Raw genomic sequence first — 57,671 nt, 5'->3', positions numbered from 1 at the left:
GGAAGGCAGCCCGGCAGGTTTTGACACCGCGCAATACACCACCGCCACCGACAACGACGCGGCCGAGCCGCTGTACAACCGGCTGGTCGAGTTTGAAAAAGGTGCAACCAACGTACAGCCTGGGCTGGCGACCAAATGGGATATTTCCGAAGACGGTCTGACCTACACCTTCCATTTGCGTGAAGGGGTGAAATTCCACAGCAACAAGGAGTTCAAGCCGACGCGCGACTTCAATGCCGACGACGTGCTGTTCACCTTCAACCGCATGCTGGACCCCGACCACCCGTTCCGTAAGGCCTACCCCACAGAGTTTCCGTACTTCAACGGGATGAGCCTGAACAAGAACATTGCCAAGGTCGAAAAAACCGACGCTAACACCGTGGTGATGACCCTGAACACGGTGGACGCCGCGTTCATACAAAACATCGCCATGAGCTTCGCTTCGATCCTCTCAGCCGAATACGCCGAGCAGTTGCTCAAGAGCGGCAAGCCCAGCGACATCAACCAAAAACCGATCGGCACTGGCCCGTTCGTGTTCCAGCGCTATCAGAAAGACTCGCAGATCCGTTACACGGGCAACAAACAGTACTGGGACCCGAGTCGCGTTCAGCTCGATCAACTGATTTTCGCCATCAACACCGACGCCTCGGTGCGGGTGCAGAAGCTCAAGGCCGGGGAATGCCAGGTGACCCTGCATCCGCGTCCGGCTGACGTCGATGCGCTCAAGGCCGACCCGAAGCTTCAACTGCTGACCAAACCGGGCTTCAACCTCGGCTACATCGCCTACAACGTGCGCCACAAGCCATTCGACCAGCTCGAAGTGCGCCAGGCGCTGGACATGGCGGTGAATAAGCAGAGCATCCTGAATGCCGTGTACCAAGGCGCGGGGCAACTGGCGGTCAACGCCATGCCGCCGACGCAATGGTCTTACGACGACACCATCAAAGACGCCGCCTACAACCCGGAAAAAGCCAAGGAACTGCTCAAGGCTGCCGGTGTGAAGGAAGGTACCGAGATCACCCTGTGGGCGATGCCGGTGCAACGGCCGTACAACCCCAACGCCAAGCTGATGGCCGAAATGCTGCAAAGCGATTGGGCCAAGATCGGCCTGAAAGTGAAGATCGTCAGCTACGAATGGGGCGAGTACATCAAGCGCACCAAGAACGGTGAGCACGATATCAGCCTGATCGGCTGGACCGGCGACAACGGTGACCCGGACAACTGGCTGGGCACCCTCTACAGCTGCGACGCTATCGGCGGGAACAACTACTCCATGTGGTGTGACCCGGCGTACGACAAGCTGATCAAGCAAGCCAAGGTCGTCACCGACCGCGAACAAAGGACTGTTCTCTACAAGCAGGCTCAGCAATTGCTCAAGCAGCAAGTGCCGATCACGCCTGTCGCCCACTCGACGGTCAACCAGCCGTTAAGCACCAAAGTCGAAGGGTTCAAAGTGAGCCCCTTCGGCCGCAACGTGTTCTCGGGCGTCAGTATTACCCCATAAGAAAATAACCGGATTGCAGGAGAGCGAAGTCAGCTCTCCGGCAAACGTGCAGCCTTTTATTGGGATTTTTCCTACGGCAAACGTTTGCAAGTGCCTGAACGAGTTACACACCAATAGTCGGTTCACCTAAAAAGACCGGCATAAAAAAAGAGAACCAAAGGAGCTTCACCCATGAAACTGAGCAGCAAAGCGCTTCTGGCCCTGGCCATCAGCACCATCACGGCAACCGCCTACGCTGAAACCCAAAGCCAGGACTTCGTTCCTACCACGTTGGCCGGCACCAGCGCCCAAAGCGAGGCTAAAGGCTTTATTGACGGTCAAAGCCTGGGCGGCACCACGCGTAACTGGTACTCGAACGAAAAATTCAACCGCAACACCCGCATCACCTATTTCAAGGATAAAGGCGACCTGACCAAGACCAGCATTTCCCGTCGTTACAACTGGGACCAAGGCACCATCCTCAATTACACCTCGGGGTTTACCCAAGGCACCGTTGGGGTCAGCACCGAAGTTGCGGCCTACAACGTGATCGCTCTGATCCGTGATCAAAAAGACATCGGCGGCGGCTCCAACCGCACCCTGGCCCACGACCGCGGTGACGCGGTGGACCAGTGGAGCAAACTGGGCCTGGCCAACGTCAAGTTCCGCGTATCCAACACCACGCTGACCGCCGGTCGCCAGAACTTCAGCAGCGGCATCGTCGACACCATCGGCAACCGTGCCCTGCCGTCGAGCTTTGAAGGTGTGAGCTTCAACAGCGAAGAATTCAGCAACCTGTCGTTCCAGGGCGGCGTGTTCGATCGCGTTTCGCCACGTACCGAACAGAGCCTGTCGAAGTTCCGCAGTGAGTACAACAGCAAGGGCGCAGCGGGCGTCGAGACTGACAAGGTTTACACCCTGGGCGCTAACTACCAGCCGCTCAAGAGCCTGAAAACCAGCTTCTTCGCAGCCAACGTGAAGGACTTCTGGAACCAGTACTACTTCGGCGCTACCCACGAGCTGGGTGACAGCTCGGTACTGGGCCTGACCACCGGCTTCAACTACTACAAAACCGTCGATGAAGGCAAAAAGCTGATGGGGGATATCGACAACGATACCTACTCCCTGTCCCTGGGACTGACCCACCAGGCCCACAGCCTGACGTTCTCGTACCAGCAAGTGAACGGTAACGAGTACTTCGACTACCTGCACGAAACCAACGGTATCTACCTGGCCAACTCCCTGACGTCGGACTTCAACGGCCCGAACGAGAAGTCCTTCCAGGTTGCCTACGGTATCAACATGGCCGAATACGGCGTGCCTGGCCTGAAGTTCAACATCTACACCGCTCGCGGCTGGGGCATCGACGGTACGCACTACACCGGCAACCGCGGTGTAGAGAACAAAGGCTACGACGGTGTCCAGGCTCAGGATGGCGAACACCACTATGAATACGGTGTTGGCGCGTCTTACGCCCTGCAAAGTGGCCCGCTCAAAGCCACCACCATTCGCGCCACCTACGTAGCGCACCGTGCTAGTGAACAACAGTCTGACGGCAACCTGAACGAATTCCGTCTGGTTACCACCATCCCGTTCAACATTCTTTAATTAGCGCCAGGTAAACGGCGGGCTCAGGACGAGCCCGCCGTCTACGCTTGTCTGGTCCCATCGATTGCAGAGGGCTCTGAATGAAAATGCTACCGCTACAAGCCGCCATGGCTGCTGCGCTGTTGAGCGTGGCTGTCGGGATTTCAGCCAAACCGCTGGTGGTCTGCACCGAAGCCAGCCCGGAAGGTTTTGACCCGGTCCTGTACACCACCGCCGTCACCGCCGATGCCGCCGCTGAAACCATGTTCAACCGTCTGGTCGACTTCAAGCCAGGCACCACCGAAGTGGTGCCTGCACTGGCCAAAGACCTGCCAGAGATCAGCGCCGATGGCCTGACCTACACGTTCCACCTGCGTGACGACATCAAGTTCCACACTACCGACTACTTCAAACCCACGCGCAACCTGAATGCCGATGACGTGCTGTGGAGCTTCCAGCGCCAGCTGGACCCGAATCACCCTTGGCACAACAAGTCCGTCGTGGGCTATCCCTACTTTGAAAGCATGGGCTTCAAGGAACTGCTCAAGAGCGTAGAGAAGACTGACGATCACACCGTCGTCTTTACCCTGACTCGTCCTGAAGCACCGTTTTTGGCCGACCTGGGTATGGCGTTCTCTTCGATCCACTCCGCCGAATACGCCGACCAACTGCTCAAGTCCGGTAAGACCGACGACCTGAACGCCAAGCCGATCGGTACTGGTCCGTTCATCTTCACGCGCTACGCCAAGGACGCCCAGGTACGCTTCAAGGCCAACCCGGAGTATTTCCGTGGCAAGCCGGCAGCAGATCCGCTGATCCTCGCGGTCACTACCGACAACAACGTACGCCTGCAGAAGCTCAAAGCGAACGAATGTCAGATCGCGCTGTTCCCCAAGCCCGATGACATTCCAAGCATCAGGAAAGACCCGAACCTCAAGGTCGATGAACTGGCGGCGATGACCACCAGTTACACCGCAATGAACACCACTCACAAGTACATGAGCGATGCACGGGTTCGCCACGCGATCAATATCGCGTTCGACAAAGCAGGCTATACCGAAGCCCTCTTCGGCAAAGGCAATGCGGTCGTGGGCACCGGCCCGTATCCACCGACTTTGCTGGGTTTCAATACGAACCTGAAAAACCCGCCCCGCGACCTCGACAAAGCCCGCGCCCTGCTCAAGGAAGCCGGTGTACCGGAAGGCACCGAGTTCACCCTGTTTACCCGTAACGGCGGCGGCCCAACCAATCCCAACCCGATGCTCGGCGCCCAGCGCATGCAAGCGGATCTGGCGCAGGTTGGCTTGAAAGTGAATATCAAAGTCATGGAATGGGGCGAGATGCTCAAGCGCGCTAAAAACGGCGAGCACGACATGGTCTCGGCTGGCTGGGTAGGCGATAACGGCGACCCGGACAACTTCCTCACGCCCAACCTGAGTTGCGATGCCGCTAAAAACGGCGAAAACTACGCCCGCTGGTGTAACAAAGAGTTTCAAGCCCTGATCGACAAAGCCCGCGCAATTGATGAACCCGCGGCTCGGGCTGCGCTCTATGAACAAGCACAGGACGTTTTCGAAAAGGACCAACCATGGCTTCCCATGGCTTACCCGAAACTGTTCACCGCCATGCGTAAAAACGTAGAAGGCTTTACCCAAAGCCCTCTAGGTACAAATAACTTCGCCACCACCCAGGTGAAGTAAATAAGAGAAACGCTCGGCGCCGTCCACCAGGACGGTGCCGAACCTGCCTAACCGGCTGATTGAGGTACACACCAAGATGTTTAGTTTTATTGCCCGCCGACTGGGGTTATTGATCCCCACGTTTTTCGGCATCACGTTGCTGACGTTTGCGTTGATTCGCATGATCCCCGGCGACCCCGTCGAAGTCATGATGGGCGAACGACGAGTCGACCCCGAGATGCACGCACAGGCAATGGAGCGCCTTGGCCTTAACAAGCCGCTGTATGCGCAATATTTGGACTATGTCGGCAAACTCGCCCAAGGCGACCTTGGCGAATCGCTGCGTACCCGTACCAGCGTGTGGACCGAATTCACCGCCCTTTTCCCGGCGACCCTGGAACTGTCCATGGCCGCCCTGTTGTTCGCCGGTATCCTGGGCCTGTTGGCCGGGGTGATCGCGGCACTCAAGCGAGGATCCCTGTTCGACCACGGGGTGATGGGCATCTCCCTCGCGGGCTATTCGATGCCGATCTTCTGGTGGGGCCTGATCCTGATCATGTTCTTCTCGGTGAGCCTGGGCTGGACCCCGGTTTCCGGGCGTATCGACCTGCTCTACGACATCGAGCCGCGTACCGGCTTCATGCTGATCGACACCCTGCTGGCTGACGAGCCGGACGCGTTCTGGGACGCGCTGCACCACCTGATCCTGCCGGCCATCGTGCTCGGCACTATTCCATTGGCAGTGATCGCACGGATGACCCGTTCATCCATGCTCGAAGTGCTGCGTGAAGACTACATCCGTACCGCCAAGGCCAAAGGCCTGTCGCCGGCACGCGTGGTATTTGTCCACGGCCTTCGTAACGCGCTGATCCCGGTACTGACCGTGGTCGGCCTGCAAGTCGGCACCCTGCTGGCTGGTGCGGTACTGACCGAAACCATCTTCTCGTGGCCCGGTATCGGCAAATGGCTGATCGAAGCCATTGGCGCGCGGGACTACCCGGTGGTGCAAAACGGCATCCTGCTGATCGCCTGTCTGGTGATCCTGGTGAACTTCGTGGTGGATATCCTCTACGGCTTCGCCAACCCACGCATCCGTCACCAGCGCTGAGATCATGACCATGACCACACCTACTCCCGTGTCAGCAGTCGATCAAAGCCTGCTGTACCCGTCCCCGTACAAAGAATTCTGGCAAGCCTTTTCCAAGAACAAAGGCGCGGTTGCCGGCCTGTTCTTCATGTTGTTGATCGTGTTTTGCGCGATCTTCGCGCCGTGGGTTGCACCCCACAACCCGAGTGAGCAATACCGTGACTTCCTGCTCACCCCGCCGTCGTGGCTGGAAGGCGGGCAGATCCAGTTCCTGCTCGGCACCGACGAGCTGGGCCGTGACCTGCTCTCGCGCCTGATCCAGGGCTCGCGCCTGTCATTGCTGATCGGTTTGTCGTCGGTGGTGATGTCGCTGATTCCGGGCATCCTGCTGGGGCTGTTCGCCGGCTTTTTCCCACGCCTGCTAGGCCCGACCATCATGCGTTTGATGGACATCATGCTGGCCCTGCCGTCGCTGCTGCTGGCGGTTGCCATTGTCGCAATCCTCGGCCCTGGCCTGATCAACACCGTGATCGCCATCGCTATCGTCTCGCTGCCGTCCTATGTGCGTCTGACCCGCGCGGCGGTGATGGGCGAGTTGAACCGTGACTACGTGACCGCCGCGCGCCTCGCCGGTGCCGGCCTGCCACGCCTGATGTTCATCACCGTGCTGCCTAACTGCATGGCACCGCTGATCGTGCAGGCGACCCTGAGTTTCTCTTCGGCGATTCTCGATGCTGCCGCGTTGGGCTTCCTCGGTTTGGGCGTTCAACCGCCAACCCCTGAGTGGGGCACCATGCTGGCTTCGGCCCGTGACTACATCGAACGCGCCTGGTGGGTGGTGAGCTTGCCTGGTTTGACCATTTTGCTCAGCGTGCTGGCAATCAACTTGATGGGTGACGGACTGCGCGACGCGCTGGACCCGAAACTCAAGAACGCCGCCTGAGGAGATTCCCATGTCACTGTTAGAAATCAAGAATCTCAACGTACGATTCGGCGACAAGACCGCCGTGCCAGTGGTCGATGGCCTCGACATTTCGGTCGACAAAGGCGAAGTCCTGGCGATCGTTGGCGAATCGGGCTCGGGTAAATCCGTGACCATGATGGCGCTGATGGGACTGATCGAGCATCCCGGCATCGTTACCGCCGACGCCCTGAACTTTGACGGCAAGGACATGCTCAAACTGAGCAACCGCCAGCGCCGCCAGATCGTCGGCAAAGACCTGGCGATGGTGTTCCAGGACCCGATGACTGCGCTGAACCCGAGCTACACCGTGGGTTTCCAGATTGAGGAAGTGCTGCGCCTGCACCTGAAAATGTCCGGCAAGCAAGCGCGCAAGCGTGCCATCGAGCTGTTGGAAAAGGTCGAAATCCCAGGCGCCGCCAGCCGTATGGAAGCCTACCCGCACCAACTGTCCGGCGGCATGAGCCAACGTGTGGCAATCGCCATGGCCATTGCCGGCGAACCGAAACTGTTGATTGCGGATGAGCCGACCACCGCGTTGGACGTGACCATTCAAGCGCAGATCATGGACCTGCTGCTGGCCCTGCAGAAAGAGCAGAACATGGGCCTGGTGCTGATCACCCACGACCTCGCCGTCGTGGCGGAAACCGCCCAGCGCGTGTGCGTGATGTACGCCGGCCAAGCCGTGGAAGTCGGCCAAGTGCCGCAACTGTTCGACATTCCGGCACACCCGTACAGCGAAGCGCTGCTCAAGGCGATCCCTGAACACAGCCTCGGAGCTACGCGCCTGGCCACGCTGCCGGGTATCGTGCCCGGCCGCTATGACCGCCCGCAGGGTTGCCTGCTGTCGCCGCGTTGCCCGTATGTGCAGGACAGCTGCCGTCAGACACGCCCGGGCCTCGACCCTAAATCCAACAGCCTTGCACGCTGCTTCTACCCCTTGAACCAGGAGGTGGCGTAATGGCCGTCGTTCTTACCGCCCGCGACCTGACCCGTCACTACGAAGTGTCCCGTGGCCTGTTCAAGGGCCACGCCACCGTGCGCGCCCTCAATGGTGTGTCGTTCGAACTGGAAGCCGGCAAGACCCTCGCGGTTGTAGGCGAGTCGGGTTGCGGCAAATCTACCCTGGCCCGTGCACTGACGTTGATTGAAGAACCGTCGTCCGGCTCCTTGAAAATCGCCGGTCAGGAAGTGGCCGGCGCCGACAAGGCCCAGCGCAAGCAATTGCGCAAAGACGTGCAGATGGTGTTCCAGAGCCCGTACGCCTCGTTGAACCCGCGCCAGAAGGTCGGCGATCAACTCGGCGAGCCGCTGTTGATCAACACCAACCTGTCCGCCGCCGAACGCCGCGAAAAAGTGCAGGCGATGATGAAGCAAGTGGGCCTGCGCCCTGAGCATTATCAGCGCTACCCGCACATGTTCTCCGGTGGTCAGCGCCAGCGCATCGCCCTGGCCCGCGCCATGATGCTGCAACCGAAAGTGCTGGTGGCGGATGAACCGACCTCGGCACTGGACGTGTCGATCCAGGCGCAGGTACTCAACCTGTTCATGGATTTGCAGCAGGAATTCAACACGGCCTACGTGTTCATTTCCCACAACCTGGCGGTGGTGCAGCACGTCGCGGATGACGTGATGGTGATGTACCTCGGCCGTCCAGTGGAGGTGGGCCCTAAAGAGGACATCTACGCGCGCCCTTTGCACCCGTACACCCAGGCGCTGTTGTCGGCCACCCCTACCATTCATCCGGATCCGAACAAACCGAAGATCAAAATCGTCGGCGAGTTGCCCAATCCACTGAACCCGCCGTCAGGATGCGCTTTCCACAAGCGCTGCCCGTACGCGACGGCGCGGTGCAGCAGCGAGGAGCCGCAATTGCGCTCCTTGGATAACCGGCAGGTGGCTTGCCACTATGCCGAGCAGTTCGTGGCCTGATCCCCACAAAAAAGGCCCTGGGGTTTCACTCCAGAGCCTTGCTTGAGTTCTACAGCCCTTCCCGCCAGGTTGCGCATCAGCCTGGCAGGAGGGGTTTTTTATGTCTGGCTGTCGCCTTCATCGTCCGGGTCATCGCTGTCCGGATCATCGGTGGTGGAGTCTTCATCATCCTTGCTGCCGCCTTGGTCTTGATCACCCGGTTCAGCCTCGGACTTGGCCAGTTGCAGATCCTGCGCACTGTGCACCGCCGACAGCGCCACACCGCCCTGCGCCGAGTTATGCGCCCAGGCCGTCGACATCCCCAACGACAACAGCACCAGCACCTTTATCAACAACACTACGCGTTGAAAAATACTCATGGTTGATTCCGTCCAGTCAGTAGGTGAATCCCGCGCGGCAGCTGTTCAGCCCCGCCAGCGTTGACGCTAGCCCCGATGCGGTGTTTGCGCCAGGGCTCAGGTATCGCCGTCGTCGTAGGTTTCGCTGTCTTCGCCTTCGTTGTAAGGGTTTTCCGCATCCTCCTTGGGCGCAGGCTGGGCTTGCGGCTGCCAACTGCCGGAGTTGACCTCATTTTGCTTCTTCTTGGTGACAGGGCCGGTGTCCTTCCACTGCGGCGCTCCTGCGCCCGCCAGTGCCGGAAGGGCCGTCAGCCCCAGAGCGGCCAGCAACACCAGGGGGATGGCGCGTTGAACATTTCGCACGGTGGTCTCCTTTAAAGTCGGTGGGTAAACGCTAGACCCGATGCAGGCTTCTCGCCAATCCCATGCCTGTTGAAAGCAAAAATGTGGGAGGGGGCTTGCCCCCGATAGCGTAGTGTCAGCCCCGAATGTACTGGCTGACACACTGCTATCGGGGGCAAGCCCCCTCCCACATTTGTTTTGCAACGCCCAAGAAAAAGGGCGAAGCCATCACAGCTTCGCCCTTCTTCTTACCGCTCAGACCTTAATGGTGCTCGCGAGTAGCCCGGAATTTCACATCCGGCCAACGCGCCTCCATAAATGCCAGGAATCTATAAGGGTTCGGGTTCGAAACGAGTAGCTTGATAGATAAAGGGCATCGAACACATTGCCAATGTAGCTGTTACCACCCAAATGCTATGCCCACCGAACAAACCGTAAATTTGTCCGCCCAATGCCGGACCAAAAACGGCACTGGCACTCCAGCAAACAGAAAAAAGCCCGAAGTAATGCCCGCTTTTACCAGATTGCGCAAACTGCATAACAAGTACGCTGAGGGTCGGCAAAAATAGAATTTCGCCAAGCGTCCAAAGTGCAGTCGATATAAAAACATAAAATGGGTCAGAGCCAAAAGGCAACATACTTAGCCCAACAGCAAGCAGCAGACTGCCGGTTAAAATCTGGCGACGAGCCCCCCAGCGCTCAGTCCAGTGAGAAATTGGAATTTGCAGTACCACAATCAACCCAGCATTCAATGCAAATTGCCATCCTATAAAGTCCGCATCGAGGTGATAGTAGTCGATCAAGTAATTCCCAAGCATGCTGTAGATCGGTTCAAAGGCAAGTCCAAGTAAAACGCTGGCCGCCAATAGCCAGAGAAAAGATCGGTCTCTGTAGGGCTTTTGGGAAGTCTTATTGAAGTCGTCTGGAACACACGACACTTCTACAGTTCTATGTAAAATCGAATAGGCAAACCACAGAAGCCCAGAAAACATCACCGCAGCACTGACAAAAAACAACCATCGAAAGTCGATTTGTGCCAATGCACCGCCCATCACCCCTGCAACCGCCATTCCTAAATTCGCTGCGACGCGATTCAATGCCTGGGCCCGAGGCCTTTCCATCACATCACAATATTCCATGATTAAACGTTGGTGCAGTGTTCGAACGGCCCCATCAAATACACCGCCTAATACCAGAAGCCCAGCAAGCACATACATATTCGTACTAAGCCCCAAGAGAACCAGTACGATGCCACATCCGAATAAAAGTATTAGAGTAAGTTTTGCGCAAGGGACATGATCACTTAATAAGCCCCCACCCAACGAACCTACTAAAAGGCCGACACCATAACCCGACAACAACCAGCCGACCCATTCAATAGGCAAACCCAGAATTTGACGGAGATACAGCGCCATAAACAGCTTGACCATGGCGCTCACTCGATTAATAAAAATCAGTGATGCAAGCACCCAAGCCACTTGACTGAAATAATGATTAAGTCGAGAGGCAAAGAAATTAAACCTAACCATATAGCGAATCCAAATCCCGAAACACCGCCCCATCTATTCCGCTTGACTCGAACGGAACATCTAAGCGCGCAACATTATTTGCATCGTAAAAATATAGCGCCTTTAACGACTTACACCCAGCCTCTATTAACAGAGGGTTATTTATTAAAAAATACCTGACTGAGGGGCTAAGTGCTGCCATCCGAATAAGCAAACGCCAATCACCGAAATTATTTTCCGGAATAACAGCTCTCGTACCAAACCGTTTTTTATATTGAAACGTCCCCTTAGTCAGAAATGGCTCGCACCCCTGAAAATCAACATAGTCAATAGCTGAACTATTCGCCGCCCACTCTATAATTGAGTGATAAACAAAGTTTTGAGAGCCGTTAACCCGATAAGTACCGCTCCCATTTTTAACTCCGATTAGCCGAGCATTTAGTATCCGACCAGACTTATCAATTTGCGAAACGCTTCCCGCGACCCACTCCTTGGCATCGTATATCCGAAACAACACGCCTTGTTTGAACAAGCGAGCGTATGCTTCTTTTTCCTCGACGCTACGCGCCAGATCTCCATAGCGACTCTTCATCGTTGGCAAATGCATCGAGTGATAAAACTCAAAAAAATCATGATCTTCAAACGAAACATTGTAATGAAATCCCTGAGCGACACATTGCTCTCGCCGCTTACCCTCTCTCTTAGACAGCTGGCTCTTTATGTCATCCCAGGGTCCAGACACATCAACCGCCTGATGGATACGACTTACCCCCACAACATCACTGTCCAGCGCAAAGTGGCTAATGATCGTCTTAGGGGCCATTAGACATAACATCTCGCTTTTGACTATTTGCAGAAAGCATTCAAGCTCCCTCCATTCAAAAGCGCCTTGACGGACTACAGATGAACGTTCGAAAAAACGCTCTTCTATAAACGGCGCAATATAGACCAACCCCTCTCTGACACCCACATATGTAATTTCAGCCTCTTCACCTAATACAGAGTACCCCTTGACAACGCGAAAATGGCATAACTTATCTACCGACATACTCACAACCCAACTTTATGCTTAACGCTAGCGAAAAAAAGCCAGCATTTCTTCAGCAGTGTTTATATAAGTCAAACCATTTGCAGGGATGCGTTTATAATCCTGACATGAGTAGGAGCCAGAAGCATGTATGGTACATCCGTTACTCGACGTTAATAATCCACGATCAATTGCATTCAAACACCCGCAGAGCGCCATGACTAATGACCACTCCTTGAGATCCCGAGGGTCTGAGGGTAGCTTCACCGGCGTATTCACTAATAATTGCACGCACTCGCTATAACGCTGCAAGCATTCATGAAGAGATACAACAATACCTGAACCGCCGCCTTCTCTTATTGCTGCAGTCATCTCATCAGCAGTAGTAGGCTGATGTGTATAAAAAGTTGGTTCAAGGACCTCACTTGGACTCCAAGTCGTAGCAGGGAAATGTGGGGATGCTGATTGCCCCCATAGTCCGCCGACCAAACGTGAATAGCGAGGCGTAGACGTTCCGGAAAAATCACCATCCAGCATGTGGAGTACCATGTCACTTGTAGCCAAATGCTGGACCAATAGAAATGATGGCGATGCTACAGCGTGTTTGTTCTCCCTTAAAAATTTTACCCCTGACAAATAGCCTAAGAGTCCATATGCGCTTGAGACTGCATGCACATGTACTGTTTTTCTGCCCACATCCCAGGCGTCTCCGTATTCGAAGTCAAAAAAAGCTCGGGTTTGGTCAGAAAAGCGGTAGTTTTCAAGGCGTAGCGAATGCCATAACTTTAGGTCGCTGATCCCTGCCTTAGAAAACACCTCCTTAAAATCCTGACCGATCACCTTCACTCGTTCTGGCGAGTCCGTATCTAGCACGAAAATTGGATTTAGAGCACGAAGCCTCGGGTTGTCATATAGTTCTGTAGATCTAAGTTTTTCGACAGTTTGGGTTGGGGTCAGTGTAATAATCCTCAGTTGTGTTTCATCAACCAATTTTGCTTGCAGGGCACGCAGTACAGCGTCGCGCAATGCTATTGCCTTATTTCCCGAGGAAGGTGAAAACAGTAAAATCCTCTCCCCTGTTTTCTGGATATGACAGATAGCGCGAGCCACTATCAGGGTCGATGCAAGTGTTTTCGTTGTTTGTGTATTTGGATTTCCTCTCAGATCAAGTAAGCGTAGTGGTACGTCCCTATACGCTCCAAGCTCAAAAAACTGCGCTGTCGCTACTGAAAGAAATTGGCGCATAGGCTCATTTAATAACGGCAGTTCCATTGAAGGTTCGAACCCGCCATTAGAGCTAGGCGATTCAAAACCGGCAGAACTTTGTGAAAGTAAATCATAGTAGCGTTCTAGAATAGCGACCCTTTCATTGACTCTTCCTTCCACGCTTCTTAACGCCGCTGCCGGGTTAGCATTATCCATCTGTAGTTACTCCATAAAATAGGGTAGCGCGACATGGAAGCTAGACGTAGGAAAAACCCTTGTCATCATGAAAATCAAGACGAACAAAGAAATAGAATAGAGCTACTTATATGAAGGATTTGGACTACTGCTTTATAAGAAAAAAACCACAGATAAATATTTAGAAAACCACTATGGCACTCATCGGGAGGTCCCACAAAAAAGGGCGAAGCCATCACAGCTTCGCCCTTCTTCTTACCGCACAGACCTTAATGGTGCTCGCGAGTAGCCCGGAATTTCACATCCGGCCAACGCTCTTCCATCAGCGCCAGGTTGACCCGTGTCGGCGCCAGGTAGGTCAGGTGACCACCGCCGTCGACCGCCAGGTTTTCCACAGCCTTGTTGGAGAACTCTTCCAACTTCTTCTTATCGCTGCAATCGATCCAGCGCGCGGAGTACACGGTGATTGGCTCGTAGGAGCATTCGACCTTGTATTCCTCTTTCAAGCGGCTGGCGACCACATCGAACTGCAGCACACCGACGGCCCCGAGGATGATGTCGTTGCTGCGCTCGGGGAAGAACACCTGGGTGGCGCCCTCTTCCGCCAGTTGCTGCAGGCCTTGGCGCAGTTGCTTGGATTTCAGCGGGTCACGCAGGCGTACGCGGCGGAACAGTTCCGGGGCGAAGTGCGGGATACCGGTGAAGCCCAGCGCTTCGCCTTCGGTGAAGGTGTCGCCAATCTGGATGGTGCCGTGGTTGTGCAGGCCGATGATGTCGCCGGCGTAAGCCTCTTCGAGTTGTTCACGCTCGGAGGAGAAGAACGTCAGGGCGTCGCCGATGCGTACGTCCTTGCCGGTGCGCACGTGGCGCATCTTCATGCCTTTTTCGTATTTGCCGGAGCAGATGCGCATGAAGGCGATACGGTCGCGGTGTTTCGGGTCCATGTTCGCCTGGATCTTGAACACGAAACCGGTGAATTTTTCTTCGACCGGCTCAACCGTGCGCTCGTTGGCGACACGGGCCAAAGGCTTCGGCGCCCAGTCCACGACGGCGTCGAGTACATGGTCGACACCGAAGTTGCCCAACGCGGTACCGAAGAACACCGGAGTCAGTTGGCCGTCGAGGAATTCCTGCTGATTGAACTCATGGCAGGCGCCCTGCACCAGTTCCAACTGGTCGACAAAACGGTCGTACTCGTCACCCAGATGGGCGCGGGCTTCGTCCGAGTCGAGTTTCTCGATGATCTTGGTTTCGGTGCGTTCGTGACCGTGGCCGGCGGTGTAGACAATGATGTAGTCATCCGCCAGGTGGTACACGCCCTTGAAGTCGCGGTAGCAACCAATCGGCCAGGTGATCGGCGCGGCCTTGATCTTCAGGACTGCTTCGATTTCATCCAACAGCTCGATCGGGTCGCGGATATCGCGGTCGAGTTTGTTGATGAAGCTGACGATAGGCGTGTCGCGCAGGCGGCATACGTCCATCAACGCGATGGTCCGTGGCTCAACGCCCTTACCGCCGTCGAGGACCATCAAGGCCGAGTCCACCGCAGTCAGAGTGCGGTAAGTGTCTTCGGAGAAGTCTTCGTGGCCCGGGGTGTCGAGCAGGTTGACCATGTGGTCGCGATACGGGAATTGCATGACCGACGTGGTAATGGAAATACCCCGTTGTTTCTCCATCTCCATCCAGTCGGATGTCGCATGGCGGTCGGATTTGCGGGATTTCACCGTGCCGGCCACAGCGATCGCCTTGCCCATCAGCAGGAGCTTCTCGGTGATGGTGGTTTTACCGGCATCGGGGTGGGAAATAATAGCGAAAGTGCGGCGTTTCGCGACTTCGGCGGCCTGGTGGGTCATGGGAAATCGCCTGGCAGGTGAGTCAAAAAAGGGCGGCGAGTATAGCGCAAACCCCGGGGGCCGGACCACCGTTCACCCGATTAGGGGTGGCTAAATGCTGCCAAGTATGGAACCTTTTAAAAGGTAGAGACGTCCACTCCCCTGCTACCGCACTCGGAACAGGGGCTGATAAATCAGCAAGTTAGCCTGACGAGGCTGCGCTCATGGCTCGGATTGATACCGCGTTGCCGGTATGGACGAGCTGCTTTTCGCGACCACATTCGCCGACAGCCAGGAATGGCATTGCCGCTCGGAAATGTGTTCGCCGACAAAAGAAAAAAGGAGTCCGCCTGTGGCTATTCGCTATGGCAAAGGGCTGATAGGAGGAGTGGTTGTCGTCGCTCTCCTGGCCCTGCTGGTCCACTGGATCGGCATCAACACGATCGAACTGTACCGCGACGATTTGTTGTTTTACCTGCAAGCTCATTTGATCCTTGTTCTAGTGTCCATGCTGGCGGCCCTGATTGTGGGCATCCCCGCCGGTATCCTGCTCAGCCGACCGAACATGGTCGGGCGCGCAGAACGCTTCATGCAGATCTTCAACATCGGTAACACCGTCCCTCCCCTGGCCGTACTGGCCATCGCCCTCGGCGTCCTCGGCATCGGCAGTGGTCCGGCCATCTTCGCGTTGTTTCTCGCGTCCCTCCTGCCCATCGTGCGCAACACCTACGAAGGCCTGAAAAACGTTCAAGGCTCACTGAAAGAAGCGGCCACCGGCATCGGCATGACGCCTCGCCAGGTGCTGTTTCGTGTGGAATTGCCCAACGCCGTGCCGATCATCATCGGCGGCGTGCGCGTGGCGCTGGCGATCAATGTGGGTACTGCGCCGCTCGCGTTCCTGATTGGTGCAAACAGCCTCGGCAGTCTGATCTTCCCCGGCATCGCCCTGAACAATCAGCCGCAATTGCTGCTCGGCGCCGCGTGCACCGCGTTGCTGGCCTTGCTGCTTGACGGTCTGGTGACCATGGCCAGCCGCCTCTGGCTGGAACGCGGGTTGCGTCCGTCTTAAGGCTTTGCAAAGGAATTCACATGAAAAAACTGACCTTGATATTGAGCTGCGCCCTGCTGTTGGCAGGTATTGCGCAAGCCGCTGAAAAACCGGTGATCCGCATCGGCGCACGGGTGTTCACCGAACAGACCCTGCTGGCCGAAATCACTTCCCAGTACCTGCGCACCAAGGGTTACGACACCCGCGTGACCGGCGGCCTGGGCAGCAACCTGGCGCGCAGTGCCCAGGAAAGCGGGCAACTGGACCTGATCTGGGAATACACCGGCGTGTCGCTAGTGGCCTACAACCACATCGACGAGAAGCTCAACAGCGAACAGTCCTACGCTCGGGTCAAAGAACTCGATGCGAAAAAAGGCCTGGTCTGGCTCTCGCCATCGCGCTTCAGCAACACCTACGCCCTGGCACTGCCAGAGAAAGTGGCTGAAGAGCATCCTGAGATCAACAGCATCAGCGACCTCACCAAAGCCATGGCGCAAGACACCAAGGAACACCGCCTGGTGGCCCTGGACACTGAGTTCGCCAACCGCTCCGACGGCTTGGCCGGCATGGTCAAGCTGTATGACATGAACCTGACCCGCAAGAACACGCGGCAGATGGACGCCGGCCTGGTCTACACAGCCCTGCGTAATGGCCAGGTGTTTGCCGGTTTGGTCTACACCACCGACGGTCGCCTGAACGCCTTCAAGCTCAAGCTGCTGGCGGATGACATGCACTACTTCCCGGACTACACCGCAGCGCCAGTGGTGCGTCAGGAATACCTCGACAAGCACCCGCAACTGGCTGCCGAGCTCAAGCCGCTGGCCACTCTGTTCGACGACGAAACCATGCGCCAGCTGAATGCGCGGGTCGACGTCGACCATGAAAGCCCATCCGCTGTTGCCGCCGATTTCCTGCGCCAACATCCCATCAACTAAGAAGGAGAAGACATGGAATTCCTGAACGCCTTTTCCCATCTTGATTGGGCCCAAGTCCTGCACCTGACCTGGCAGCACATCACCCTGGTCGGCATCGCGGTAATTCTGGCAATTGTCGTGGGTGTGCCCCTGGGCGTGCTGATGACGCGCTTCCCGACCTTGGCTGGCCCGCTGCAAGCCAGCGCCACGGTGCTGCTGACCGTACCGTCCATCGCGCTGTTCGGCCTGCTGCTGCCGTTCTACTCCAAGTTTGGCCAGGGCCTGGGGCCGATGCCGGCGATCACCGCCGTGTTCCTCTACTCCCTGTTGCCGATCATGCGTAACACCTACTTGGCGCTGACCGGCGTCGAACCGGGCATTCGCGAGGCCGCCAAAGGCATCGGCATGACCTTCGGCCAGCGCCTGCGCATGGTCGAACTGCCCATCGCCGTGCCGGTGATCCTCGCCGGTGTGCGCACCGCCGTGGTGATGAACATTGGCGTCATGACCATCGCCGCCACCATCGGCGCCGGTGGCCTGGGTGTACTTATTCTGGCTTCCATCAGCCGCAGCGACATGTCGATGCTGATCGTTGGCGCCGTGCTGGTCAGTCTCCTGGCCATCTTCGCCGACCTGCTTCTGCAATGGCTGCAACGCTCGCTGACTCCAAAAGGACTGCTCAAATGATCGAACTTCAAAACCTGACCAAGACTTTTCAAAGCAACGGCAAAACTGTTTCGGCCGTGAACGACGTAAGCCTGACCGTCAACGAAGGCGAGATTTGCGTATTCCTCGGCCCTTCGGGCTGCGGCAAGAGCACCACGCTGAAAATGATCAACCGCCTGATCAAGCCGACCTCGGGCAAGATCCTGATTAACGGTGAAGACACCACCGACCTCGACGAAGTGACACTGCGTCGCAACATCGGCTATGTGATCCAGCAGATCGGCCTGTTCCCGAACATGACCATCGAGGAAAACATCGTGGTCGTGCCCAAGCTGCTCGGCTGGGACAAGCAAAAATGCCACGACCGCGCCCGCGAGTTGATGAGCATGATCAAGCTGGAGCCTAAGCAGTATCTGCACCGCTACCCGCGTGAACTGTCGGGCGGCCAGCAACAGCGGATCGGCGTGATTCGCGCACTGGCGGCCGATGCGCCGTTGTTGCTGATGGATGAGCCGTTCGGCGCGGTCGACCCGATCAACCGCGAGATGATCCAGAACGAGTTCTTTGAGATGCAACGCGCGCTGAACAAGACCGTAATCATGGTCAGCCACGACATCGACGAAGCCATCAAACTGGGTGACAAGATCGCGATCTTCCGCGCCGGCAAGCTGCTGCAGATCGACCATCCGGATACGCTGCTGGCGCACCCGGCCGATGAGTTCGTCAGCAACTTCGTGGGCCAGGACAGCACCCTCAAGCGCCTGCTGCTGGTGAAGGCCGAAGACGCGGCGGACAACGCCCCGTCGGTGAGCCCTGAAACCCCGGTGGCCGATGCCCTGGAGCTGATGGACGAAACGGACCGCCGCTATGTGGTCGTCACCTGCGCCGAGAACAAAGCGCTGGGTTATGTACGACGTCGCGACCTGCACCGTCAGACCGGCACTTGTGGCCAGTACTTGCGCGAATTCAACGCCACGGCGGCGTATGACGAGCACTTGCGCATCCTGTTGTCGCGTATGTACGAGTTCAACCGTTCGTGGCTGCCGGTGATGGATGCCGAGCGGGTGTTCCTGGGTGAAGTGACCCAGGAGTCGATTGCCGAGTACCTGAGCTCCGGTAAGTCCCGTGGGGGCAAGACCAGTATCGTTTCGCCGGCTGAGACAGCCTTGAGCTGATGCACAGTTAGACCCATTCACGCTGAAACGGCCCATCACTGTTCGAGTTTTCCACAAACCCGGCAGTGCATGAGCCGAGTCAGGACGCGATAAGCCGCGCAAATCTCATTCTAACTAAGCCTTAAAGACTGTCAGAACTCACAGGTTCCAAGGATTCAGGAATAGGTTCCAATGCGCCTCGACACATCGAAACGCTCTTGCACCTAACGTCTTGAACCTACGAGGCTCCCTATGAGTACGAAAGAATCGGCCACTCCAATCTCCGGGGAAAAAACCCGGGCCCCAGCGGAAATGATCATCGGTGGAATCGCTGAACCACAGCGTGTCAAACGAGGCGAAGACTTCAAATTGACGATCGCTGCCCAGCTCGTGGACGAACGCGGCACCGCGATTCCAAACGTCACCACAACCTGGAGTACAAGCACATCAGGGGCCAGCTTCGCATCAGGCCCGGGGCCACTGAACGGTACGCTGACGGTAAGGAATGTACAGAGCACTACAAACGTTTCATTTATCGTTTCCACGGCTCAATACCCGGACATTAAGAAGACCCATAGCTTCACCCTGATTCCGTTCTGACGTTTTGTCGGCTGATTGCCCCACGCTGATAGCCTTCGTGGCGAAGGCACTTACTCCTTCGCCACGAAAGCGCTGAATCCCCTTCAATTGTCCCCTTTTGGGGAACATCAATCCGTCACACCTGTCGGTTACATAAGTAGCTGCACGCCATCGCGCGACGAACGCGTGCAAAAACGCGACATTTTTAGTTGATCTCAAGCCCCTCACGCCCTAAAGTTCGCGCCGAACGTCCATGCTGGAAACGATCCATCCGGCTCAAGTACTGACGACGAGACAGCAAGGCCAAGGGACGCATTTGATCCCATGGCCTTTTTGCTTTCGGCGACATGCCTTGGGAAGTAGGCGAACCAAAGTGGGGATACGGAGGACGTTCATTTGCACCCATTGCTAATTTTAGTTTGCCCTTAGGAGTTCCCAGCATGTCGATCAACGTCGAAGATTATTTCGCGCGCGCCACTTTTGACAAAATGAAGGCGTTCGCCGACAAGCAAGAAACCCCGTTCGTGGTAATCGACACCGCCATGATCAGCCAGGCCTACGATGACCTGCGCGCCGGTTTCGAATTCGCCAAGGTGTATTACGCGGTCAAGGCCAACCCAGCCGTCGAGATCATCGACCTGTTGAAAGACAAGGGTTCGAGCTTCGACATCGCCTCGATCTATGAGCTGGACAAGGTCATGGACCGTGGCGTCAGCGCCGACCGTATCAGCTACGGCAACACCATCAAGAAATCCAAGGACATTCGCTACTTCTACGAGAAGGGCGTGCGCCTGTTCTCCACCGACTCCGAAGCCGACCTGCGCAATATCGCCAAGGCCGCGCCGGGTTCGAAAGTGTATGTGCGCATCCTCACCGAAGGCTCGACCACCGCTGACTGGCCTCTGTCGCGCAAGTTCGGCTGCCAGACCGACATGGCCATGGACCTGCTGATCCTCGCCCGTGACCTGGGCCTGGTGCCGTACGGTATCTCGTTCCACGTAGGCTCCCAGCAGCGCGACATCAGCGTGTGGGACGCGGCAATCGCCAAGGTCAAAGTGATCTTCGAGCGCCTGAAGGAAGAAGACAACATCCACCTCAAGCTGATCAACATGGGCGGCGGCTTCCCGGCCAACTACATCACCCGCACCAACAGCCTGGAAACCTACGCTGAAGAAATCATCCGCTTCCTCAAGGAAGACTTCGGCGACGACCTGCCGGAAATCATCCTGGAGCCAGGCCGTTCGTTGATCGCCAACGCCGGTATCCTGGTCAGCGAAGTGGTGTTGGTTGCACGTAAGTCCCGTACCGCCGTCGAGCGTTGGGTGTACACGGATGTGGGCAAGTTCTCCGGCCTGATCGAAACCATGGACGAAGCCATCAAGTTCCCGATCTGGACCGAGAAGAAAGGCGAGATGGAAGAAGTGGTCATCGCCGGCCCAACCTGTGACAGCGCCGACATCATGTACGAAAACTACAAGTACGGCCTGCCGCTGAACCTGGCCATCGGTGATCGTTTGTACTGGTTGTCGACCGGTGCCTACACCACCAGCTACAGCGCAGTTGAGTTCAATGGCTTTCCGCCGCTGAAGTCGTTCTACGTGTAAGTAGCCGGCCAATAAAAAACCCATGACGTGTCATGGGTTTTTTTATGCCTCAGCAAAGGCTCGTAGCTCGCTCTTGATAGGCCTGCGCCATGGCACGAATCCGCGGATCGCTGGCCGCAGCCAGCGCCTCGTGCGCTACCCGCAAAAACTTCAGGTTCCCGCCGGCCAGTGCTTTCTGCAACCACTCCAAGGCGAGCTCGATCTGGCCTCTGTCGGCCAACACCGCCGCATAACTGAACTGCCCGCGAAAATCCCCGCCTTCGGCTGAGCGGCGGTACCACTCAACGGCTGCATCCAGGTCCTTCGGGCAAAACTGGCCTTCTTCCAGGTAGCGCCCCAGCAGGTTCATCGACTTGGCGTGCCCCTGCTCCGCCGCCTGGCGATAACGCATCAGTGCTTGCTGCTGATCTTCAGCAACACCACGGCCGGTCGCCAGTAAGTTGGCGTAGTTGTACTGCCCCCAATCCAATCCGGCCTGCGCCGCCAAGCGGTACTCCCGCACCGCCGCCGCTTCATCGACGGCACAGCCCCAGCCATGCTCAAGGCAACGCCCGGCCATATTACGGGCCATCAAATGCCCTCTCTGAGCCGCGATGCGGAACCAGCGCAATGCCAGCGCTTCATCGCGTGCAATGCCGCGTCCCTCCAGCAGGATTTGCCCGAGCAAGGCCTGGGCATCCACCACACCTTCCTTCGCTGCGATCAGAATCGCCTGGGCGGCGCGTACCGGTGAGTCGTCGAGCATGCCTTGCAGTTGTTCGACGTTGAGCACCTCTTCGCGGCGCAATAGGAAGCCCATGCTCAGACCTCTACCCAGCGACGCAGCAGGTTGTGATAGGTGCCGGTGAGCTGAATCAGCGCGGGATGATCGGGCACGTCGCGGGTCAGTTGCTGGATCGCGCCGTCCATCTCGAACAGCAACGTGCGCTGGCTGTCTTCGCGCACCAGGCTTTGGGTCCAGAAGAACGAGGCATAGCGCGCGCCACGGGTTACGGCGTTGACTTTGTGAAGGCTGGAGCCGGGGTACAGCACCATGTCGCCGGCGGGCAACTTGACCCGTTGCAGACCGAAAGTGTCCTGGATCTCCAGTTCGCCGCCGTCGTATTCATCCGGGTCGCTGAAAAACAGCGTGGATGAAAGGTCGGTGCGCACCCGCTCGTGACTGCCTTTAGGCTGACGCACGGCGTTGTCGATATGGAAGTCGAAACTGCCACCGGCGGTGTAGCAGTTCAGCAACGGAGGGAACACCTTGTGTGGTAACGCCGCTGACATGAACAGAGGGTTTTGCCACAAACGTTCGAGCATCGCCGCGCCGATTTCCTTGGCCAGCGGGTGGCCTTCGGGCAATTGCAGATTGTGTTTGGCTTTGGCGGACTGATGCCCAGCGGTAATTTTTCCGTCGGCCCAATCGGCACTTTCCAGGGCTTGGCGGATGCGCTGCACTTCCTCGCGAGAGAACAGGCCGGGAATGTGCAGCAGCATGGGGCAATACCTGTAGGCAGAGAGGCGCCAATGGTATTGATTCTTATCCGCTCTGTAAAACGCCATGACGGACGAGTCCGTAAAAACCGTAAGCAAAAAGTGTAAAGAATGTAAATTCAGCGCAATTAGCAATGTATCGCAATTGATATGAATACTTGTTCACCCTATATTCCGCGGCCTCACATCCTTGGGGAAAGGACACGTCATGTCGCGCACTACGCTAAAAACAACTGCCAGTTCACCGCGTTTGCTGGCCTCGGCCATCGGCGTCGCCCTCGGTGCCAGTTCTGTCGCCCATATGGCGCAAGCGGCCGAAGACACAGAACAAAAAGGCCAGCGCAACAGCATCTCCCTGGGCGCCACCAGCATTACCGGGGAAGAACAGGACGCCACCTCCTACCAGGTCGAGAAAGCCTCTTCGCAGAAATACACTGCGCCTCTGGTGGACACGCCACGTTCCGTCACCGTCGTGCCGCAACAAATACTCAAGGACACCGCCGCTACCTCGTTGCAGGATGCCTTGCGCACCGTACCGGGCATTACCTTCGGCGCCGGCGAAGGCGGCAACCCTCAAGGTGACCGTCCATTCATCCGCGGCTTCGATGCCCAGGGTGACACCTACCTGGACGGTGTTCGCGACACCGGCGGCCAGAGCCGTGAGATTTTCGACATCGAGTCCATTGAAGTCAGCAAAGGCCCGAACTCCTCTTTCGGCGGTCGTGGCTCGGCCGGTGGCAGCCTCAATCTGGTGAGCAAAACCCCGCAAGCCCGGGACTTCACCAACGGCGGTTTCACCTACGGTTCCGACCAGACCCGTCGCTACGTGCTCGATGTAAACCGCCAGTTCCTCGACGACAGCGCCGCGTTCCGCCTGAACCTGATGACCCATGAGCAGAACGTGGCCGGCCGTGACGCCGTGAATTACGACCGTTGGGGCGTGGCCCCGTCGCTGACCTTTGGCCTGGGCACCCCGACCCGCGTCAACCTCAGCTACTACCACATGGAAAGCAACGACCTGCCGGATTCGGGCATTCCCTACGGCTATAGCTCGTCGACCGCCACTACCCACGGCCATGACAAGCCCACCGACGGCGGCGACAGCAATAACTTCTACGGTCTCAAGGATCGTGACTTCCGAAAGACCCGCGCCGACATCAGCACAATCTCCATTGAGCACGACCTGAACGACGACATGACGCTGAAAAACACCCTGCGCCATGGCAGCACCGACCAGGACTACGTCCTTACCCAGCCCGACGACAGCCAGCGCAACGTCAACCGTTTCGGTACCGTTTGGCGCCGCGCCAACACCCGCGTGTCGACCACCACGACCACCACCAACCAGACCGACCTGTTCGGCAACTTCCAGGCCCTGGGCTTCAAGCACAGTTACTCCACCGGTCTGGAATTCACTGGCGAAGAAACCCGCGTCAGCGGTTACACCGTCAGCCCGAACACCAACCCGACCTGTACCGTGGCCGCCGGCAGCCTGGGCGGTCAGTGCACCTCGCTGAGCAACCCGAACCCGGATGACGCCTGGACCGGCAGCATCGCGCGCAACTACAACGGCACCAACACCAAGGCCACCAGCCGCGCCGCCTACGTGTTCGACACCATTGAGCTGGACCCGAAATGGTTGCTGAACGTCGGCCTGCGCTACGACACCTTCGACACTGAAGCCAACACCAATGCCGTCCCCTCCTCGACGGTCAAAGCACGCAGCAAGGTCAAGGACGACAGCCAGTTCTTCAACTGGCAGGCCGGCCTGGTCTGGAAGCCGTTGGACAACGGCAGCATCTACACCTCCTACGCCACTTCGGCATCGCCGGCCGGCGGCCTGGTGGGTGAAGGCGTCGACAACAACGCGATCCCGACCGGTATCAACACCAGCGACCTGAAACCCGAAGAAACCGTCAACTACGAGCTGGGCACCAAGTGGGACCTGTTCCACAACCGTCTGTCCCTGGCTGCAGCGGTGTTCCGCACCGAGAAGAAAAACACCCGCATCCTGGTGGATTCCAACACATACGAAACCGCGGGCGAGTCGCGAGTCGATGGCCTGGAACTGTCGGCCAGCGGCAAGATCACCGATCAATGGCAAGTGTTCGCCGGCTACAGCTACCTGAAAGCCGAACTGGTTGACCCAGGCAAAAACGGTAACCGCCAGGGCGTGGTCCAGGCCGGTTCCAACAAAGGCAACCAAATGCCCAACACCCCGAAGAACGCCTTCAGCCTGTGGACCACGTACGACGTAACGCCGAAGCTGACCGTCGGCGGTGGCGCGTTCTACGTCGACCAGGTTTATGGCGATGCGGCCAACACCGTGTACGTGCCGTCCTACACTCGCTACGACGCCATGGCCAGCTACAAGCTGACCAAAAACGTCGACCTGCAGTTGAATGTGCAAAACCTCACGGACAAGACTTATTACGACAAGGCCTACGCCTCGCACTTCGCCAACCAGGCGGCTGGGCGCACGGCGCTGGTGTCCACCAGCTTCCACTTCTAAACACCGCTCCACATAGCAAAAAGCCCCACGCACCGGATGCGTGGGGCTTTTGCGTGTTAAACAGAATGTTTCTCGACAAGCCACGGCATAATGCGCGCCGTGCCCTACATACCCAGACAGACGAGGCGGTCAGACGTGTTGAAGAAAACCCTGTTCCAGTTGCACTGGTTCTTCGGCATTACTGCCGGACTGGTGCTGGCCTTGATGGGGATCACCGGGGCTGCGGTCTCGTTCCAGGATGAACTACTGCGGGCTCTCAACCCCCACGTACTGAGCGTAGAAAAACGCGAAGCCGGCGTGCTTCCGCCTGCCGAACTGGTGCGCAAACTGGAAGCCACCGAAGGCAAGACCGTGTCCATGCTGTTCGTGGAAAGCGAAAGTGGCAACGCCGCGCGCGTGTTCTTTACCCCACCGCCGGGTGAGCGACGTGGCCAACTGCGCTACTTCGATCCCTACACCGGCGACTACATGGGCGATGCGGTCGGCCAGGACTTCTTCGGTTTTATCCTGCAACTGCACCGCTTTCTCGCCATGGGTGAAACCGGGCGAAATATCACGGGCGCCTGCACGCTGATCCTGGTGTTTTTCTGCCTGTCCGGCCTGTACCTGCGCTGGCCGCGCCAGGTGGCAAACTGGCGCGTGTGGCTGACCTTGGACTGGCGAAAAAAAGGCCGCAGTTTCAACTGGGACCTGCACTCGGTATTCGGCACCTGGTGTCTGCTGGCTTACTTGCTCGCGGCGCTCACCGGGTTGTCCTGGTCCTACGACTGGTACAGCCAAGGCCTGAACAAACTGCTGTCCGATGCGCCGCAAACCGAGCGGATGCGCAAGCGCGGCCCGCCGCCGGAAGGCCCGGCACCGGTCGCCAACTATGACGCGATGTGGAGCAGCATCTACAGCCAGGCCGGCCCGGGTTTGAATGCCTATAACATCCGCATGCCCGCCGTTGCAGGGCAACCGGCGACCGTCTACTACCTGTTGAAAGACTCGCCCCATGACCGCGCCCTCAACCAGATCAACCTGGACCCGGCCACCGGCGAGGTCAAATCCCATGACCAGTACGCCAGCAAAAGCTTCAAGGCGCAGTTGCTGACCAGCATCTATGCGCTGCACACCGGCAGTTACTTCGGCCTGGCCGGGCGAATCATCCTTACCGTCAGCTCATTGCTGATGCCGCTGTTCTTCATCACTGGCTGGTTGCTGTACCTGGACCGTCGCCGCAAAAAACGCCAGGTGCGCGACGCCCGCAACGGCCTCAGCGCCAACCACAGCGACGCTCCGGCCTGGCTGATCGGCTTTGCCAGCCAGAGCGGGTTTGCCGAGCAACTGGCCTGGCAGACCGCCGGACAATTGCAGGCAGCTGGCCTGCCAGTGAAAGTGCAGTCCTTGGGCAGTGTGAGCCAGGACGATCTGCGCCAATCAGAAAATGCGCTGTTCGTGGTCAGCACCTTCGGCGACGGCGAAGCCCCGGACAACGCCCGTGGTTTTGAACGCTCAGTGCTCGGCCAGGACCTGTCCCTCAAGGGCCTGAATTACTCGGTGCTGGCCCTGGGTGATCGTCAGTACGAACACTTCTGCGGCTTTGCCCGGCGCCTGCATTTCTGGCTGACCAACCAGGGCGGCAACCCGCTGTTCGCCCCGGTGGAAGTGGACAGCGGCGACACGGCCGCGCTGCTGCATTGGCAACAAGAGCTCGGACAGTTAACCGGTCATGCACCGGCCGCTGCATGGCCGACGGCCCAGTACGAACACTGGACACTCACCCAACGCAGCCTGCTCAACCGCAACAGCACGGGCTCGGACGTTTACCTGCTCGGCCTCACCCCGCCTTCGCCACAAAGCTGGCAAGCCGGCGATTTGGTAGAAGTGCTGCCCCGCAACTGCCCATGGGCCATTGAGCACTTCCTGAGTGGGCTTGGCCTGACCGGCACCGATGGCGTGTTGATCGACGGTTTGGCCACTCCACTCGCTCAAGCCCTGGCCACGCGCCAACTGCCGGGAAACCGTGCGCATCTGGTGGGCATGCATGCCCAGGCGCTGGTGAACGCATTGGCGCCCTTGGGCATGCGCGAATACTCCATCGCCTCGATTGCCAGCGACGGCGTGCTGGAGTTGATCGTGCGCCAGGAACGCCACCCCGACGGCAGCCTGGGCCTGGGTTCCGGCTGGCTCACCGAACACGCAGCCCTCGGCACGGGCATCAGCCTGCGCCTGCGGCGTAACAGTGGCTTCCACCTGCCGGACGTCCCAGTGCCGCTGATCCTGCTGGGCAATGGCACCGGTCTGGCGGGCTTGCGCAGCTTGCTCAAGGCGCGGATTGCCGATGGCCAGCAGCGCAACTGGCTGCTGTTCGGCGAACGCAATATCGCCCACGACTACCTGTGCCAGGACGAACTGCAAGGCTGGCTGGCCAGCGGTGATTTGGCGTTGCTGGACCTGGCATTCTCCCGCGATCAGGAAGAGAAGATTTACGTGCAGGACCGCCTGCGCGAATCGGCCGATGTGCTGCGCAAATGGCTGGCCGATGGCGCAGCGATTTATGTGTGCGGAAGTTTGCAGGGGATGGCGGCCGGGGTGGATCAGGCGCTGGTCGACATACTGGGAAGTGAAGCGGTGGAGCGCTTGATCGAACAAGGTCGCTACCGCCGCGACGTCTATTGATGTGATCCAATGTGGGAGGGGGCAAGCCTCCTCCCTCATTTAGAGTGCATTTCAAGTCAGACCGGTTGCAGTTTTTGCTGGAATACCGAGACCCCATCCAGGTCGCGCAAAGTCACAGTCAACTCCGCTGTCTGCCCATCAATCTGCACTTCGCCAAAAAACTGAAACCCGGCAAACGGCGAGGTGTTCTGCGCGGGTGGGGCCTTCTCGAACACCACCTCAGGGCCAAAGGTTTTATCCAAGGGGTTCGGGCCGAAGCTGCCCGCATTCAAAGGCCCGGCAACAAACTCCCAGAACGGCTCAAAATCCTGAAACGCCGCCCGATCCGGGTGATAGTGATGCGCCGCGCAGTAGTGCACATCCGCCGTCAGCCACACATGATTACGTACCTTCTGCGCGCGCAGAAATGCCAACAGTTCGGCGATTTCCAGCTCGCGCCCTTGCGCCGGGCCGGGGTCACCATTGGCAATCGCCTCCCAGCGCGGCACGCCGGGGCTCACTTCACCGTCGGGCACACCCAGGCCAATGGGCATGTCGGCGGCGATCACTTTCCATTGCGCCGTCGAAGCCTTGAGTTCGCGCTTGAGCCAGTCCAGCTGTTCGCGGCCAAGGAAGGGTTTTTCACCGCCCAGATTGTCATCGTTGCCGCCGCGATAGCTGCGCATATCCAGCACAAACACATCCAGCAGCGGCCCGTAGCTTAGCTTGCGATAAATCCGCCCGCCGCCATCGGCGCCCTGCAAACGCATTGGCGCATATTCCAACCAGGCCTGGCGCGCACGGCCGACCAGGGTGTTGATGTCCTTGGTCTGGTAACGCTCATCGAGTTGCTTGCTGGGCGACCAGTTGTTCACAACCTCGTGGTCGTCCCACTGCCAGATCTGCGGCACTTCAGCATTGAAGCGGCGTACGTTTTCATCCAGCAGGTTATAGCGGTAGTTGCCGCGGTATTCGTCGAGGGTTTCAGCAACTTTGCTCTTGGCCTCGGTGGTGATATTGCGCCAGATGCGTCCGCCTTCGGTGGGCAGTTGCGCCGGCACCGGGCCGTCGGCGTAGATGGTGTCGCCGCTGTGGATAAAGAAGTCCGGCAGGCGCAGGCGCATGGCTTCGTAGATGCGCATGCCGCCGATGTCCGGGTTGATGCCGAAGCCTTGGCCGACGGTGTCGCCACTCCACACAAACCGGATGTCGCGACGCTGTTGCGGCACGCTGCGCAGGTGGCCGAACCACGGCTCGCTGGCGACACCGGTTTGGGCATCTTCGAAGTGCACACGGTAGAAAATCGCCTGGTCGGCGGGCAGCCCGGTGAGTTCGACGCGAGCGGTGAAGTCGCTGCGGTTGTCGGCCAAAGGCGAGATGAATCGGCGTGGGTTGCTGAACACGCTACGGGTGTCCCACTCCACCACCATCCTCGCCGGGCGGTCGCTGCGGCTCCAGATCAGGGCGCGGTCGCCCAGTAGGTCGCCGGACTGTACGCCGTCGGTGAGTTGCGGCCGGTCCTTCACCGAAGCAATCACCGCCGGCGCCAGACCCGGCAGCAAAAGGCCGGCGCCGACGACTTGCATCACACGGCGCCGGCCCAGATCGAAATGGCTCATGCAGGTGCCCTCTTGAGTATCAAAAGGGCCACTTAAGCACGCGCTTATGACACCGGTGCGACAGCCAGTTCCACCGTTTCAGGACGTTTGATCACGGCATAGACCAAACCGGTCAACAGGCTACCCGCGACAATCGCCAACAGGTAAAAGAGCGCGTGGTTGATTGCACCCGGGATCACCAGCACAAACAGCCCACCATGGGGCGCGGCGAGTTTGCAGCCGAAATACATCGACAAAGCGCCAGTCAACGCGCCACCGGCGATGCTGGCCGGGATCACCCGCAGCGGGTCTTTAGCCGCAAACGGGATCGCGCCTTCAGAGATAAAGCACAGGCCAAGGATCATCGCGGCCTTGCCGGCTTCGCGCTCGGTCTGGGCAAATTTACGACGCGCCAGGAACGTTGCGATGCCCATGCCAATCGGCGGCACCATGCCCGCGGCCATGGTCGCGGCCATCGGCGCACCACTGGACGCTGCCAGCAAACCCACCGAAAACGCATAGGCTGCCTTGTTGATCGGCCCGCCCAGATCCACGCACATCATGCCGCCCAGCAGGATGCCCAACAGCACCGCATTGGTGGTGCCCATGGTGCTGAGGAAATCCGTGAGACTGGTCAGCATGCGCGCCACAGGCGGGCCCACCAGATAGATCATCGCCAGGCCGGTAATCAGGCTCGCCAGCAACGGGATGATCAGGATCGGCTTGAGCGCCTCCATGCTTTGCGGTAATTGCACAGCACGGGTGATCAACTTGACGCAGTAACCCGCCAGGAAACCGGCAAGGATGCCGCCGATAAACCCCGCCCCCAACGTGCCGGCCAACAGGCCGCCGATCATACCCGGTGCGATACCCGGACGGTCGGCAATCGAGTACGCGATATAACCCGCCAACAGCGGCACCATCAGCGTAAAGGCGCTGTTGCCGACGGTTTTCAACGCGGCCGCCAAAGTACCTTCCTGCTCGAACGCGTGAATGCCAAAGGCAAACGACAAAGCGATCAACAAGCCGCCCGCCACCACCATCGGCAACATGAACGACACCCCGGTGAGCAGGTGTTTGTACACGCCGGTTTTTTCTTTCTTGGCCACGGCAGCGTTGCCCGCGTTTTCCACCGCGCCTTCGGCCAAGGCCTTGTTGAGGGTCGCTTCGGATTGCTTGAGCGCAATACCGGTGCCGCAGCGGTAGATCTTCTTGCCGGCGAAGCGCTCGGTGGCGACTTCAATATCCGCCGCGAGCAACACCACGTCCGCGTTGGCGATAGCCTCCGGGCTCAGCGGCGTGCGTGCGCCGACCGAGCCTTGGGTCTCGACCTGCAAGTCATAGCCCAGGCGCTTGGCCGTCTGCTGCAAGGCTTCGGCGGCCATGAAGGTATGGGCCACGCCAGTGGGGCAAGCGGTAACCGCGACGATACGCGGTACCTGCTTCGACGCCGCTGGCGCTTGGCTGGCGACATGCACCAGTGCTTCTTCAGCGCCCCGGCGCAATACCGCTTCAACATCCGCCAGCGCTTGGGCCGGCGTGCTCTGAAACACGCGCTTGCCAACAAAGCGCTGCATATCCACCGGGGTGCTGCTGACCAGCAACACCCACTCGGCAGCGTCGATGGTCGCCTGGGACAGCGCGCGTTCCGGGTGCTGCACATCCACCACTTCAACGCTGGTGCTCCAACCCTGGCGTTGCGCGGCAGCGTCCAACAAGCGGGCACACAGCACACTGGTGACCATGCCGTTCGGGCAGGCAGTAACAATGGCTAACTTCATCACAAACCCTCTTATTGTTCTGTCAGCGGGCGTACGAGGACGCCGCTTTCGAGGTGCGCCAACTGCGCGTCATCGCTGATGCCAAAACCGATCTGCGTCACCGCCATCGCAGCAATCGCAGTGGCGCGGCGCAGGGTGTGCTCGGGGGCTTCGCCGCTGAGCAGACCGTGGAGCATGCCGGCCAGCAGCGAGTCGCCGGCGCCTACGGTGCTGGCCACCGCGACCTTGGGCGGCGTCGCATGCAGTGTGGCGCCCGAGCTGTACCAGCTCACGCCTGCGGCACCGTCGGAGACCACCACATGCTCCACACCTTGTTGATGCAGTTGGCTGATGGCATCCGCAGCGTTATCCAGAGCGTCGGCGAGTTCCTCAGTATTGGGTTTGACCAACCACGGGCCCGCCTGCAAACCGGCGCGCAACGCTTCGCCGCTGGTGTCCAGCGCGACTTTCAAACCGAGGTGTTTCAACTGCACCAACACCCCATGCAACCACTGCGGGGTGACGCCGCGAGGCAAGCTGCCGGCGACCACCACCGCGTCATGCCCGGGGGCAATTCGCGTGAGTTGATCGAGCAACGCCTGTTGCGCCTGCTCACTGACCAGCGGACCTGGCGCGTTGATGTCGGTGACCCGGCCGTCCTGCTCGGCAATCTTGATATTGCTGCGGGTTTCGCCGGGGACGCGGATAAACGCGTCGGCAAAACCACGGCGTGCGATCAGGGCCTCAAAAGCTTGAGGATTGTCCTCCCCCAGAAAGCCGCCCACGGTCACCTGATGCCCAAGATCTGCCAACACTTGCGCCACATTCACACCCTTGCCGGCGGCATGGGTGAGCACGGTGTCGCTGCGGTTGACTTCACCGGGTTCCAGGCGCGGCAGGCGCACCGTAAGGTCCAACGCCGGGTTCAGCGTCAGGCTTAGAATCCTTGCCATTTACACGGCCTCCACAAGGGCACGCACTTCAGCAGGAGAACCCACCGCCAGTGCTTTTTGCGCCAGGCCCTGGGCCTCGCTCAGACTGAATTCACGCACCCGCGCCTTGACTTCAGGAATGCTGCGGGCGGACACACTCAACTCATCCACACCCAAGCCGACCAGCACCGGCACCGCCAGCGGGTCTGCCGCCAGCTCGCCGCATACGCCGACCCATTTGCCATGGGCATGGGCCGCACGCACGGTGATATCGATCAGTTGCAGTACCGCGGGGTGCAGGCCATCGGCCTGGGCCGACAAGGTCGGGTGGCCACGGTCGATGGCCAGGGTGTACTGGGTCAAGTCGTTGGTGCCAACGCTGAAGAAGTCGACCTCTTTGGCCAGCACCGGCGCCAACAACGCAGCGGATGGCACTTCGATCATGATGCCCAGTTGCAGGTCGGCCACCGGGATTTCCAGACGCAGGCGCTCGGTCATGTCCCGGGCTGCGCGCCATTCATCCACGCTGCCGACCATGGGAAACATGATGCGAAGGGGACGGTTATCCGCCGAGCGCAACAGCGCGCGCAATTGCGCCTCCATGATCTGCGGGCGTTGCAGCGTTAGGCGAATGCCACGCACACCGAGGAAGGGGTTTTCTTCCTCGGCAATCGGCCAGTAAGGCAACGGTTTATCGCCGCCCACATCAAGGGTGCGCACCACCAGCGGGCGCCCGTCGAGGCCGTCGAGAACGCGGCGGTATTCGGCTTCCTGGGTGGCTTCGTCCGGGGCTTGCGGGTGGGCCATGAAGATCAGTTCGGTGCGCAACAGGCCAATGCCTTCGGCGCCCTGCTCGACCGCTTTGGCAACACCTGCGCTCTCGCCAATATTGGCAAACACTTCCACGGCGTGGCCGTCACGGGTGACAGCTGGCTCGTGACGCTGGGCCGAGGCGGCTTGCAAGCGTTGTTCGCGGGTGTCGCGCTCGACGGTAGCGCGTTGCAGGGTGGCGGCGTCGGCGTCCACGTGCAGGCGACCGCGCTGGCCATCCAGCAACAGCGGCGTGCCGGAGGCCAGCAGCAACACGGCCGGACCGGCGCCGACCAGCGCGGGGATACCAAGGGCACGGGCGACGATAGCGCTGTGGGCCGTAGCGCCACCACGGGCAGTGAGGATGCCGGCAACGCGAGCCGGGTCCAGACGGGCAACGTCTGAAGGGCCGACTTCGTCCATCACCAGGATGTAGGGCTCGGTAGGCTCTTGGGCGGTTTCGACACCGCACAGTTGGGCCAGCACCCGCCGACCAATGTCACGCAGATCGGCGGCGCGTTCAGCGAGAAGAGCATCCTGCAACGACTCCTGCTGCTTGGCGGCGGCTTCGATCACGCTCATCCAGGCGGCTTCGGCGCTTTCGCCTTGCTTGAGACGGGTGTCGACTTCATCGGTGAGTTCCGGGTCGTCGAGCATTTCCTGGTGGGTGATAAAAATCTCGCGAATCGCCTTGGATTGGCTGCGCTCGATCAGGCCATGGATATCGCGGCGTACCTCAGCGAGTGCATCTTGCAGGCGCTGGCGCTCAATGGCCGAGGACTCACCGCGCAGCGGGTAATCGAACACTTGCTGGATCTGCACATGCGCAGGGCCGATGGCAATGCCGGGCGCAGCGGCGATGGCCTGGACCTGGCTGCCGGCCAGCGGTGCGCTGAGCGTGGGTTCGGCCTCAACGATGGCAGGCTGGGCGCTCGCGGTCGGCAATGGCTCGACCTCTTCACCCAGGCCCTCTTCTACTGCCGCCAATAGCGCGGGCAGCGCATCACCAGCAATGGTCGGCTCGGCGACAAACTCCAGCACCTGGCCGCGACGGGCGCCCAGGCTGAGCAACTTGCTCAGGCTCTTCACCGACACGGCGCCCACGGGGCCATCGACGATGCGCACACGGATGTCGCCTTCAAAACTTTTTGCCAATTGCGCGAGGATCTTCGCCGGCCGCGCGTGCAGGCCATGGGCGTTGGCCAGGGTGATGCGGGCACTCGGCCAGTCCGGCGGCAGTTCACCGCCCAGCACTTCGAGTACCGCACGGCTGCTGGTGGCGCGACCCAATTCCTGGCCTCGGCCTTCGATCAACAGCGCGCACAGGCGTTCAAGCAACGCCTGATGGGCTTCGCCCAGGCTGGCCAGGCAGAACAGGCCATTGAGCGGCTGACCGAGATAGCGCATGGGTTTGTCGGGCGTGACGAACGCCAGACCAGGGCGCTTGACCGTCTGCTCGCTGTGCAACCACCACAAGCCATCGCCCAGGGGCAACGCATCGACCTGCTGCAACACAGCGGCGAAACCATTGCTCACACAATCGGCCTGGCGCAACAGGCGTGCGCCTCTCCAGACAAGCTCTTCGAAGTCATCGGCGGACACGCCCAGGCTGATCATCTGCGCGTCCAGCGCCAGCTCCTGCGGGGCGCCTTGCAGCAGTTTCAGCAACGCTTCAGCGCTGCCAGCACGGCGCAAGGCCTGGCCCAGATCGGTTTCACCGAGGGCGCGGGTGAGCAGTTGCAGCAGGCGCAGGTGTTCATCGGACTTGGCGGCAATGCCGATGGCCAGGTAGACAATCTGACCGTCGCCCCAGTCCACCCCTTCGGGGAACTGCAACAGGCGCACGCCGGTGGAAAACACTTGGTCGCGGGTTTCGGGAGTGCCGTGGGGGATGGCAATACCCTGGCCGAGAAAGGTCGAGCCTTGGGCTTCACGGGCTTGCAAGCCGCTGAGGTATCCCTCGGCGACCAGGCCATCAGCCACCAGTTTGTCAGCGAGCAGGTGCAAGGCAGCAGATTTATCCGTAGCCACTTGGCCCATGGATATCTGCTCTACAGTGAGCTCAAGCATGCCGTTCTCCTAGTTAGTGCAATGGGTGCACTAGGTATTGTTTTGAATAAAACAGTGTAGAGGCGTTCGGTAATAACTGACTGAGTAGTCAATTGGCAGTAGGCACTCAGTAGCGAACGTCGTAAAAATACGCTGGCTGAAACGTTTAATCTAGAATTTAAGGCAGATTACGCGTTAATTGTGCATCCTTGAAGGACCACTCGGCACTTGAGCTGGAACATGGGTCGTAGGCTGGAATCGGTTACGATTGGAAAAAATGTCGGGGCAAGCTCCAAAAAACAAGGAAATCCCGGTTTGAAACTCAGTGATATCGCGCGTCTAGCCGGTGTGTCCGTGACCACCGCCAGCTACGTCATCAATGGCAAGGCCGAACAGCAACGCATCAGCAACGCCACCGTTGAGCGAGTGCGTGCCGTGGTCGAAGCCCATGGTTTTACGCCCAACCCCCAAGCCGCCGGGCTGCGAAGTCGGCACACGCGCACCTTGGGCTTTATTCTGCCCGACTTGGAAAACCCCAGTTACGCACGAATCGCCAAGCTATTGGAACAAGGCGCCCGCGCGCGCGGCTATCAGTTGCTGATCGCCAGTTCCGACGATGAGGCGGACAGCGAGCGCCAACTGCTGCAACTGTTCCGCGCGCGGCGTTGTGATGCGTTGTTCGTGGCCAGTTGCCTGCCCGCCAGCGATAACAGCTACCGCGAGCTACAAGCCAAAGGCTTACCGGTGATCGCTATCGACCGGGTGATGGAACCAGACCAGTTCTGCTCAGTCGTCAGCGACGACCGCCAGGCGTGCCTGCAACTGACCAGCAGCCTGCTGCAACCACTGCCCAAACAGATCGTGCTGATCGGCGCACGACCTGAGCTGAACATCAGCCAGGAGCGCGCCGATGGTTTTCGTGAAGCGCTGCAAGGCTTCACAGGCGAGGTGATCGTCGAACACGGCGAATCCTTCAGCCGTGATTGCGGCAGACAGTTGATGGAGCAACTTCTGCAACGACTGGGGCATTTGCCTGACGCACTGGTGACCACGTCCTACGTGCTCTTGCAGGGTGTGTTTGACGCGCTGCATGACTTCCCACTCAAGTCGCGCCCGCTGCGCTTGGGCACCTTTGGTGACACCCAGCTGCTGGATTTTCTGCCGCTGCCGGTCAACGCCATGGCCCAGCAACATCAACTGATTGCCGACGCTGCCTTGCGCCTGGCCTTGGCCGCGATTGAAGAAGAACAGTACCAACCGGGCGTGCATGCGATCGGCCGGACCTTCAAACAGCGGATCCACGAGGCCTGAGCGTGGAGCTGATCGACACCCATACCCACTTGGACTTCCCGGACTTCGACAACGATCGCCCGCAAGTCCTCGCCCGCAGCCGTACACTCGGTGTGCAACGCATGGTGGTGTTGGGGGTGTATCAGCAAAATTGGCAGCGACTGTGGGATCTGGTGCAGGCGGATGAAGGATTGTTCGCGGCTTTCGGCTTGCACCCGGTGTACCTGGACAACCACCGTCCCGCCGACCTCACGGCATTGGGCGAATGGCTGAGCCGCCTGCACGGCCACCGGCAACTGTGTGCGGTGGGCGAAATTGGCCTGGATTACTTCCTTGAACACCTGGACCGCGAGCGCCAGCAAAGGCTGTTCGAAGCCCAGCTCAAACTGGCCGTGGACTTCCAACTGCCGGCGCTGCTGCACGTACGCCGCAGCCACGCAGCCGTGATCGCCACCCTCAAGCGCATCCGCCTGCCACGAGGTGGCATCATCCACGCGTTCGCCGGAAGCCGGGAGGAAGCCCACGAGTACATCAAGCTGGGCTTCAAGCTCGGCCTCGGCGGTGCCGCCACGTGGCCCCAGGCTTTGCGCATGCACAAGGTGCTGGCGCAATTGCCGCTGGACGCGGTGGTACTGGAAACCGACGCCCCCGACATGGCACCGGCCATGTACGCTGGCCAGCGCAATAGCCCTGAGCACCTGCCCGAGATCTGCACCGCCCTGGCCGAACGCATGGGCACCAGCCCGCTATTGCTGGCCGAGGCGAGCACACGCAATGCGTGGGAGCTGTTCAAGTGGTAAGGCCGGGATCACCGCTTGCAGGTTAAGGGTCATTCGCTGCCGATGACGGGCGTAGCGCAGCACCAGGAAATGCACCAACAGCACCAACAGTGACACGTTGAGCTGGCCGATCACGCTGATCAGCCCCACCCATTCAGTCACCAGTGCCACGATCAGCACCACGCTGGTCAATATCGCCATGCTCGGGCGTACCAGCGCCCAGTGGTCCAGCGCTTTGAAGTGGCGCAATTGCCGTGGGCAGTTCAGTTCCAACACATGCTGACAGTAGGGGCAGTCGAAGGGTTCTTCGATGGCGATGGCATTCAGTTGCCAGGGCTTGAGTTCAAAAGTGATGTCGCAATGGGCGCAGTGCCCCTTGATGCCAGCGGCGGTGGTCATCGTCGTGCCTCCCCTTGAGCGGGATTGAGTGAAATAAATTCTCACTCATTCCCGCGAACAAAAAAGGCACCCAGGGAAATCCAGACGAGAACTACATCACCAGAAGACCAATCCTACTCCGCCCCCTTACACGCGAAAGGCCCCGATCAATTGCTTCAACTCGATCACCTGCAATGAGAGCTGCCGGCTTGCCGCCTCGGTCTGATGTGCGCCTTGGGCCGCATGTTCGCCGGCCCGATTGATTTCGACGATGTTCTGGTCGATATCGTGGGCGACGGCAGTCTGTTGTTCCACGGCGGCAGCGATTTGCTGGTTCTGGTCGACGATCATGCCGACGGCGCCGAGGATGTTTTCCAGCGCCTGCTGGACTTTTTCCGATTGGCCGACGGTACCGCTGGCCATTTCATGGCTGGTGCCCATGGCCTTCACTGCCGCGCCGACACCGCTGTGCAGGCGGCTGATCATCTGTTCGATTTCTTCGGTGGAATGCTGAGTGCGCCGAGCCAGCGTGCGCACTTCATCGGCCACCACCGCAAAACCGCGTCCCTGCTCACCAGCCCGCGCGGCCTCAATCGCCGCGTTGAGCGCCAGCAGGTTAGTTTGCTCGGCGATGCTTTTAATGACTTCCAACACGCTGCTGATCGACTGGCTGTCAGTGGCCAGTTGGTTGATCACCCCCACTGACAAATCTATCTCCGAGGCCAGCCGCGCAATGCTGCTCTGCTGGGATTGCACCAGGCCACGGCCACTTACGGTTTCATCGTTGACGCTGTGAGCACTGCTGACCGCCGCGGCCGCACTGCGCGCCACTTCCTGGGCGGTGGCCGACATCTGGTTCATGGCCGTCGCCACTTGTTCGATTTGCGTGCGCTGGCCAGAGACCGCTTGATTGCTGCGGGCCGAAACCGTTTCCACTTGTCCGGCCTGCAGTTCGACCTGGCTGACGGTGTGACCGACGCGTTCGATCAAGTCATGGATTTTCGCCACGGTGCCGTTGAACACCTGGCCGAGATCGCCCAACTCGTCGCGGCTTTGGGCGACAAACGTGACGGTCATGTCGCCGGCCGCCACCTTGTCCATCATCGCCCCCAGGCGTCGCAGGGTGGTGCGCGTCGAGGCGTAGAAGCCTGCGTACAGATAGAAGATCAGCAGAAATACCGCTGTCAGTGCCGTGACCAGTACCACCATGTGTGTACGGTTTTGCGCCAGGCGCTGATCCAGTTGCTGCCCGAGAAAACTCAGGGTGGCGTCATCGAGCTGATAGGTCTTGGCCATCAATTGGCTGACGCTGTCGTAGAAAGCCTGCCAAGGAGCTTCGAGGGTTTCAGCCATGACCACCTGCTCTTCAAACAACTCGCTGCCTTGCTTGAGGCTGGCGTTGCTGGCCTTCGCCAAGCCATCAAGCGCAGCGTGAGCGGCTTTGCTGGAGCCCAGGGCGTCCTGCAATTTTAAGCCGTATTCGGCCTGGAGTTTTTCCAGCTGTTGCAGCAGTTCGTCAAAACGGGTGCTTGAGGAGGAATTGAGGAAGCCCTGTCCCAGGGAGTAAGCGCCCATCGCCCGCCCTTCTCCCAGGGTTTGAGTGACTTGGGGGGTGACACTGGTGATCAGTTCGCTGAGTTGGCGTAAATCGCTCTGCGGGTCACGGCTCAAGCCGGATTGGCTGGCAATGATCTGGCTGAGCATCTGCGCTTTATTCAGCAACTTGCCGATCAGCGCACTTTTGCTCAGCAACGAAGTTTCCTGTTGCTGGGCCTTGAAGGCGGCGATCAGTTCGTCGCGCTTGCCTTCAAACACGGTGATTTGCTCGGGCTCGGTGGCCATCGGGTTGAGGCCTTGCAAACGGGTGAGCACGCTCTGCTCCAAGGCGCCGATCTTGGCCTCAAGGTCACCGGCTTTGCCGGACTGGCCGAGGGTTGCGTTGATCTGCACCTGGTTATTCAGGGTCTCCAGATCTCGGCGCAGGGCCAGGCTGCTGCCGAGCAGATCAAGGCTTTGCAGTTCGACACGGGTGCCCTGGAATTCGCGCCAGGAATCACGCACCAGGTAATAGTTGGTCGCGAGCATCGGCAGCAGGAACAGCACGCTGATCAGGCTGAACTTCATGCCGAAGCTCAGGCGATTCATCAGCGCGATGGCGGGATAGAGCAAGCTCTTCACAGGTGAACTCCCTTTTCTTTTATTTTTATTGAGGCGCAGGGCGGCGGCAGAAAGCCACTATTTGGCGCTCTGTCTATATAGCTCAATTTGAAAGGGAGTTTTGTAACTTAAGGTTAACGACAGGAGCGAAGGACTCGCTCCTGTCGGAGGGTCAAGGCAGCACAGTCCAAATGGCGAAACCGGCATACCACAGCACTGCCGCGCGCAGCAGCAGCTCCCAAAGCCGATCCAGGCTATTGATGCCGTCTGCACCTACCACCGGCGGCGGGATTTCAGCAGCGACCAGGCCGACTTTTCCCACCAGTTGCGCGGCGCTGATGTCCCAGTTCAGCAGCTCGTGAAGCATGACACGACTGACTGCGACGAAATTGCCCACCAAGGCAAAGCTGGCCGCCAGCAGGCGCACCGGCAACCAGTCAAACGCATGACGCAATTGCCCGGCGCGTTCGGCCACCAGTGGGTTCTGGCTGTGCTCACTGGCCAGGGCCAAAAGCCGATAGGCCAGCGCGGCGACCGGCCCCAACAGGAAGTACCAGAAAATCACTGCGAAAAAGCTCTGGTAAGCCTGCCACAACAAATGGCCCTGAACGCGTTCCAGCAGTTGCTCACCGCTGTCGGCACCCAGCTTCAGGTCGCGCTCGGCCACGTGCTCGGAAGCTTGCAGATCACCCCGGCGCCAGGCGTCGCGAAACGGCCCAAGCCCGGCCAACAGATCACCACGGCCCAAGCTGTAGATCACCACCAGCAGGTGCACCGGCAGCGCCAACAAGCCATAGGCCACTGGTTCCAGCACCAGCAGCAACAACGCCATCAACGCCACCGGCAGCAACACCAACAGGACCAGAATCAGCCAAGGTTGCTTGCCCAGGCGCGGGCTCGACTCCAACTTGGCCAATTCACGCAACCAGCCGCCGTCACGCTGCAATCGCTGGCGCATGGCCGAGAACTTCTCGATCCACACCGCCAGCACCAATACCAGAAAACTCATCGTGCGTGTCCTCCATCCTGCAGAGCGCTGCGAAAGCGCGTCCAATCAAAAGCGGGGCCGGGATCGGTCTTGCGCCCCGGGGCGATATCGCTGTGACCGCATATGCGCTGCGGCGTAATACCGGAATAGGCCGCCAGCAACTGAAGGGTAAGGTCGATCAGCGACCTATATTGGGCGTCGGTGAAGGGCAAGTCATCCGTGCCCTCCAGCTCTATACCCAAGGAAAAGTCATTACAGGTTTCACGCCCTTCGTAGCATGAAACCCCGGCATGCCAGGCGCGGTCGATGCAGGACACAAACTGCGTCACCGCGCCGTCGCGCTCAATCAGAAAATGCGCAGACACCCGTAGCTCTGCAATCCCTTCAAAGTAGGGATGTTCCGTGACATCCAGGCGATTCTGGAAAAACTCCTGCACCTTGCCAGTGGCGAACTGCGCCGGTGGCAGGCTGATGTTATGCACCACCAACAGTGAGATTTCGCCTGTGGGGCGCTCGTTGAAGTTGGGCGAAGGGCAATGGCGAATGCCCTGGCACCAACCGCTGGCGGGGTCCAACTGCATACAGGATCCTTGAACGTGACTAAGTGTGACCAGTATGCCGCGTTCGACCCCGTGGTTGCGATCACTTGCCGCGATTGAGTTGACGCAGTTGTCCCACCACTGCCGCCAGTGCTCGCTCGAACAGCGGCCCATCATCCAGGATGTACAGCGCCCCACGCTTGAACGCCAGCGCCAGTTGGCCTGCACTTTTATCCAGGACTTTGAGCCCGGTGCGGCCAACAAAAACGTAGGTATTGGCCGGTGCCATGATCGCCATCAGCTTGCACCGCAGAGCGCTGGGCTGCCCTGGCTGGAACACGACCCAATCACCGATCCGCAATTTGTAAACCTTGAGCAGGTCCGGATCATCCGCCGGGAGATCTTCAACTGAACCAGGCGGCGTTGTGCTGAGCACTAAAGGTTCGCGCACTTCGATCAACCCATCGACACCCTCGGTCGGCTGGACATGCAGGGCCTGCAAACGAACAAAAAAATCACGGGTGCTGAAGGGGTCGAAGGCTGCGCTGGTCAACCCGTCGCGCAGGGCCTTGAGCAAGCCCGGCAACTGCTCTACTAAATGGCCCCCGGCTTCGGTGTCTTGCGGCAGGCTCACACTCCAGATCAGCTCATCCATGGTGCGCAGCGCTGCTTGCCATTGCACCGACTGCTCGCCGTACTTAAGGCTGGCCAGCAACAGCACCTGACTCCAGGCCTGTTGCAGAAACAGCACCACAGCTCGCGGTAAAACCTTGCCCAATAGCCGTCGATTGAGCACCTCGGCCACCCGTGCTCGCGCCGCGTCAGTGCGCACGCGCCCTTCTTCGGCGTCGCGAGTGTGCTGCTCAAGCAACTCGCAGCGCCGACGCTCATCAGCGGTAAACGCATTGAACTCAGTCAGTAACAGGGAAAAAATCGCCGGGTCTTCGACAAACTCATTGAGCAAACGCTGAACCACCTGCTCGATGCGCAGATACAGGCTGTCGCGCTGGTAGTCAGCGACCGGGCTCCAGCCCATGGCGGTCGTGGCAATTTCATTCAACAGGCGCCGCGCTGGGTGGCTGGCACGGCTGAAAAAACTCTTGTCCAGCACTGCCACTTTCAGCAGTGGGATCTGCAGTCGGCCGATCAAAGCCTTGAAGGCGTCCGGCACGGCGCGGTCGTTGAGGATAAATTCGAACAGCAAGGCGATCAGATTGATTACATCTTCGTCCGCATCCTCCACGACCCGCGACTTGCCACTTTTGACGCTGACACGGGTGAGCAATTGCTCAAGCTGGTTACGCAGGTCGAAATCATCTTCGACTTCCGGTTCCGGCACGTACTGCTGCAAATGGGACAACAGCCGCAACAGGTCGCGGGTGGCGATGGGCTGGGGTTCTGCGCTGGCCTCAAGCGTAGGCGACACGCTACCGCGCACGGGGGCCAACAGCGCCTGCAAAGCGGCGAAGGCTTGCTGGCCATTCTCGTCGACGGGTTGCTCCGCGCTGGGTAATGCTGCTTCACGCTGGTAATCACGAGCGGCGCGCTCGCCGGGACGACGGGAGGGTACAGCCTTGAGTTCCGGCAATACGCCGGTGGCGCCCAGCAACTGGTTGGCTTCCCCGTAGAGTTGGTCGGCGTCACTGAGCACGTATTTTTCAAACAGTTTGAGCATGATCAGTTTGACGCGGATCTCCACACCCAAACTGCGCCCCGCACGCAGGAAAAACTCGCACAGTAGCGCCGGGCCCAAAGGGTTTTCACGATCATCCAGGTTATTGCCCAGCAAGGCACTCAAGCGCGCGGTCAACTGCCCAAGCGCCAGGCCGTCTCGGTTGCGCACCCGGCCGACCATGGCCTCAAGTGCCACGGCTTTTTCCAATTCATCCTTGGATGAACTTGGCGCCGTGTCATAGGACATCACCGGCACCATCTGAAGCTCGCCCCTCCCCGCCTGACCCAGGCCGCCAAAGGCTTGGAATAACCGCTCCATGAACACGCGCTCGAAATTCTTGCGCTTGAGGCGCAGGTCGCGCATGGCTTCAAAGAAAATATGGTGATCCACGTTGCTGCGGGCCTTGTCGGCCATCTCGAACAACGTGTCGTCGGCGTTATCGAACAATTCCTGCAGCCCCTGCTGCAACTGTTGCGCAGCTCTGTCGCGAACCTGCAGCAGTACCACCGGCAGGCGCGCGAGCGGCGATGGCGTGGCGTGTGCCCTGTTGATTGGCACCACCTTTCCGTCATTGTGCATCCTGGCCTCCTGAAACGGCGGTATTGAGTTGGGGAAAGATCGGGTACAGGCCCGTTGGGCGCTGTGGAAACCGCTCATCACCAGGACGTCAAAGCTATGACGCCAATTGCAAGGCGCAGGATTATCTTGCAAATGAGGGCCGTTGCGCCAGCACCCTCTGACATTGCGTGGTAAATCAGCGGTGACTCTGGGTTCGAATGCACGCTACCCCTATAATCGGGACACTTTGTTTGTGGAGCCTGTTATGCCGAACCTCCGTCTTGCCGACCTCACCGCCGAAATCGAAGCCAACGTGCGCCGTGCACTGCTGGAAGACATCGGCAGCGGCGACATCACCGCGCAGTTGATCCCGACCGAACGGCTGGCCACCGCCACCATCATTACCCGCGATATCGCTGTGATTGCCGGTACGGCCTGGGTAGACGCAGTCTTCCGCCAACTGGACCCAAGGGTCGCCGTGCACTGGCAAGTGGCCGACGGCGAGCGCGTCAGCCCCAACCAAGCCCTGTTCCACCTCGAAGGCCCGGCGCGCTCGTTGCTCACCGGCGAACGCTCTGCCCTGAACTTCCTGCAGTTGCTGTCCGGGGTCGCCACACGCGCCCGGTTCCTCGCAGATTTTGTCGCCAGCACCCAGGTCAAGCTGCTGGATACCCGAAAAACCCTGCCCGGCCTGCGCCTGGCGCAGAAATACGCCGTGACCTGTGGTGGCTGCCACAACCACCGGATTGGCTTGTATGACGCGTTCCTGATCAAGGAAAACCACATCGCGGCCTGCGGTGGTATCGCCCAAGCCATTACCGCCGCCCACAAAATCGCGCCCGGCAAGCCGGTGGAAATCGAAGTGGAAAGCCTGGACGAACTACGCGAAGCACTGGCAGCGGGCGCCGACATCATCATGCTGGATGAATTGAGCCTGGAAGATATGCGTGAAGCCGTGCGCCTGAACGGCGGCAAGGCGAAGCTGGAAGCCAGTGGCGGGATCAATGAAAGCACCCTGCTGCCCATCGCTGAAACCGGAGTGGACTACATCTCCATCGGCGCGATGACCAAGGATGTTAAGGCGGTGGACTTGTCTATGCGACTGAGCATCTGAGGTCAATATTTGATGCTTGATTGTGGTGAGCGGGCTGCCCCGCACACCACACAAGTACGTCGGCGTCAGACGACCAGGTTATTCATCTCGCAATACTCTTCCCAATCCACACCCAGCACCTCGGCCGCCTCTTTGTGCAAGGCCAGCCGTGCGGCTTCGAACTCTTCCGGTGTCGAGGTGTACTTGAGGGTCAACTCCCAAGGCTGGAGGCCCTGGCTCTCGGCCTCGTCCTCGAATGCCCACTGGATCTGGTCGCGCTGATCATCGGCGCTCAGGTCCTTGATCTCTTCTTTGAGCTGCGGCGATTCCCCGATGTATTTTTCGAGGGCTGCTTGATGTCGAACTTCCTGGGTCATTTCAGTCGTGGTCATGTTGTTCTCTTAGATCGAGGAATGGGGATGCATCTGGGTCATCAAGGTTGCGCAGATACAAAAGAGCGGGCATGAATGCCGACTCGTCTGGCCTTCAGAACCATTCTGGGATCATCTGAAAACGTTGCCGTTTAAACACGGCATCTAAAACAGTAGCGCCTTTATGCCCGAGACAGGAATCGAACCTGCGACCTTCGCGTTACGAGTGCGCTGCTCTACCAACTGAGCTACACGGGCGGTGGGCTAAAGCTAGCACCGCATCGGGCGTCCGGCAACTTACACCCCTCAGCGAGCAATGACCCCCTGGGCCCAGAAACGTGGTTGCAGGTGATTTCCATGGTCACTCAGGTATTGCTGCTGGGCTTGCGCGATGTGAGGGACATCGCGCAGTGCAATCGCAATCAACAGACCAACGGCCAGCACACTCAGTACTTTCCAAGCCCACCCAACCAGCGGTAGCGCAACCGTTGCCGAGGCACCCCACACATGCAGCGCCATTAGCCAGCCGATTGTCAGTGCCAGCCAGACTTGGGAAATGGGCATCACGATCACGCCGTCGACCATGGACTGCACCAACGCGCCGACCAACGCTGCAAACAGACATAAGCGCAGCAGATCAACGCGCTCGGCAGACAGCGCCCTCTCACGCAGCACACCAAGCGTGGCCCATCCGGAACGCCACGCCAACACCGCCACGCAGAGTGCCGACGGCACACCCCATTCGCTGGCCCATTGCAAAACGGACTGATGCGGATGGGCGGCGATCTCGTTGGCAATATCAGCAAAATGCATCGGCCCGAACCCGAGCCATGGCCGCTCGACAAGCATATGCCATGCCTGCCACCAGATTGGACCACGCCCAGACAGCGAGGTGGTGAGGCGATCACCGGCGCCACTGGAAAGCACAATCCCCAAGTGGTCGGCCAGCGCCGTAAATACCAGCCAGTACAACAACAGGCCGCCTGCGACAGCGGCCAACTGCCACCCCATCCAGCGTCGCCCCCAGGGCCCCAGCAGCGCCAGCAGTAAACCCGCCGCGCCCATCCCTAGCCATGTACCGCGAGTACCACCGCTTATCGCAATCAGCCACCAGACGCACAACAGAGCAAACGCCGCACCTCGCAGGGCGCGGGAGATATTGGGTATCAGCAGGGGAAGCGCCAGTAACGGCAGGGTGAATGTCTGGAACTGACCGTAGAAGCGCTTGTTGGAAAAGCCGGACAGCAACAGGTCAGGATCCAGCGTAAGTGCACCACTGGTGAATGCGAGCGCACCGGCATACAGATATTGGATGGTTTTGATCAGGCACAGCAGCACCACAACCAGTATCAGCGCACGATCCATCGGCTCACCGCCGTGGCGCCGGAGTAAGGCAAACGCTACCGCAATCGCAGCGCAACTGAAAAACAATGCCACTTCGGTGAAGGCCCAGAGCGGCTGATGGGCCAGTACCGAAGACACCATGCCCATCACCAGAACCAGCGCCAGGCCCCAGCCCGTAAACCTATCCACCAAGGGTTCAAGCCTGGTAACCGACAGCCCATACAGCACCGCACAGACCCCGATGGCAATCTGCACTACGCGCTGCAGATCGTGCCCACTGAACGGTGCGCAGATCCCAATCGTCAGCAAGCACACCACTGCTACCAGGAACACACCGCCTCGCTGCTGTACGGATAACGCCATCGGCCACCTCTACTTCCCTGTGGATGGTTTAGCAGTTATGCGCCGCAACCCTTGCCGGCATATTTCTCTTCAGCAGTTGTAGTGCATTTCCAGCCGGTGGCGCTGCGCGTCAGGCTGATGGTCTTGCCCAGCACAGGCGCTGGCGCATCAAGTATTTCGCAACTGATGGAGCCCACGCCCGTCGTGACGTCGCCTGCTACATCGATCTTGCAGTTGGCGGTCGGGGTCGTGCCGCCAATCAAGGCCAAGGTGGGTACGGTGCCCTGATTGAAGGTGTCTTCGTAGCCGGCCTTCAAGGCGGTAATTTCAGCCAGGCCGGCAGTGAACTTGGCCTTGGCCTGGTGTGTGGTGTACATCGGGAGGCCGATGGTGGCCAAAATGCCGATGATTGCCACGACGATCAACAACTCGATCAAGGTAAAGCCTTTTTGACTCATCACATTCACTCTCCAGAATAGAACTCATGACAAGGCGCGTCCTGCACCCCGTTTTTTTCAGCGGCGCCAGTGTACTCACCCGTAAGCGGTCAATCGCGCACAAGACGCACATTCTGACATTTTATCCTGCGCCCTCGACACGCCCGAATCCGTCACCTGACTACGCTATAAATCTTCGAAGGTTTATATGCGGAACCGCGACATGAACAACGCTTCAACGATTTATGCTTGGGAAGGCATCAACCGAAAAGGGCGCAGGGTGTCCGGGCAAACCAAGGCTCACAACCCTGCCCTGGTCAAGGCGCAACTACGCCAGCAAGGCATCAGCCCTGGCCGTGTGCGCAAGCACTCCCCGATGCTGCCAAGCCTTACTCATTCGGTTAAAGCCACTGACATCACGCTGTTCACTCGCCAACTGGCAACGCTGCTCAGAGCCGGAATCCCCCTTTTGCAAGCCTTCGATATCATCAACGAAGGCTTCGACAACCGCGCGGTGCGTGAGCTGGTACAAGACCTGAAACAGCACATCGCAGCCGGCACCAGTCTGGCCGAGGCGTTGCGTAAACAACCGCGCTACTTCGATGAGCTGTACTGCAACCTTGTGGCCGCGGGCGAACAAGCGGGTGCGCTGGAGACCCTGCTGGACCGGGTAGCGATCCACCGCGAAAAGAGCGAGCAACTCAATGCCAGGATTAAAAAGGCCATGACCTACCCCGTTGCGGTCCTGGTGGTTGCCAGCCTGGTCACCGGCATACTGCTGGTTCACGTAGTCCCGCAGTTCCAGACCCTGTTCGCCGGGGTTGACGGTAAGCTGCCAACGCTTACCTTGCAGGTGATCGCCTTGTCGGCATTCGTGCAGCAAGCCTGGTGGATGCTGGTGTTGGGCATTGCCGCCGGAATCATGGGATTGCGTAAGGCTTATCGGAGCTCGCCGCGTTTTCGCTACTGGCTCGACGCCGGTTTGTTGAATGCGCCCTTGGCAGGCAAACTGCTGACAAAATCCGCAGTGGCCCGCTACGCCCGTACGTTGTCCACCACCTTTGCAGCGGGTGTTCCACTGGTACAGGCTTTGGACTCAGTCGCCGGCGCCGTGGGCAATGCTCCGTTCAAACAGGCAATCGAACATATGCGTCACGATGTATCCACTGGCATGCAGTTGAATCACTCCATGACCAACAGCGGCCTGTTTCCCAGTATGGCGATTCAGATGACAGCAATCGGCGAAGAATCGGGCATGCTGGAACAGATGCTGGAAAAAGTCGCCAACCACTATGAGAACGACGTGGACAACCAAGTCGACAGCCTCACCAGCCTGATGGAACCGCTGATCATGGTGGTTCTGGGGGGGATTGTCGCGACGCTGGTCATCGCCATGTACCTGCCGGTCTTCCAACTGGGGAGCGCATTTTGAATTTGCTGTTGAGTGAGCACCCATGGGCCTTTGTGGCGATAGCGTCGGTACTGGGGCTGATCGTCGGCAGTTTTCTCAATGTGCTCGTGTGGCGCCTGCCAAAAATGCTCGAACGGGAATGGCGTGCTCAGGCCCACGAAGTGCTCGGTTTACCTGCTGAGCCTGCCGGGCCGACCTACAACCTGATGCACCCCAACTCGTGCTGCCCGCACTGTGATCATCCGATCCGGCCGTGGGAAAACATCCCGGTGCTCAGTTACCTGATACTCCGAGGCCGCTGCGCCCACTGCCAGGCAACCATCAGCACACGCTACCCCTTCACCGAGCTTGCGTGCGGGCTGATCTCGGCCTGGGTCGCCCTACATTTCGGCTTTGGCTGGCAAGCCGCAGCAGTGCTGATATTGAGTTGGGGGTTGCTGGCAATGAGCCTGATCGACGCGGACCACCAATTACTGCCAGATGTGCTGGTGCTGCCATTGCTGTGGCTGGGGTTGATCGTCAACAGCTTTGAATTACTGACAACTTTACCCGACGCCCTTTGGGGCACAGTGATCGGCTACATGAGCTTATGGAGCGTGTTCTGGCTGTTCAAATTGGTCACCGGTAAGGACGGCATGGGCCACGGCGACTTCAAGTTACTGGCTCTGCTCGGCGCCTGGGGTGGTTGGCAGATTTTGCCGATGACACTGTTGATGTCGTCGCTGGTGGGAGTGGTTATCGGGCTGATCCTGATGCGCGTGCGCAAGACTCAGGCTTCGGCCCCGATGCCGTTTGGTCCGTATCTGGCAATTGCCGGCTGGATTGCATTGCTCTGGGGTGGTCAAATAACCGACTTCTATTTGCAGTCTGTCGGTTTCAGATGACCACTTCTGTTGCAACACCCTGGATTCTTGGCCTCACCGGCGGCATCGGCAGCGGTAAAAGCGCGGCGGCCCAGCACTTTATCGACCTGGGCGTGGACCTGGTCGACGCCGACCACGCCGCGCGCTGGGTGGTCGAGCCTGGCCGGCCGGCACTGGCACGCATCGCCGAGCACTTTGGTGCACACGTGCTGCAGCCCGACGGTCAACTGGACCGCGCCGCGTTGCGCAAGCTGATCTTTGAAGTACCTGAAGAGCGCCTATGGCTGGAAGGCTTGCTACACCCGCTGATCGGCGAGGAGATTCGCAGCCACCTGGCGCGCGCGCGCTCGCCTTACGCGATCCTGGTGTCGCCGCTGCTGATCGAGTCCGGCCAGTACAGCATGACCCAGCGCATCCTGGTGATCGACGTGCCGCAATCGGTGCAGATTCAGCGTACCCTGCAGCGCGACGGCATCAGCGAACAGCAAGTACAGGCGATTCTAAAGGCTCAGTCCAGCCGTGAAGACCGCCTGAACCATGCCGATGACGTACTGGTCAATGACCAGGACCTCGCCTGGCTGCACAGCGAGGTCGAGCGACTGCACCACTTTTACCTTACTTTGCGTGGAGGCCGATCATGAGCCAACCCTTGACCGTCGACTGCCCAACCTGCGGCGCCCCCGTGGAATGGAAAACCGACAATCTCAACCGGCCGTTTTGCTCGGACCGTTGCAAACTCATCGATCTGGGCGCCTGGGCCGCTGAAGAACACAAGATCCCCGTAGCCCCGGACGCAGAAGACGAGCTGTTTTCCGAAGATCTGCCGCCTCGCCATTAAGGCCGCATAAAGGCATATTCCTGCTGGTCGTCGAGGTTTTCTGCAAGGTATTGCAGCTCGTCGGCCAGGTCTTCAAAACTGCGCACGCCCTTGCTCTGCTGCACAACCGCACTGAGCATGGCCCGCAGGGTCAGGCCTGGGTCGAAACCGATTTCCTGCGCCGCATCCTGGCTTTTTCGCAACTCCTGCCGTGCCCACTCATACACACCCATGATCCGTGCTCCCGCCTGCTTATCTAAAATTTGGCAGAGCATGGGCCTGCTCGCTCGCCCTGGGTTTGATCTGGATCAACGCTGCGAATCGTCATCCTTCCAAGGCGCAGAGAGGTAGCGGGTGCGGTTGAAGGTCTCCAGCCATTCGGGGCAAAACACCACCAGAGCGCTGATGACCATGCCGTTGATAAAGGCCTCTGGGAAGATGATCAGCCACAGGTAGCCGACGAAATCTTCCAGCCATTCCGGCATGGCAAAACGGCCGTCAAACCATAGCAAACCCAACCCCAGTAACAGGCAGAGCAAGGCGGACAGCGCGGCAGCAAAAAAACCGGAGCAAAAGATATACACGAAAGGATTGCGCGGCTGCGCCCGCTCGACCACAAGCGCACAGCCTTCGGTGATCAGCACCGGCAGCACGACCAGCAGCAGGCCGTTGACGCCAAGGGCCGCCAGGTCCTGGCGCCCAAGCAGCATTAACCCGAACTGGGCGGCAAAACCACCGACGATGGCCAGGGGCCAATCCAGCAGCAGGGTTACGGCGGTCATACCAATAAAGTGGTAGGACACACCAGTGTCGAAATCCCGCCGCACCAGCCACAACATGAACAGTGCGAACACCGTACCGAACAGCAAATGCTGGCGCCGCCGGTCGGCAAACAACTCGACCCAGGGCGAGCGCAGGATCGCCCATAGCAGCACAGGCGCGTACAACAGCCAGCCGATGCCCAGGGTTGTGGGCGCCAGCACTGCGGCGCTGATCACGGCCTCACCTGCTCCAGGGCCTGGCGCAATTCGGCAGCAGTGCCGTATTCGTGCTGAGAAACCAACGCACCGTTTTCCAGCTGCAGCCACAGCACTTTATCCGCCGCTGCGGGATAACGCGGGGCGATACGCGCGTCACGGTCCAGCATGACCCGGTAGTTGTAGGATTGCATGGCGGGTACCGCGAACAGTTTGGCGATCAGTCGAGGCATGCGCTGGATATCGGCGACGAACACTGCATGCCGTGCTTCTAAGTAGCCTTTAGGTTGGCCTTGCAGCGCCGCATCTACCAGCTTCGCTGCGTCCATGCTGCGCGCCACCAGCAGAATCTGCGCATGGTTATCGAGGGTATAGGCTTGGTCGAATTGATCGAGCAAGGTCCAGGGAGTGAGGCGCTCGCCCACTTCAACAGCCTGCGCCCATACCGGTAAAAGACTTAGCAACAACACCACCAGAAACTTCACTGCACGCTCCTCATTTGGGGGAATTACGCTTGAAAGGCCAGTCTACACCCTGGCTTTTGCGGCAGGACTTCCTGCGGTCATCATTTGGACGCTAAGCTGCATGCATGGATGACTCAGATTATTTGCGCCTGCTCACCGTAGCAGCCGAACAAGCCAATGCGTTCCTGTCCAATGCCCGCAAATGGGAGCGTGAGCGTTGGGTCTGCCAGCGCCTGCTGCAAGGTTTGAACGTGCCTTACCGCGCCGAAGAGTTTCATGCCGCAGGTCAAGAACCACCGGATGTGCTGTTTCGCGATGCCAGTTTCGAGGTGTTTTTCGTACTTGATGAAGGGCGGCGACTGAACGACGAATGGCGAGACGAACTGCTGCGCCGGCGTAGCGCATTCTCCCTCAGCCAACTGGTGCGGCGCGAAGCCAAGCCTCGGCGAATCCCCGCTCATGAATTCCTGCTGCGCCTGGCGCCCACGTTGCGCAAGAAGGCCCACAACTACAAAGAGCGCGGGATGGACCTGGGCGAACTGGATCTTGTCGCGTTCACCAGCCTCAAGCGCGAAGTGCTCGACCTCAACAGCCACTTCCCACCCCCCACCGAATACTTGCGCCAAGGCTGGCGCTCGCTGTCTCTGGTGGGGCCAACGTTCGCGCGAGTGCTGTTCGCTCACCCGGACGCCCCGGACTTCTTGCGCAACAACCTGGGGCGCAGCATAGTGTTCGACGTGGGGATCAGCCTCTGATCGCACCCCGACTGTAACGTGGCGCCCTTTTGCAACGTCTACCTGACGAGGCCTTATATGACCAGTCGCCTGAACCCCGACGACCAAAAGCATGTCGAAGAGTATCTGCAACTCTCCCAAAACCGAGTCGAGCGCAAGCCTTTCCGGCCGTGGCTGCTCCTTGGTGTGGTGCTGGTGGTGGTGATCGGGCTCGGTCTGCTGAGCCGCCTTTTGAGTTACCTAACGCTATGAGCTGCCTGGCGCTCGCGAGGGTAACTGCTCCGATTTCTTTTAGCCTTGCGAGATATCCCTATGACCCATCGTATTATTATCGTCGGCGGCGGCGCCGGCGGTCTGGAGTTGGCTACCCGCCTGGGTAAGACTCTGGGCAAGCGTGGCACTGCCAGCATCACGCTGGTGGACACCAACCTGACCCATATCTGGAAGCCGCTGCTGCACGAAGTGGCCGCCGGGTCGCTGAACTCTTCGGAAGACGAACTCAACTACGTCGCCCAGGCCAAATGGAACCACTTCGAGTTCCAACTGGGGCGCATGAGCGGGCTTGACCGAGAGCAGAAGAAGATTCAGTTGGCCGCCACCCTCGACGAAGAGGGCCGCGAACTGGTGCCTGCGCGCGTTCTGAGCTACGACAGCCTAGTGATTGCGGTAGGCAGCACCACTAACGACTTCGGCACCGAGGGCGCGGCGCAACACTGCCTGTTTCTCGACACCCGCAAACAGGCCGAACGTTTTCACCAGCAACTGCTCAACCACTACCTGCGCGCACATGCCGGACAGACCGATGTCGTCGAGCAGATCAGTGTCGCCATCGTCGGCGCCGGCGCCACCGGCGTCGAACTCGCCGCCGAGCTGCATAACGCTGCCCATGAGCTGGCTGCCTACGGCCTGGACCGAATCAAGCCGGAAAACATGCACATCACCCTGATCGAAGCCGGCCCACGCGTACTGCCCGCCCTACCGGAGCGTATTGGCGGGCCTGTGCATAAAACCCTGGAGAAGCTCGGCGTGACCGTACTGACCAACTCGGCCGTCAGCGAAGTCACCGCCGATGCACTGATTACCAGCAGCGGCCAGGTGATTCCGGCCAGTCTTAAAGTGTGGGCTGCGGGGATTCGCGCGCCAGGGTTCCTCAAGGATATTGATGGCCTGGAAACCAACCGCATCAATCAGCTGCAAGTGCTGCCGACGCTGCAAACCACCCGCGACGAAAATATCTTTGCGTTCGGCGACTGCGCCGCGTGCCCGCAACCGGGCACCGACCGCAACGTACCACCACGGGCCCAGGCTGCCCACCAGCAAGCATCGTTGCTGGCTAAGTCGCTGAAGCTACGCATCGAGGGCAAGGAGCTGCCGTCGTACAAGTACACCGACTATGGATCGCTGATCTCGCTGTCACGCTTTTCAGCGGTGGGTAACTTGATGGGCAATCTGACAGGCAGTGTGATGCTGGAAGGCTGGCTGGCGCGGATGTTCTACGTGTCGCTGTACCGGATGCACCAGATGGCGCTCTATGGCTTCTTCCGCACGGCGATGCTGATGCTGGGCAGCAGGATTGGGCGTGGTACTGAGCCGCGACTCAAACTTCACTAACAACATAAAATAATGTCGGAGGGGGCCTGCTCCCGATCGCGGTGGGTCAGCTATGTCTTCATTGGCTGACAGACTGCTGTCGGGATCAGGCCCCCTCTCACGTTTGATGCGCAGTGTTTTGAGGTTTTGCGTGCGCAAAAAAAATCCCCGTATCTTTCGATACGAGGATTTTTAATATGGTCGGGGTAGGGGGATTCGAACTCCCGACATCCTGCTCCCAAAGCAGGCGCGCTACCGGACTGCGCTATACCCCGGTAAAAAAAAGGCGACCTCTCAGTCGCCTTCTTCGATCAGCGCTTTTGGCCTCTGATCTTAAGATTCGATTCCAGCGCTAACTGGTCTCAAAAATGGTGGGTCGTGTGGGATTCGAACCTACGACCAATTGGTTAAAAGCCAACTGCTCTACCAACTGAGCTAACGACCCAAAAATGGTCGGGGTAGGGGGATTCGAACTCCCGACATCCTGCTCCCAAAGCAGGCGCGCTACCGGACTGCGCTATACCCCGGTTTGAAATTGGCTCCGTGACCAGGACTCGAACCTGGGACCCAATGATTAACAGTCATTTGCTCTACCGACTGAGCTATCACGGAACTACATATTTCAAAGTACAACTTTTACTGCTTGAAACTCTCCTCTTCGACCCTGTCCGTATCGCTACGTTAGCGTCTCTGAGGCGCGCTATTCTACAATCTTAAAAACCCCTGTCAACCCTTTAAATTGCTTTTAAGACAATGATTTGCGCTTCTTTCTGATTTCTTCTTGGGGAGAAGAAACCCGTGGGCTGACGTTGCTGCGGGGCGCACTTTACAAGCCTTTCCCTTACAGTTCAACGCCCTAACGAAAAAAAAGGTCCCGCGATGCGGGACCTTCTCTCATAACGCTGCAATCCAGGCTTAATGGAAGACGATTTCGTCGTTCTCCACAGTCGCCTCTACGCTGGTGCCTGGCATAAAGCTGCCTGACAGGATCAACTGCGCCAGCGGGTTTTCGATCCAGCGCTGGATCGCACGTTTCAAAGGCCGTGCACCATACACCGGGTCGTAACCGACTGCGATCAGCTTGTCTAACGCCTCGCGGCTCAGCTCCAGCGACAGCTCGCGCTCTGCCAGACGACCGCGCAAGCGGCCCAACTGGATCTCGGTGATGCCCGCGATCTGATCACGCGCCAATGGCTCGAAGATCACCACTTCGTCGACCCGGTTGATGAATTCCGGGCGGAAGTGTGTGGTCAGCGCATCCATTACCGCAGCGCGCTGGGCCTCACGATCACCTACCAACTCCTGGATCTGGGAGGAGCCCAGGTTGGACGTCATCACGATCACCGTGTTGCGGAAGTCAACGGTACGCCCGTGACTGTCCGTCAACCGACCATCTTCCAGCACTTGCAGCAGGATGTTGAATACATCCGGATGCGCCTTCTCGACCTCATCCAGCAGGATCACCGAGTAAGGCTTACGCCGCACGGCTTCGGTCAGGTAACCGCCCTCCTCGTAGCCCACATAGCCTGGTGGAGCACCGATCAGGCGAGCCACCGAGTGTTTTTCCATGAACTCGGACATATCGATCCGCACCATGGCCTCTTCAGTATCAAAGAGAAACTCAGCCAGCGCCTTGCATAGCTCGGTCTTACCCACGCCGGTCGGGCCAAGAAACATGAACGAGCCGCTCGGGCGGTTCGGGTCGGACAAGCCGGCCCGCGAACGCCGTACCGCGTTGGACACCGCCACGACCGCCTCTTCCTGGCCGATCACGCGCTGGTGCAATAGATGCTCCATCTTCAGCAGCTTGTCGCGCTCGCCTTCGAGCATTTTCGACACAGGAATGCCGGTCCACTTCGAGACGACTTCGGCGATTTCTTCCTCGGTCACCTTGCTGCGCAGCAACTGATTCTCGCTCTTGCCGTGCTGGTCGACCATTTGCAAGCTGCGCTCCAGGTCCGGGATGACACCGTACTGCAATTCGGCCATGCGGTTCAGGTCGCCCTTACGGCGTGCAGCCTCCAGTTCCTGACGGGACTGTTCGATCTTTTGCTGGATCTGCGCAGAGCCCTGCACTTCGGCTTTTTCCGAGGTCCAGATCTCTTCCAGGTCCGAATACTCGCGCTCAAGCCGCAAAATTTCTTCCTGGAGTTTTTCCAGGCGTTTCTTCGCAGCGTCGTCTTCTTCTTTCTTTAAAGCCTGAGATTCGACTTTCAGTTGAATCAGGCGCCGATCCAGGCGGTCGAGCACTTCCGGCTTGGAGTCGATTTCCATACGAATGCGGCTGGCCGCTTCGTCGATCAAATCGATGGCCTTGTCCGGCAACTGACGATCGGTGATATAGCGATGGCTCAATTTGGCCGCTGCAATGATCGCACCGTCAGTGATCGCCACCTTGTGGTGGACCTCATAGCGTTCTTTCAAACCGCGCAGGATGGCGATGGTGTCCTCTTCGCTCGGTTCTTCCACCAGCACTTTCTGGAAGCGACGCTCAAGGGCTGCATCCTTCTCTATATATTGACGGTACTCGTTGAGCGTCGTTGCACCTACGCAGTGCAACTCGCCGCGCGCCAAAGCTGGCTTGAGCATGTTGCCAGCATCCATCGAGCCCTCGCCTTTTCCGGCGCCGACCATGGTGTGCAGTTCGTCGATAAACAGAATGATCTGCCCTTCCTGCTTCGACAGTTCATTAAGCAGAGATTTCAGGCGCTCTTCAAACTCGCCGCGGAACTTAGCACCGGCGATCAACGACCCCATGTCCAAGGACAGCAGGCGTTTGCCTTTAAGGCCGTCCGGCACTTCACCATTGATGATGCGCTGAGCCAAACCCTCGGCAATCGCGGTTTTACCCACACCAGGCTCACCGATCAGCACAGGGTTATTCTTGGTGCGACGCTGCAGGACTTGGATGGTGCGACGAATCTCGTCGTCGCGGCCGATGACAGGATCAAGCTTGCCTTCTTCGGCACGCTTGGTCAGATCGACGGTGTACTTGTCCAGGGCCTGGCGCGACTCCTCGTGGTTAGGATCATTCACCGCGTCGCCACCACGCAGATTGTTGATGGCATTTTCCAGGGCTTTCTTGCTCACGCCCTGGCCCAGCAACAACTTGCCGAGCTTGCTGTTCTCGTCCATGGCGGCGAGCAGCACCAGTTCGCTGGAGATGAACTGGTCGCCCTTTTGCTGGGCCAGGCGGTCGGCCTGGTTAAGCAGGCGCGCCAGATCCTGCGACATGTTCACGTCGCCGGTTGGATTTTGGATTTTTGGCAGCTGGTCGAGCTCTTTGCTCAACTCCTTGCGCAGGCTGCTGACATCAAAGCCCACCTGCATCAGCAAGGGCTTGATAGAACCACCTTGCTGTTCCAGAAGAGCCTGCATCAAGTGTGCAGGCTCAATGGCCGGGTGGTCGAGACCCACCGCCAACGACTGGGAGTCCGATAACGCCAACTGTAATTTGCTGGTTAAACGATCAATACGCATTAGTCACCTTCCTTTTGAGCAGGCCGGAGCTATAAAACATTCCTGAATGAAGAAACCTGCCAGATACCCTTATAGATGGGGTGGATTCTGGAAGATTCAAGCTACGGACAGTTGACGTAAGTCAGGAGAGTCTAGCGTTCGAGCCAGATAAGGGAGGCAAATCGACCGGTGCGCGGACTGCGCCGGTAAGAAAAGAAGCGCGGATCGGTCACGGTGCACAAACCACCACCGTAAACAGCCGTGACACCCCGTGCGGCAAGGCGCAGGCGAGCCAGTTGATAGATGTCGGCCATGAACTTGCCAGGATTACGGCTCGGCACAAAGGCTTGGGCAGTGGTCGGCAGTTGCTGCATGAAGGCTTCACGCACCTCAGGACCGACTTCAAAGGATTGAGGACCGATTGCCGGGCCCAACCAGACCAATACGTCGGCAGGAGCGGTATCCAGACTTTCGAAAGCCGCT

The 57,671-nt window shown here is 59.0% G+C and carries 50 protein-coding genes and 5 tRNA genes (2 of these 55 cut by a window edge); 25 read left to right on the top strand and 30 right to left on the bottom strand.

Features of this window, described 5'->3' with window-relative positions; genetic code table 11:
* From BW43_RS17030 to BW43_RS17060, 7 genes are all read left to right on the top strand, one after another.
* Positions 1-1,504, top strand: partial view of an ABC transporter substrate-binding protein gene (locus BW43_RS17030; protein ID WP_371260713.1) — the 3' portion only. Its footprint begins 50 nt before the window's first position; 1,504 of the gene's 1,554 nt are visible here — the last part of the coding sequence; its start codon lies off the left edge, out of view; the stop codon is at positions 1,502-1,504.
* Positions 1,505-1,675: 171 nt separating this feature from the next.
* Positions 1,676-3,091: an OprD family outer membrane porin gene (locus tag BW43_RS17035; protein WP_032886229.1), complete on the top strand. Its 1,416-nt coding sequence runs from the start codon at positions 1,676-1,678 to the stop codon at positions 3,089-3,091.
* Positions 3,092-3,171: 80 nt separating this feature from the next.
* Positions 3,172-4,770, top strand: a complete 1,599-nt coding sequence (locus tag BW43_RS17040; protein WP_032886228.1) for an ABC transporter substrate-binding protein — start codon at positions 3,172-3,174, stop codon at positions 4,768-4,770.
* Positions 4,771-4,846: 76 nt separating this feature from the next.
* Positions 4,847-5,857 carry an ABC transporter permease subunit gene (locus tag BW43_RS17045; protein WP_003171721.1) on the top strand — a complete coding sequence of 337 codons (1,011 nt, stop codon included), beginning with the start codon at positions 4,847-4,849 and terminating at the stop codon, positions 5,855-5,857.
* Between the two features lie 10 nt (positions 5,858-5,867).
* Positions 5,868-6,779 (top strand): ABC transporter permease subunit, encoded by a 912-nt coding sequence (locus BW43_RS17050; protein WP_032886481.1) that lies wholly within the window; start codon positions 5,868-5,870, stop codon positions 6,777-6,779.
* A gap of 10 nt (positions 6,780-6,789) precedes the next feature.
* Positions 6,790-7,758, top strand: coding sequence for an ABC transporter ATP-binding protein (locus BW43_RS17055; RefSeq protein ID WP_032886227.1), 969 nt, complete (start codon positions 6,790-6,792; stop codon positions 7,756-7,758).
* Entirely contained in the window at positions 7,758-8,729 is a 972-nt protein-coding gene (locus BW43_RS17060) for a peptide ABC transporter ATP-binding protein (protein ID WP_032886226.1), read from the top strand. The genes BW43_RS17055 and BW43_RS17060 overlap by 1 nt, the downstream gene beginning before the upstream one ends.
* A 98-nt stretch (positions 8,730-8,827) precedes the next feature.
* Here the strand turns inward: BW43_RS17060 and BW43_RS17065 are convergent, their stop codons facing one another.
* The 6 genes from BW43_RS17065 to BW43_RS17085 form a co-directional block, all read right to left on the bottom strand.
* Positions 8,828-9,088 carry a hypothetical protein gene (locus BW43_RS17065; protein WP_032886225.1) on the bottom strand — a complete coding sequence of 87 codons (261 nt, stop codon included), beginning with the start codon at positions 9,086-9,088 and terminating at the stop codon, positions 8,828-8,830.
* Positions 9,089-9,184: 96 nt separating this feature from the next.
* Entirely contained in the window at positions 9,185-9,430 is a 246-nt protein-coding gene (locus BW43_RS17070) for a hypothetical protein (RefSeq protein WP_032886224.1), read from the bottom strand.
* A gap of 308 nt (positions 9,431-9,738) precedes the next feature.
* Positions 9,739-10,938 carry an MFS transporter gene (locus BW43_RS17075; RefSeq protein ID WP_032886223.1) on the bottom strand — a complete coding sequence of 400 codons (1,200 nt, stop codon included), beginning with the start codon at positions 10,936-10,938 and terminating at the stop codon, positions 9,739-9,741.
* Positions 10,931-11,965, bottom strand: coding sequence for a hypothetical protein (locus BW43_RS17080; RefSeq protein WP_032886222.1), 1,035 nt, complete (start codon positions 11,963-11,965; stop codon positions 10,931-10,933). Before BW43_RS17080 ends, BW43_RS17075 begins: the two co-directional genes overlap by 8 nt.
* A gap of 27 nt (positions 11,966-11,992) precedes the next feature.
* Positions 11,993-13,366, bottom strand: a complete 1,374-nt coding sequence (locus BW43_RS28300; protein ID WP_081797679.1) for a DUF6002 family protein — start codon at positions 13,364-13,366, stop codon at positions 11,993-11,995.
* Positions 13,367-13,614: 248 nt separating this feature from the next.
* Positions 13,615-15,198, bottom strand: a complete 1,584-nt coding sequence (locus BW43_RS17085; protein ID WP_032886221.1) for a peptide chain release factor 3 — start codon at positions 15,196-15,198, stop codon at positions 13,615-13,617.
* Between the two features lie 331 nt (positions 15,199-15,529).
* Between BW43_RS17085 and BW43_RS17090 the strand changes: the two genes are divergently transcribed.
* The 6 genes from BW43_RS17090 (at position 15,530) to BW43_RS17115 (ending at position 21,142) form a co-directional block, all read left to right on the top strand.
* Entirely contained in the window at positions 15,530-16,246 is a 717-nt protein-coding gene (locus BW43_RS17090) for an ABC transporter permease (RefSeq protein ID WP_032886220.1), read from the top strand.
* A gap of 20 nt (positions 16,247-16,266) precedes the next feature.
* Positions 16,267-17,160: a glycine betaine ABC transporter substrate-binding protein gene (locus BW43_RS17095; RefSeq protein WP_032886219.1), complete on the top strand. Its 894-nt coding sequence runs from the start codon at positions 16,267-16,269 to the stop codon at positions 17,158-17,160.
* Between the two features lie 12 nt (positions 17,161-17,172).
* On the top strand, positions 17,173-17,826 hold the full coding sequence (locus tag BW43_RS17100; protein ID WP_027604864.1) for an ABC transporter permease: 654 nt from the start codon (positions 17,173-17,175) through the stop codon (positions 17,824-17,826).
* Positions 17,823-18,980: a betaine/proline/choline family ABC transporter ATP-binding protein gene (locus BW43_RS17105; protein ID WP_032886218.1), complete on the top strand. Its 1,158-nt coding sequence runs from the start codon at positions 17,823-17,825 to the stop codon at positions 18,978-18,980. The genes BW43_RS17100 and BW43_RS17105 overlap by 4 nt, the downstream gene beginning before the upstream one ends.
* A gap of 231 nt (positions 18,981-19,211) precedes the next feature.
* Positions 19,212-19,559: a hypothetical protein gene (locus BW43_RS17110; RefSeq protein ID WP_032886217.1), complete on the top strand. Its 348-nt coding sequence runs from the start codon at positions 19,212-19,214 to the stop codon at positions 19,557-19,559.
* A 419-nt stretch (positions 19,560-19,978) separates the two neighbouring features.
* Positions 19,979-21,142 (top strand): type III PLP-dependent enzyme, encoded by a 1,164-nt coding sequence (locus tag BW43_RS17115; RefSeq protein WP_032886216.1) that lies wholly within the window; start codon positions 19,979-19,981, stop codon positions 21,140-21,142.
* Positions 21,143-21,191: 49 nt separating this feature from the next.
* Here BW43_RS17115 and BW43_RS17120 read toward each other — a convergent pair whose 3' ends face one another.
* Both BW43_RS17120 and BW43_RS17125 read right to left on the bottom strand, forming a co-directional pair.
* Positions 21,192-21,941 (bottom strand): tetratricopeptide repeat protein, encoded by a 750-nt coding sequence (locus tag BW43_RS17120; RefSeq protein WP_032886215.1) that lies wholly within the window; start codon positions 21,939-21,941, stop codon positions 21,192-21,194.
* 2 nt (positions 21,942-21,943) lie between these two features.
* A complete protein-coding gene (locus BW43_RS17125) occupies positions 21,944-22,624 on the bottom strand; it encodes a Fe2+-dependent dioxygenase (protein ID WP_032886214.1) in 681 nt (226 codons plus the stop codon).
* A gap of 205 nt (positions 22,625-22,829) precedes the next feature.
* Between BW43_RS17125 and BW43_RS17130 the strand changes: the two genes are divergently transcribed.
* Both BW43_RS17130 and BW43_RS17135 read left to right on the top strand, forming a co-directional pair.
* On the top strand, positions 22,830-25,133 hold the full coding sequence (locus BW43_RS17130; protein ID WP_032886213.1) for a TonB-dependent siderophore receptor: 2,304 nt from the start codon (positions 22,830-22,832) through the stop codon (positions 25,131-25,133).
* Between the two features lie 135 nt (positions 25,134-25,268).
* Positions 25,269-27,794, top strand: a complete 2,526-nt coding sequence (locus BW43_RS17135) for a sulfite reductase flavoprotein subunit alpha (protein ID WP_032886212.1) — start codon at positions 25,269-25,271, stop codon at positions 27,792-27,794.
* Positions 27,795-27,850: 56 nt separating this feature from the next.
* On the opposite strand, the gene BW43_RS17140 is transcribed toward BW43_RS17135, so the two are convergent.
* From BW43_RS17140 to ptsP, 4 genes are read right to left on the bottom strand one after another with little or no spacing between them, the layout of a single operon-like run.
* Entirely contained in the window at positions 27,851-29,392 is a 1,542-nt protein-coding gene (locus tag BW43_RS17140; RefSeq protein ID WP_032886211.1) for an alkaline phosphatase, read from the bottom strand.
* 44 nt (positions 29,393-29,436) lie between these two features.
* Complete coding sequence (locus tag BW43_RS17145) at positions 29,437-31,152, bottom strand: PTS fructose-like transporter subunit IIB (RefSeq protein ID WP_032886210.1); 1,716 nt, start codon at positions 31,150-31,152, stop codon at positions 29,437-29,439.
* Positions 31,153-31,163: 11 nt separating this feature from the next.
* The gene (gene pfkB / locus BW43_RS17150) at positions 31,164-32,084 is read right to left on the bottom strand and encodes a 1-phosphofructokinase (protein ID WP_032886209.1); all 921 of its coding nucleotides are present in this window, start codon (positions 32,082-32,084) and stop codon (positions 31,164-31,166) included.
* Positions 32,085-34,943: a phosphoenolpyruvate--protein phosphotransferase gene (gene ptsP / locus BW43_RS17155; protein ID WP_032886208.1), complete on the bottom strand. Its 2,859-nt coding sequence runs from the start codon at positions 34,941-34,943 to the stop codon at positions 32,085-32,087.
* Positions 34,944-35,237: 294 nt separating this feature from the next.
* Here ptsP and cra point away from each other — a divergent pair, with 294 nt between their 5' ends.
* Positions 35,238-36,233 carry a catabolite repressor/activator gene (gene cra, locus BW43_RS17160; protein ID WP_032886207.1) on the top strand — a complete coding sequence of 332 codons (996 nt, stop codon included), beginning with the start codon at positions 35,238-35,240 and terminating at the stop codon, positions 36,231-36,233.
* A 2-nt stretch (positions 36,234-36,235) separates the two neighbouring features.
* Positions 36,236-37,012, top strand: a complete 777-nt coding sequence (locus BW43_RS17165) for a TatD family hydrolase (protein WP_032886206.1) — start codon at positions 36,236-36,238, stop codon at positions 37,010-37,012.
* On the opposite strand, the gene BW43_RS17170 is transcribed toward BW43_RS17165, so the two are convergent.
* From BW43_RS17170 to BW43_RS17190, 5 genes are all read right to left on the bottom strand, one after another.
* On the bottom strand, positions 36,959-37,390 hold the full coding sequence (locus tag BW43_RS17170) for a hypothetical protein (RefSeq protein ID WP_032886205.1): 432 nt from the start codon (positions 37,388-37,390) through the stop codon (positions 36,959-36,961). The two genes, BW43_RS17165 and BW43_RS17170, sit on opposite strands and share 54 nt — an antisense overlap.
* 126 nt (positions 37,391-37,516) lie before the next feature.
* Positions 37,517-39,547: a methyl-accepting chemotaxis protein gene (locus BW43_RS17175; RefSeq protein WP_032886204.1), complete on the bottom strand. Its 2,031-nt coding sequence runs from the start codon at positions 39,545-39,547 to the stop codon at positions 37,517-37,519.
* A gap of 151 nt (positions 39,548-39,698) precedes the next feature.
* Positions 39,699-40,535 (bottom strand): regulatory signaling modulator protein AmpE, encoded by an 837-nt coding sequence (gene ampE, locus BW43_RS17180; protein ID WP_032886203.1) that lies wholly within the window; start codon positions 40,533-40,535, stop codon positions 39,699-39,701.
* Positions 40,532-41,095: a 1,6-anhydro-N-acetylmuramyl-L-alanine amidase AmpD gene (gene ampD, locus BW43_RS17185; protein WP_032886202.1), complete on the bottom strand. Its 564-nt coding sequence runs from the start codon at positions 41,093-41,095 to the stop codon at positions 40,532-40,534. Before ampD ends, ampE begins: the two co-directional genes overlap by 4 nt.
* 61 nt (positions 41,096-41,156) lie before the next feature.
* On the bottom strand, positions 41,157-43,307 hold the full coding sequence (locus BW43_RS17190; RefSeq protein ID WP_032886201.1) for a DUF1631 domain-containing protein: 2,151 nt from the start codon (positions 43,305-43,307) through the stop codon (positions 41,157-41,159).
* A 244-nt stretch (positions 43,308-43,551) separates the two neighbouring features.
* Between BW43_RS17190 and nadC the strand changes: the two genes are divergently transcribed.
* The gene (nadC, locus tag BW43_RS17195; protein WP_032886200.1) at positions 43,552-44,400 is read left to right on the top strand and encodes a carboxylating nicotinate-nucleotide diphosphorylase; all 849 of its coding nucleotides are present in this window, start codon (positions 43,552-43,554) and stop codon (positions 44,398-44,400) included.
* Positions 44,401-44,465: 65 nt separating this feature from the next.
* Here the strand turns inward: nadC and BW43_RS17200 are convergent, their stop codons facing one another.
* The 4 genes from BW43_RS17200 to BW43_RS17215 form a co-directional block, all read right to left on the bottom strand.
* Entirely contained in the window at positions 44,466-44,771 is a 306-nt protein-coding gene (locus tag BW43_RS17200) for a DUF6388 family protein (protein ID WP_032886199.1), read from the bottom strand.
* 164 nt (positions 44,772-44,935) lie between these two features.
* Positions 44,936-45,008, bottom strand: a tRNA-Thr gene (locus tag BW43_RS17205).
* Between the two features lie 48 nt (positions 45,009-45,056).
* Positions 45,057-46,457 (bottom strand): O-antigen ligase, encoded by a 1,401-nt coding sequence (locus BW43_RS17210; RefSeq protein WP_032886198.1) that lies wholly within the window; start codon positions 46,455-46,457, stop codon positions 45,057-45,059.
* 35 nt (positions 46,458-46,492) lie between these two features.
* Positions 46,493-46,894, bottom strand: a complete 402-nt coding sequence (locus BW43_RS17215) for a pilin (protein WP_032886197.1) — start codon at positions 46,892-46,894, stop codon at positions 46,493-46,495.
* Between the two features lie 202 nt (positions 46,895-47,096).
* Between BW43_RS17215 and BW43_RS17220 the strand changes: the two genes are divergently transcribed.
* Genes BW43_RS17220 through yacG form a run of 4 tightly spaced genes read left to right on the top strand, consistent with a single transcriptional unit; the run spans position 47,097 to position 49,985 of the window.
* Positions 47,097-48,305 (top strand): type II secretion system F family protein, encoded by a 1,209-nt coding sequence (locus BW43_RS17220; protein ID WP_032886196.1) that lies wholly within the window; start codon positions 47,097-47,099, stop codon positions 48,303-48,305.
* Entirely contained in the window at positions 48,302-49,168 is an 867-nt protein-coding gene (locus BW43_RS17225) for an A24 family peptidase (RefSeq protein WP_032886195.1), read from the top strand. The genes BW43_RS17220 and BW43_RS17225 overlap by 4 nt, the downstream gene beginning before the upstream one ends.
* The gene (gene coaE, locus BW43_RS17230) at positions 49,165-49,788 is read left to right on the top strand and encodes a dephospho-CoA kinase (RefSeq protein WP_032886194.1); all 624 of its coding nucleotides are present in this window, start codon (positions 49,165-49,167) and stop codon (positions 49,786-49,788) included. Before BW43_RS17225 ends, coaE begins: the two co-directional genes overlap by 4 nt.
* Positions 49,785-49,985, top strand: coding sequence for a DNA gyrase inhibitor YacG (yacG, locus tag BW43_RS17235; RefSeq protein WP_032886193.1), 201 nt, complete (start codon positions 49,785-49,787; stop codon positions 49,983-49,985). The genes coaE and yacG overlap by 4 nt, the downstream gene beginning before the upstream one ends.
* Here the strand turns inward: yacG and BW43_RS17240 are convergent.
* From BW43_RS17240 to BW43_RS17250, 3 genes are all read right to left on the bottom strand, one after another.
* On the bottom strand, positions 49,982-50,197 hold the full coding sequence (locus BW43_RS17240; protein ID WP_032886192.1) for a hypothetical protein: 216 nt from the start codon (positions 50,195-50,197) through the stop codon (positions 49,982-49,984). The two genes, yacG and BW43_RS17240, sit on opposite strands and share 4 nt — an antisense overlap.
* A 75-nt stretch (positions 50,198-50,272) precedes the next feature.
* Positions 50,273-50,962 carry an energy-coupling factor ABC transporter permease gene (locus BW43_RS17245; RefSeq protein WP_032886191.1) on the bottom strand — a complete coding sequence of 230 codons (690 nt, stop codon included), beginning with the start codon at positions 50,960-50,962 and terminating at the stop codon, positions 50,273-50,275.
* Positions 50,959-51,426, bottom strand: coding sequence for a hypothetical protein (locus BW43_RS17250; protein ID WP_032886190.1), 468 nt, complete (start codon positions 51,424-51,426; stop codon positions 50,959-50,961). Before BW43_RS17250 ends, BW43_RS17245 begins: the two co-directional genes overlap by 4 nt.
* A 104-nt stretch (positions 51,427-51,530) precedes the next feature.
* Here BW43_RS17250 and BW43_RS17255 point away from each other — a divergent pair, with 104 nt between their 5' ends.
* The 3 genes from BW43_RS17255 to BW43_RS17265 are packed head-to-tail and all read left to right on the top strand — an operon-like array spanning position 51,531 to position 53,750.
* A complete protein-coding gene (locus BW43_RS17255) occupies positions 51,531-52,160 on the top strand; it encodes a DUF1780 domain-containing protein (protein ID WP_032886189.1) in 630 nt (209 codons plus the stop codon).
* A 57-nt stretch (positions 52,161-52,217) separates the two neighbouring features.
* Complete coding sequence (locus tag BW43_RS17260) at positions 52,218-52,391, top strand: DUF3094 family protein (RefSeq protein ID WP_032886188.1); 174 nt, start codon at positions 52,218-52,220, stop codon at positions 52,389-52,391.
* Positions 52,392-52,451: 60 nt separating this feature from the next.
* The gene (locus BW43_RS17265) at positions 52,452-53,750 is read left to right on the top strand and encodes an NAD(P)/FAD-dependent oxidoreductase (RefSeq protein ID WP_032886187.1); all 1,299 of its coding nucleotides are present in this window, start codon (positions 52,452-52,454) and stop codon (positions 53,748-53,750) included.
* A gap of 177 nt (positions 53,751-53,927) precedes the next feature.
* Here the strand turns inward: BW43_RS17265 and BW43_RS17270 are convergent.
* From BW43_RS17270 to pgeF, 6 genes are all read right to left on the bottom strand, one after another.
* Positions 53,928-54,004: transfer RNA gene (locus tag BW43_RS17270), tRNA-Pro, on the bottom strand.
* A 94-nt stretch (positions 54,005-54,098) separates the two neighbouring features.
* A tRNA-Lys gene (locus tag BW43_RS17275) sits at positions 54,099-54,174 on the bottom strand.
* A gap of 5 nt (positions 54,175-54,179) precedes the next feature.
* Positions 54,180-54,256 (bottom strand) — tRNA-Pro (locus BW43_RS17280).
* 9 nt (positions 54,257-54,265) lie between these two features.
* Positions 54,266-54,341 (bottom strand) — tRNA-Asn (locus BW43_RS17285).
* Between the two features lie 303 nt (positions 54,342-54,644).
* The gene (gene clpB / locus BW43_RS17290; RefSeq protein ID WP_032886186.1) at positions 54,645-57,209 is read right to left on the bottom strand and encodes an ATP-dependent chaperone ClpB; all 2,565 of its coding nucleotides are present in this window, start codon (positions 57,207-57,209) and stop codon (positions 54,645-54,647) included.
* 131 nt (positions 57,210-57,340) lie between these two features.
* Positions 57,341-57,671 carry the 3' portion of a peptidoglycan editing factor PgeF gene (gene pgeF, locus BW43_RS17295; protein WP_032886185.1) on the bottom strand. Its footprint extends 395 nt past the window's final position, so only the last 331 of its 726 coding nucleotides appear in the window; its start codon lies off the right edge, out of view — the gene reads right to left on this strand; the stop codon is at positions 57,341-57,343.

Origin of the sequence: Pseudomonas sp. RIT357 (genome assembly GCF_000632245.1) — a bacterium.
Lineage (GTDB): Bacteria > Pseudomonadota > Gammaproteobacteria > Pseudomonadales > Pseudomonadaceae > Aquipseudomonas > Aquipseudomonas sivasensis.
The sequence above is the reverse complement of the archived record's forward strand: the minus strand, read 5'-3'. Positions and strand labels throughout refer to the sequence as shown.

What these genes read in the sequence shown, in the direction of transcription:
- BW43_RS17055 (WP_032886227.1), top strand. Translation starts at nt 6,790, where the DNA reads ATGTCACTGTTAGAAATCAAGAATCTCAACGTACGATTCGGCGACAAG.
- BW43_RS17060 (WP_032886226.1), top strand. Translation starts at nt 7,758, where the DNA reads ATGGCCGTCGTTCTTACCGCCCGCGACCTGACCCGTCACTACGAAGTG.
- BW43_RS17050 (WP_032886481.1), top strand. Translation starts at nt 5,868, where the DNA reads ATGACCACACCTACTCCCGTGTCAGCAGTCGATCAAAGCCTGCTGTAC.
- BW43_RS17085 (WP_032886221.1), bottom strand. Translation starts at nt 15,198, where the DNA reads ATGACCCACCAGGCCGCCGAAGTCGCGAAACGCCGCACTTTCGCTATT.
- nadC (WP_032886200.1), top strand. Translation starts at nt 43,552, where the DNA reads ATGCCGAACCTCCGTCTTGCCGACCTCACCGCCGAAATCGAAGCCAAC.
- BW43_RS17110 (WP_032886217.1), top strand. Translation starts at nt 19,212, where the DNA reads ATGAGTACGAAAGAATCGGCCACTCCAATCTCCGGGGAAAAAACCCGG.
- BW43_RS17220 (WP_032886196.1), top strand. Translation starts at nt 47,097, where the DNA reads ATGAACAACGCTTCAACGATTTATGCTTGGGAAGGCATCAACCGAAAA.
- clpB (WP_032886186.1), bottom strand. Translation starts at nt 57,209, where the DNA reads ATGCGTATTGATCGTTTAACCAGCAAATTACAGTTGGCGTTATCGGAC.
- BW43_RS17065 (WP_032886225.1), bottom strand. Translation starts at nt 9,088, where the DNA reads ATGAGTATTTTTCAACGCGTAGTGTTGTTGATAAAGGTGCTGGTGCTG.
- BW43_RS17115 (WP_032886216.1), top strand. Translation starts at nt 19,979, where the DNA reads ATGTCGATCAACGTCGAAGATTATTTCGCGCGCGCCACTTTTGACAAA.
- BW43_RS17240 (WP_032886192.1), bottom strand. Translation starts at nt 50,197, where the DNA reads ATGGGTGTGTATGAGTGGGCACGGCAGGAGTTGCGAAAAAGCCAGGAT.
- pfkB (WP_032886209.1), bottom strand. Translation starts at nt 32,084, where the DNA reads ATGGCAAGGATTCTAAGCCTGACGCTGAACCCGGCGTTGGACCTTACG.
- BW43_RS17200 (WP_032886199.1), bottom strand. Translation starts at nt 44,771, where the DNA reads ATGACCACGACTGAAATGACCCAGGAAGTTCGACATCAAGCAGCCCTC.
- BW43_RS17040 (WP_032886228.1), top strand. Translation starts at nt 3,172, where the DNA reads ATGAAAATGCTACCGCTACAAGCCGCCATGGCTGCTGCGCTGTTGAGC.
- BW43_RS17045 (WP_003171721.1), top strand. Translation starts at nt 4,847, where the DNA reads ATGTTTAGTTTTATTGCCCGCCGACTGGGGTTATTGATCCCCACGTTT.
- yacG (WP_032886193.1), top strand. Translation starts at nt 49,785, where the DNA reads ATGAGCCAACCCTTGACCGTCGACTGCCCAACCTGCGGCGCCCCCGTG.
- BW43_RS17215 (WP_032886197.1), bottom strand. Translation starts at nt 46,894, where the DNA reads ATGAGTCAAAAAGGCTTTACCTTGATCGAGTTGTTGATCGTCGTGGCA.
- BW43_RS17125 (WP_032886214.1), bottom strand. Translation starts at nt 22,624, where the DNA reads ATGCTGCTGCACATTCCCGGCCTGTTCTCTCGCGAGGAAGTGCAGCGC.
- BW43_RS17210 (WP_032886198.1), bottom strand. Translation starts at nt 46,457, where the DNA reads ATGGCGTTATCCGTACAGCAGCGAGGCGGTGTGTTCCTGGTAGCAGTG.
- BW43_RS17095 (WP_032886219.1), top strand. Translation starts at nt 16,267, where the DNA reads ATGAAAAAACTGACCTTGATATTGAGCTGCGCCCTGCTGTTGGCAGGT.
- ptsP (WP_032886208.1), bottom strand. Translation starts at nt 34,943, where the DNA reads ATGCTTGAGCTCACTGTAGAGCAGATATCCATGGGCCAAGTGGCTACG.
- BW43_RS28300 (WP_081797679.1), bottom strand. Translation starts at nt 13,366, where the DNA reads ATGGATAATGCTAACCCGGCAGCGGCGTTAAGAAGCGTGGAAGGAAGA.
- BW43_RS17075 (WP_032886223.1), bottom strand. Translation starts at nt 10,938, where the DNA reads ATGGTTAGGTTTAATTTCTTTGCCTCTCGACTTAATCATTATTTCAGT.
- BW43_RS17255 (WP_032886189.1), top strand. Translation starts at nt 51,531, where the DNA reads ATGGATGACTCAGATTATTTGCGCCTGCTCACCGTAGCAGCCGAACAA.
- BW43_RS17140 (WP_032886211.1), bottom strand. Translation starts at nt 29,392, where the DNA reads ATGAGCCATTTCGATCTGGGCCGGCGCCGTGTGATGCAAGTCGTCGGC.
- BW43_RS17130 (WP_032886213.1), top strand. Translation starts at nt 22,830, where the DNA reads ATGTCGCGCACTACGCTAAAAACAACTGCCAGTTCACCGCGTTTGCTG.
- coaE (WP_032886194.1), top strand. Translation starts at nt 49,165, where the DNA reads ATGACCACTTCTGTTGCAACACCCTGGATTCTTGGCCTCACCGGCGGC.
- BW43_RS17190 (WP_032886201.1), bottom strand. Translation starts at nt 43,307, where the DNA reads ATGCACAATGACGGAAAGGTGGTGCCAATCAACAGGGCACACGCCACG.
- ampD (WP_032886202.1), bottom strand. Translation starts at nt 41,095, where the DNA reads ATGCAGTTGGACCCCGCCAGCGGTTGGTGCCAGGGCATTCGCCATTGC.
- BW43_RS17260 (WP_032886188.1), top strand. Translation starts at nt 52,218, where the DNA reads ATGACCAGTCGCCTGAACCCCGACGACCAAAAGCATGTCGAAGAGTAT.
- BW43_RS17170 (WP_032886205.1), bottom strand. Translation starts at nt 37,390, where the DNA reads ATGACCACCGCCGCTGGCATCAAGGGGCACTGCGCCCATTGCGACATC.
- BW43_RS17100 (WP_027604864.1), top strand. Translation starts at nt 17,173, where the DNA reads ATGGAATTCCTGAACGCCTTTTCCCATCTTGATTGGGCCCAAGTCCTG.
- ampE (WP_032886203.1), bottom strand. Translation starts at nt 40,535, where the DNA reads ATGAGTTTTCTGGTATTGGTGCTGGCGGTGTGGATCGAGAAGTTCTCG.
- BW43_RS17105 (WP_032886218.1), top strand. Translation starts at nt 17,823, where the DNA reads ATGATCGAACTTCAAAACCTGACCAAGACTTTTCAAAGCAACGGCAAA.
- BW43_RS17265 (WP_032886187.1), top strand. Translation starts at nt 52,452, where the DNA reads ATGACCCATCGTATTATTATCGTCGGCGGCGGCGCCGGCGGTCTGGAG.
- BW43_RS17035 (WP_032886229.1), top strand. Translation starts at nt 1,676, where the DNA reads ATGAAACTGAGCAGCAAAGCGCTTCTGGCCCTGGCCATCAGCACCATC.
- BW43_RS17145 (WP_032886210.1), bottom strand. Translation starts at nt 31,152, where the DNA reads ATGAAGTTAGCCATTGTTACTGCCTGCCCGAACGGCATGGTCACCAGT.
- BW43_RS17120 (WP_032886215.1), bottom strand. Translation starts at nt 21,941, where the DNA reads ATGGGCTTCCTATTGCGCCGCGAAGAGGTGCTCAACGTCGAACAACTG.
- BW43_RS17080 (WP_032886222.1), bottom strand. Translation starts at nt 11,965, where the DNA reads ATGTCGGTAGATAAGTTATGCCATTTTCGCGTTGTCAAGGGGTACTCT.